Below are 54,862 nucleotides of genomic sequence, written 5' to 3' on the forward strand. Positions count from 1 at the left end.
AGAAGCCGGACTTCTGCGCGGCCACGGCTTTCAGCTGGCTGGCCAGCGCCATGCGGTCCTGCGCGGCGCGCTCGATCTTGTGCTCCACGGCCACGTTCTCGGCCGTCTCGGGCATGGAGTCCACGCCGTACAGCTCTTTCATGCGCTTGTTGATGAAGCGCCAGCCGATGGTGGTGTCGTAGACCGCGTTGGCGCGGCTGTAGGCGCTCTCGGCCTTCGGCATCACGAAGGGCGCGCGGCTCATGCTCTCCACACCGCCCGCGATCATCAGCGTGGCCTCGCCGGCCTTGATCGCGCGCGCCGCGCTGCCCACCGCATCCAGGCCCGAGCCGCACAGCCGGTTCAGCGTGCCGCCCGGTACCTCGATCGGCAGCCCGGCCAGCAGCGCGGCCATGCGCGCCACGTTGCGGTTGTCCTCGCCGGCCTGGTTGGCGCAGCCGTACAGCACATCGGTCACGGCCTGCCAGTCCACCTTGGGGTTGCGCGCCATCAGCGCCTTGATGGGGATCGCGCCCAGGTCGTCGGTGCGCACGCTGGCGAGCGCGCCGCCGTAGCGGCCGAAGGGCGTGCGGATGGCGTCGCAGATGAAGGCTTGGGTGCTCACGGGGTCTCCTTGCAGGGGTTCAGGCAGACAGGCGCCGGATGGGCAGGCCCACCAGGCGTTCGAGTTCTTCATGGGCCAGGCCCTCGACCGCGTCGACGAGTTCCAGGCCCTGCGGCGTGCAGGCGAAGGTGGCCAGGTCGGTGTAGATGCGCTTGACGCAGGCGATGCCGGTCAGCGGGTAGCTGCAGCGCTCCACGATCTTGCTCGCGCCCTGCTTGGTCAGCAGGTCCATCATGACCCAGGTCTGCCGCGCGCCGATGGCCAGGTCCATGGCGCCGCCCACGGCCGGAATCGCGCCGGGTTCGCCCGTGCTCCAGTTCGCCAGGTCGCCCGTGGCGCTGACCTGGAACGCGCCCAGCACGCAGATGTCCAGGTGGCCGCCGCGCATCATGGCGAAGCTGTCGGCATGGTGGAAGTAGGCGCCGCCGGGCAGCAGCGTGACGGGCTGCTTGCCGGCGTTGATGAGGTCGTAGTCTTCCTCGCCCTCGGCCGGCGCCGGGCCCATGCCCAGGATGCCGTTCTCGCTGTGCAGGATCACCTCGCGCCCGGCGGGCAGGTGGTTGGCCACGGCGGTCGGCTGGCCGATGCCCAGGTTCACGATGGCGCCGTCGAAGATGTCCTGCGCCACACGCGCGGCCAATTCGTTCTTGCTGCGTCGCTGGTAGTTCATCGTGCACCTCCGGCCTGCGTGGCCACGCGCGGGATTTTGACGATGTGCTGCACGAAGATGCCGGGCGTGACCACGGTCTCCGGGTCCAGCGCGCCGAGTTCGACGATCTCGTGCACCGTGGCCACGGTGGTCGTCGCGGCCATGGCCATCACGGGGCCGAAATTGCGTGCGGCCTTGCGATAGGTGAGATTGCCCCAGCGGTCGCCGCGCTCCGCGCGGATCAGCGCCACATCGCCATGGATCGGCATCTCCAGCACATAGGGCTTGCCGTTGATCACACGCGTCTCCTTGCCCTCGGCCAGCTCGGTGCCATAGCCCGTGGGTGAGAAGAAGGCGCCGATGCCGGCGCCGGCCGCGCGGATGCGCTCGGCCAGGTTGCCCTGGGGCACCAGTTCCAGCTCGACCTGGCCGCTGCGGTACAGGCCGTCGAACACCTGGCTGTCGGCCTGGCGCGGAAAGCTGCAGATCACCTTGCGCACGCGGCCGGCCTTCAGCAGCGCGGCCAGGCCGGCTTCGCCGTTGCCGGCGTTGTTGTTGACGATGGTGAGGTCGCGCGCGCCCTGCGCGATCAGGCCGTCGATGAGCTCGCCCGGAATGCCGGCCGTGCCGAAGCCGCCGATCAGCACGGTGGCGCCGTCGCGCACGTCGGCCAGGGCGTCGGCAATCGACGCAGAGATTTTGTCGATCATGGTTCTTTGGTTGGAGGTGGACCCCGTTGGTACCACGGAACGCGGCAATCCCCTCTAGGAAATGCCCCCGGCGCAGCGGGCCGTTACAGCGGCGCGAGGGGCCGTGCTAGGCTTGCACGATGTTCAATCCGTCGCAAGCCGACGTGCGCCGATTCTTCTGCGGCGCACATGCCAAAGCCCTCGCCGGCCAGCCCATGGAGGCCATCGAGACACTGGCCAGCCAGTGGATCGCCGAGCACCCCGAGTACCACGCCGACCTGGCCGATGTCGAGGCAGCGCTGGTGCGCGTCTACGACGGCCAGGACGGCACGCAGAACCCGTTCCTGCACCTGTCCATGCACTTGTCGATCAGCGAGCAATGCTCGATCGACCAGCCGCGCGGGATCCGCCAGGCCGTTGAATTGCTGGAGCGCCGGCGCCAGTCCCTGCACGACGCGCACCACGAGGTGATGGAGTGCCTGGGCAAGATGATGTGGGAGGCCCAGCGCGCCGGGCGGCCGCCGGACGGGCAGGCCTACATCGATTGCGTGCAGCGGCGCGCCACGCAGGACCGGACATAACAAAGCCCGCACGCGGCGGGCTTGGTCGGGAGCGGATCACGCTCAACGGAAGCGGCTCTCCGGCACGGTCTTCAAATCGCCGTCCAGGCTTTGCAGGTAGCTGGCGATCGCCTTCAATTCCGCATTCGAGAACTGCTTGGCGATCGGGCCCATCACGCCGTTGGCGCGGCCGACCAGGCCTGTCGTGCCCTCGACCTTGTACGACTTGAGCGCGACGAACAGGTAGTCCGCATGCTGGCCGGCGATCTTGGGGTAGCTTGGGTCGATGGGCTTGGCGAAGTTGACGCCGTGGCATGACACGCAGGCGCCCTTTTGCAGGAGCGCGGCCACCATTTCGTTGGGCTGCTTGGACGGCTGCTCGGGCACCGTGGCGCCCTGCACCGCGCCGTCTGCCGCGTAGTAGGCCGCGACATCGGCGATGTCCTGATCGGTCAGCGACTCGGCAATGCCGCGCATGGAAGGGTGCTTGCGTGCGCCGGTCTTGTACGCGTTGAGCGCGGAGCTGATGTAGGCCGCGCCCTGGCCCGAGATCTTCGGCACCTTGTGCACTTCGGGGAACGCGGTCTGGTAGCCGGCGATGCCGTGGCAGCCGATGCACATGTCGACCTTGGCGTGTCCTGCCTTGGCATTGCCCTTGACCTCCTGGGCCATCGCACCAGTGGAAAAGGCCGTCACCGACGCGACAGCAAACGCAAACACCGTGGTCATTAAGTTATTCATTTTGCGCGCACAATCTCAAGGAAATCAGGCCGGAACCAGCCTTCGAGTATATCCGGCGCATGCTCAAAACCCCCCTTCCAGCACACTCCATGAAATTCCAAGGCTCCAACAACTACGTTGCCACACAGGACCTGATGCTCGCGGTGAACGCGGCCGCGACGTTGAAGCGTCCGCTGCTGGTCAAGGGCGAGCCCGGCACCGGCAAGACGATGCTGGCCGAAGAGGTTGCAGCCGCCCTGGAACTGCCACTGCTGCAGTGGCACATCAAGTCCACGACCAAGGCGCAGCAGGGCCTGTATGAATATGACGCCGTGAGCCGGCTGCGCGATTCGCAACTGGGCGACGAGAAGGTCAAGGACATCCATAACTACATCGTCAAAGGGGTGCTGTGGCAGGCCTTCACGGCCGACGCACCCGTGGCGCTGTTGATCGACGAGATCGACAAGGCCGACATCGAGTTCCCGAACGACCTGCTGCGCGAACTCGACCGCATGGAGTTCTACTGCTACGAGACGCGCGAACTGATCCGCGCCAAGCACCGGCCGCTGGTGTTCATCACGTCCAACAACGAGAAGGAACTGCCCGACGCCTTTCTGCGCCGCTGCTTCTTCCACTACATCAAGTTCCCCGACGCGGCGACGATGCAGCTGATCGTGGACGTGCACTTCCCCGGCCTCAAGAAGGAGCTCCTGACGGCGGCCATGAAGACGTTCTACGATGTGCGCAACCTGCCCGGCCTGAAGAAGAAGCCCTCGACTTCCGAGCTGCTGGACTGGCTCAAGCTGCTGGTGGCCGAGGACATCTCGGCCGAAGCCCTGCAGAGCAAGGACGACAAGGTCGCCGTGCCACCGCTCGTTGGCGCCTTGCTCAAGAACGAGCAGGACGTGACGCTGTTCGAGAAGCTGGTGTTCATGCAGCGCCACAACCGCTGAAGGTCTTCACGCCCATTGCACCATCATTACCAGCAGGAGAGTTGCCGTGGCCCGCTTCATCGACTCCGTGACCCTGGCCGGCCGCAAGATCGCGCTGCTGGAGCCCATGCGGCTCGAACACGCGGACGAACTGCTGGAGGCCGCGCGCGACGGTGAGCTCTGGGAGCTCTGGTACACGAGCGTCGGCGGCGGGGCCGGCATCACCGACTACGTGGAGTCCGCCCTCAGGATGCGCGACGAGCACGGCGCACTGCCGTTCACCGTGCGCCGCCAGGAAGACGGCAAGGTCGTCGGCTCCACGCGCTTTTTCAACGTGGACGAGAAGAACCGGCGCCTGGAGATCGGCCACACCTGGTACAGCCAGAGCATGCAGCGCACGGCGCTGAACACCGAGTGCAAGCTGGTGCTGCTCGAGCATGCGTTCGAGAAGCTCAACTGCATCGCGGTGGAGTTCCGCACCCACTGGTTCAACTTCGACAGCCGCGCCGCCATCGCCCGGCTGGGCGCTAAGCAGGACGGCGTGCTGCGCAACCACCAGATCATGCCGAACGGCACGCTGCGCGACACCGTCGTGTTCAGCATCATCCAGAGCGAATGGCCCACCGTGAAGGCCCACCTGCGCTGGCAGCTCAAGAAGCCCCGCGCCTGAACCGAGGACGCCACCATGCTGATCGACTTCTTCTACACCTTGCGTTCGGCCAAGCTGCCGGTGTCGGTCAAGGAATACCTGATGCTGCTGGACGCCATCAAGCAGGGCGTGGTGGGCCCGGCCAGCGAGGATGGCGGCTATGCGATCGACGACTTCTATTACCTGAGCCGCACATCGCTGGTGAAGGACGAGAAGCACTACGACAAGTTCGACCGTGCCTTCGCCGCCTATTTCAAGGGTGTGGAGATGGTGGCCGACTTCACCAAGGACATTCCGCTGGAGTGGCTGCGCAAGAACCTGGAACTTGAACTCTCCCCCGAAGAGAAGGCCAAGATCGAGAAGATGGGCTGGGACGAGCTGATGGAAACGCTGAAAAAGCGCTTCGAGGAGCAGAAAGAACGCCACGAAGGCGGCAGCAAGTGGATCGGCACCGGCGGCACCTCGCCCTTCGGCGCCAACGGCTTCAACCCGCAGGGCATCCGCATCGGCCAGGAAAAGGGGCGCAACAAGAGCGCGGTGAAGGTCTGGGACCAGCGCGCCTACAAGGACTACGACGACAGCCAGGAGCTGGGCACGCGCAACATCAAGGTGGCGCTGCGCCGGCTGCGCAAGTTCGCGCGCGAGGGCCACGAGGAAGAGCTGGACCTGGACGGCACCATCCGCTCCACCGCTGCGAACGCCGGCTGGCTGGACATCAAGATGGTGCCCGAGCGCCACAACAACGTGAAGGTGCTGCTGCTGATGGACGTGGGCGGCACCATGGACGAGCACATCGCGCGCGTCGAAGAACTGTTCTCGGCCACCAAGACCGAGTTCAAGCACATGGAGTTCTACTACTTCCACAACTGCGTGTACGACTTCATGTGGAAGAACAACCGGCGCCGCTTCTCGGAGAAGTTCCCGACCTGGGACATCATCCGCAAGTACAACAAGGACTACAAGCTCATCTTCGTCGGCGACGCGACCATGAGCCCCTACGAGATCTTGCAACCTGGCGGCAGCGTGGAATACAACAACGAGGAGCCCGGCGCCGAGTGGCTGCAGCGGCTCACGCACGCCTTTCCCAAGTTCGCCTGGATCAACCCCGAGCCGCAGGGCGTGTGGCAGTACCGGCAAAGCATCAGCGTCGTGCAGCAGCTCATGAGCAACCGCATGTACCCCTTGACTTTGAAAGGGCTCGAGGACGCAATGCGACTGCTGTCAAAATGAATTGATGTCTCCTGCGGTCGCGATGCGTGCGCCGGCCCGTTGGTCGGCGTTTTTGTTGGTGCTGGTCCTCGTGCTCCCTGGCTGCGGCTTGCTGAAGCGCTCGGACAACGACCCTGCCAAGACGCCTGACGACGGCACCCAGGTCATGAAGACCGAAGAGGCTGCCAAGGAGGCCAGCGACAAGAAGGAAGGCACCAGCGCCACTGGCCAGCGCGCGGCCTTCACCGTCGAGGTGCGCGGCCCGAATCCGGCGCGCGAATACCTCGAAACCCATCTCGACCTGCAGCGCTACCGCAAGCTCGACGACCTGGCCGTGCCCGAGCTGTCGCGCCTGATGGCGGCCGCCGAACCGAATGCGCGCGGCCTGCTCGGCACGCTGGGCTACTTCACGCCCACGCTCACGCTGGAACTGCAGGACACCCCCGGCGGGCGTGACGCAGACCATGCCATCGTGGTCACGGTCGAGCCCGGGCCGCTCACGACCGTTGGCGAGGTGCAGCTGGACTTCGATGGCGCGATCGCCAGCGACAACCCCGACGCCAGCCGCCGGCGTGCGGCCATGCAGCGCGCGTGGTCGCTCAAGAGCGGCGCGACCTTCACGCAGGCCGACTGGGACGCGGCCAAGACCAATGCCACGCGCACGCTCACGCAGCGGCGTTACCCGCTGGGCCGCATCGCCGACAGCCGCGCGCAGGTGGACGCCGACCGGAGCATCGCCGACCTGGGCGTGCGCTTCGATTCGGGCGCAGCCTACCGCTTCGGCCAGCTGCAGATCCGCGGCGCCCAGCGCTACAGCGCCGTGAACGGCGTGCGCATCGCGCAGCTGCCCACGGGCGAGGAATACGACCAGCAAAAACTGCTGGACACGCAGGCGCGCCTGGCCGCCAGCGGCTTCTACGAGTCCGTGTTCCTGACGCTGGACACCGACGGCACCGACCCGATGAACGTACCCGTCATCGCGCAGGTGCGCGAGGCGCCCTACCAGAAGCTGGTCTTCGGTGTGGGCTACACCACCGACAGCGGGCCGCGCGTCAGCATCGACCACATCCACAACAAGATCCCGCTGCTGGACTGGCGCGCCGTCTCGCGTCTGTCGCTGGACAGCAAGACGCAGTCCATCGGCACCTCGCTGAGCGGGCTGCTGGACGAGCGCAGCTGGCGCTGGTTCGGCTCCGGGCTGTTGCAACGTGAGGAGTCCGGCAGCTTCGACGTGACCAGCGCCAGCGTGCGCTACGGCCGCAGCAAGTCCACCGACCACATCGACCGCAGCTACTTCGCGCAATACGACTACGCCAAGAGCTCGGGCACCGATGCGCCGCCGCCCGCATCCACCGTCAGCGCGAACTGGGGCTGGACCGGCCGCTACTTCGACAACAACACCCGCCCGCGCCGCGGCCAGGGCCTGCAGCTCGAAGTGGGCCTGGGCACCACGCTGCTGGGCGGCTACTACCCCTACAACCGCACCGTGGCGCGCTGGCTCGGCTTCGTGCCGCTGTACCAGGTGCGCGCCGGTGACGGCCCGGACACGCAGGCCCGCCGCGCGCGGCTGCAGCTGCGCGCCGAGGGCGGCGCCGTGGTGGCGAACAACGCAGCCCAGATCCCGGCCACGCAGCTGTTCCTGACCGGCGGCGACACGACCGTGCGCGGCTTCGGCTACCGCAAGATCGGCGCGAGCTACGTCAACGACACCACCGTGGCCGGCCGCTACCTGGCCGTGGGCAGCATGGAGCTGCAGCACCCCGTGGTCTGGAACGGCGCGCTGACCGAGTTCGAGGCCGTGGCCTTCGTGGATGCCGGCGCCGTGGCCGATCGCGCCAGCGATTTCGAGAACAAGGTCGGCGCCGGTGCCGGCATGCGCTGGTACAGCCCGGTCGGCCTGGTGCAGGCCGATGTGGCCCACGGCTTCGGCGAAGGCGGCATCAGCGTGCACATCCGACTGGGCTTCACGTTTTGACGGACACCACCACCGCTCCGGCCCCAGCCCCGCCGCCGCGCAAGCGCCGCCGCCTGCTGCGCGCGCTGGGCTGGACGGGCGCCGGCCTGGCCACCGCGATGCTGGCCCTGGGCGGCACGGCCTGGTGGTGGAGCGGCACGCCGCAGTCGCTGGCGACCACGCTGGACTTCGCCTCGCGCTACCTGCCCGCGGGCCAGAGGCTGCAGACGCGCGAGGTCACAGGGTCGCTGCGCCAAGGCGGGCAATTGGGCTGGCTGCGCTGGCAGAGCCCCGACCTGACCGTGGAGGTCAACGCCGCGACGCTGCGCTGGCAATTGCGGCCCCTGCTCGACCGCCGCTTGGTGGTCGATCAGCTGCAGGCCAACAAGGTCGTGCTCACGCCCGGCCCGCCGACCGAAAAGCCGCCGGGCGAGCCGCTGCGCAGCGTGGAACTGCCGATCGACATCGAGCTGCCATTCGACGTGCGCGAGATCGTCTGGGCCGCCGCCACGCCCGTGACCGTCCACGGACTGGCCGGCCACTACCGCTACGCCGAACACACCCACGGGCTGCGGCTGGACGGCGTGGAAGTGGCCGACGGCCGCTACCAGGGCCAGCTGAGCCTGCAAGGCGCTGCGCCGATGGCGCTGACGGCAGCGCTGCGCGGCACCGTGACGGCACCGATGGCCGAGGGTGTCGCCCCGCTGGTGGTGCAGGCCGATGCCGACGTGCAGGGCACGCTGTCCGACCCCGAAGGCCGCCTGGCCGTGAAGGCCCGCGTGGCGCCCGCGGCCGGCAGCGACGACCCCATGCGCGCGAGCCTGGACGCAGAGATCGCGCCCTGGGCCACCCAGCCCGTCGTGCGCGCGCAGGGCGACTTCACGCGCATCGATGCCGCGCGGTTCTGGCCCACGGCGCCGCGCACCGATCTGTCGGGCGACGTCGTGGCTGGCCCGCTGCCCGGCGCCACACCGGCTGCGCCCGCCTGGCAGGCCCGCGTGCAGGCGCGCAACGCACTGCCCGGCCCCTGGGACCAGCGCAAGCTGCCGCTCGCCAGCGTGGACGCCACGGCCCAGCTGCAGGGCCAGGACTGGACCATCCTGCCCAGCACGCTCGCGCTGGGCCAGGGCGAGATCCAGGTGCAGGGCCGCTACAGCCCGGCGCCCGCGCCGTGGCAGATCGAAGCCAAGGTGCAGGGCGTGCGGCCCTCTCTGCTCTACACGGGCCTGGACCCGTCCCCCATCTCGGGCACGGCCACTGCCACGCAGCAGGACAGCACCATCGCTTTCGATGTGGCGTTGAAGGCCGCGCCGGCCGGGCGCCAGGCCGCAGGCGGCGCGCTGATGGCCGGCCAGCGCGTGGACGAAATTCTGGCCAAGGGCCAATGGCGCGCGCAGACCCTGGACCTGCAGAACCTGCGCATCGACGCGGGCCCCGCCCGCCTGGCCGGCCAGTTGCGCGCGCAGATCGATGCCAAGGCCGGCGCCGGCCGTCTGGACTTCAGCGCGCCCGGCGCCACCGCCCGCATCGAAGGCGACATCGCGGCCACGCGCGGCACGGCTACGGCCAACGTGGACCTGCGCGACGCGGCAGCGCTGCAACGCTGGGTCAGCGCCTTGCCGGGCCTGTCCAACCTGTTCGCCGGCGCCACGGCCGCCGGCGCGGCGCAGCTGGACCTGCGCTGGCAGGGCGGCTGGGCCACGCTGCAGCAGCAGATCGACCAGCCCTCGACACCGCTGCCCGGCCTGTCGGTGCAGATGGCCCTGAACGCTCCGCGGCTGGATCTGCAACTGCCGGCAGCGCCACCGGCCGTGGGCGCCACACCAGCCCCTGCGAACACGCCCACCCGCGTGCAGCTGCGCGGCCTCAAGGTCGACCTGGCCGGCACGCCGGCCAACGCCACGCTGGCCGTCGATGGCACCGCCACGCTGGGCACGCAGCAGCTGCAGCTCAGCACGCGCGCCAGCGGCGGCATCGCGGGCCGCGACCAGTGGCGTCTGGCCCTGGCCAGCTTGCGCGCCACGGCCACGCTGCCCGACCCGGCCAAGCCCAATCCCGACACCTGGAGCCTGCAACTCGATTCGCCGCTGTCGGCCACGGTGCGCAAGACGCCGGCGCCGGGCTGGCGCGTCGAGGCCACCGGCGCCAGCGCGTCGGTCACCGGCCCCGTGCCCGGTACCGTGCGCCTGCAGTGGCAGCCCCTGCTGTTCGTACAGACGGCGGGCAGCACACCGGATGCACCCGCGCGCTACCAGGTGCGCAGCAGCGGCCGGCTGCTGGGCCTGCCCATGGCCTGGGCGCAGGCCATGGCCGCGCAGGGCACCGCGGATCCACGCGCCGGCATCACGGGCGACCTGGTGTTCGACGGCGATTGGGACATCGACGCCATGGACAGCCTGCGCGCCACGGTCAAGCTCGCGCGGCGCAGTGGCGACATCCAGGTGCGCGCAGGCGGCGCTGCGCAGATCCGGCGCATCCAGACCACGGGCACCGGCACCGCGAGCGAGACCCGCATCGACGGCGGCAAGCCGGCCGACGCACCGGCCACGCCGGCCGGCATCCGGCGTGCCGAGCTGGTCGTGAGCGCCGAAGGCGAAGCCCTGCGTGCGCAGCTGAACTGGGACAGCGCGCGCGCCGGCCAGGCGAGTGCCGATCTGCGCACCCGGCTCGTTCAGCAGGGCAACGCCTACAGCTGGCCCGATGACGCGCCGCTGTCGGGCCGTCTCGTGGCCAGCGTGCCCAACATCGGCGTGTGGTCCATGTTCGCGCCGCCGGCCTGGCGCATCGACGGCACGCTGGCGGCCGATGCCACGCTCGCCGGCAACCGCAGCGCGCCGCAGTGGAGCGGCCTGCTCTCGGCCGACGGGCTGGAGCTGCGCGCGGCCGTCGAAGGCATCGAGCTGCGCGATGGCCGCCTGCGCGCCAACCTGCGCGGCAACCGGCTTGTCGTGGACGAGTTCTCGCTCAAGGGCGGCAGCGCCAGCCGCGCGCGCATCGCCGGCCCCAGCGGCAACCTCAGCACCGTCAGCAGCGAAGCCGCACGCGACGGTGGCGAGCTGCGCATCACGGGCGACGTCAGCTGGGACCAGGCCTCGGCCGAGCGCTCGGGCATCCGCATGGCGCTGGCGGCGCAGTTGCGCACGCTGCGCGTGCTGGTGCGCAGCGACCGCCAGGTCACGCTGTCGGGCCAGGTGCAGGCCAACCTGGACGACGGCCAGTTCAGGCTGCGCGGCGCGCTGACCACCGACCGCGGCGTCATCATCCTGCCCGACGAGACCGCCCCCACGCTGGGCACGGACGTGACGATCCGCTCGGCCGCCATCGACAAGGAGGCCGCGGCCCGGCAGGCGCGCGAGAAGGCCAGTGCCGACAAGGCCGCCGCCCAGGCGGCCAAGGCTACGCCGAGCAAGCCGCCCGACGTCGCCATCAGCGTCGACATGGGCGAGGACTTCGCCGTGCAGGGCCACGGGCTGACCACGCGGCTGGGCGGGCAGATCGAGGTCACGGCCAACGCCCGCTCCGGCGGCCAGCCGCGCATCACGGGCGAGATCCGCACCGTGCAGGGCCGCTACCGCGCCTATGGCCAGCAGCTGGACGTGGAATCGGGCCTGGCCCGTTTCAACGGCCCTTACGACAACCCCTCGCTCGACATCCTGGCGATCCGCCCGAACCTGGAGCAGAAGGCGGGCGTGCGCGTCACGGGCTCCGCACAGTCGCCACGCGTGGCGCTGTATTCATCGCCGCAGCTGACCGATGCCGAAACCCTGTCGTGGATGCTGCTGGGCCGCTCCACGGCCGGCGGCGGCGCCGAGGCTGCCGTGATGCAGCAGGCCGCGCTGGCGCTACTGGGCGGATTCGGCCCCAAGGGCGGTGGCGGCAATTTTGCGAGCCGCTTCGGCCTGGACGAGATCGGCTTCAAAGGCCCGGCCAGCGGCGAAAGCGCCAGCAGTTCGGCCCTGACGCTGGGCAAGCGCCTGACCGACCAGGTCTACGTGACTTATGAAGCGAGCCTGGCCGGCAGCCTGGGCACGCTCTACATCTTCTACGACCTGACGCGCAACTTGGCACTGCGCGGACAGGCCGGGCTCAAGAGCGGCGTGGACCTGATCTACACCCTGAGCTACGACTGAATGGGGCCCGGCACGGCCCCTACAATGCCGCGCTCTCCTCGTAGTTCAATGGATAGAACGAGTGCCTCCTAAGCGCTAGATACAGGTTCGATTCCTGTCGAGGGGACCAAGTATGGGTCCAGGTATATCCACAGACGGCTAATGTTTTGGTTTTCTCGTTGGAAATCAATAATCTGCATGTCCAAGGTCGTCTAACACCATCCAACCAGATACCGTACAATTTTCGGTATCTCCTACGGTACGCCGGCCAGTACTGCAGTGGAGATACCGTAAATGAGGGCGCTATGGGTCTGGTTGATACCTTTGTCCGGCAGGTCAAACATAGGGGCGCTCCTGCGGGCGAAAAGTACGCCGATGGAGGCGGCCTGTACCTGCATGTCAAGGCGGCCGGCAAGTACTGGCGCATGGACTACGCCTTCCTGGGCAAACGCAAGACCTTGGCCATTGGCGTCTACCCTGCCGTCTCCCTGCTGAAGGCCCGCCAGCGCCGGGACAAGGCCAAGGAACAACTGGCCGACGGCATCGACCCGAGCGCTGCCAAGAAGCAGGAGCGCAAGGCCGCCGTCGATGCTGCAACCAGCACCTTCGAGGTGATCGCGCGGGCCTGGCATAAGACAAACAAGGCCGAGCGCGGCAAGGTCACGCAGGCCAAGGTGCTGACCTGGCTGGAAAAAGATGTGTTCCCAACACTTGGCGCGATGCCGATCAAGGCCATCTCGCCCCAGGACGTGCTTCAGGTCGCCCGTCGCATGGAGGCCCGCGGCGTTCAGGAGAGCGCGCACCGGATCAGCCGGATCTGCGGCCACGTGTTTCGGTACGCCGTCGGCGAGGGCCTGGCTGACCGTGACGTCACGGCCGACTTGAGCGGCAACCTTGCGCCGGTCAGGAAGGGCCACTTCGCTGCGATCACCAAGCCCGAGCTGGTCGGCCCCCTGCTCCGCGCCATCGAGGTCTACGGCGGCCACATCTTCGCCGCGTCGGCGTTAAGACTGGCGCCGATGTTGTTCGTCCGGCCCGGCGAACTCAGGGCGGCCGAGTGGACAGAAATGGATCTCGACGCGGGCATCTGGGAGATACCGGCCGAGCGCATGAAGATGAAACAGGCGCATGTCGTGCCGCTGGCGACCCAGGCCGTTGCGATCCTTCGCAGGCTGCACCCGGTCACCGGCGAGGGCCGCTTTGTCTTCCCCAGCATCAGGACCGGCGAACGGCCCATGAGCGAGAACACGATAAACGCGGCGCTGCGTTCGCTGGGGTACGACAGCACAGTGATGACCGGTCATGGCTTCCGGGCGATGGCCAGGACCATCATGGACGAGGTGCTCGGCGAGCGCGTCGACCTGATCGAGCACCAGCTGGCCCACACCGTGAAGGACGCTAACGGGCGGGCCTACAACCGCACGGCTCATCTTGCAGCGCGGCGAGAAATGATGCAGCGGTGGGCCGACTACCTCGAAAAGCTGCGGGCGTGACCAGAACACCGGCATCAACTCGATCTGCGACAGCAGCGGCGGGTCACATTCGCCCACTACTACAAGATCAAAGTGCGCGACCGGCAGATGTTCAGCAACCCGCCGTGCAGATCTTCGAGAACAACTTCGACTACATCCGCGACGACTTCAAGATCACTAAGGACTAGGTTGCGTAAATCGTCTTTTGACTTAGTTGACCTATCCAGCGAGACGCCCGCGCGCGCTTCGCTCGAAGATGCTGCCTTTCAGTTGCTGTGTCAGTATGCGCGCATGTTTTCCTCAGAAAACAACGACTTACGACGGTCTGGAGAGGAGAAGCTGAAGGAGATAGCGGCAATCTGGGCAGAGAGAAAAGGCGCTAGCCTGATCGGTCTGATGTTGAAGGAGAAGCAGAAGGAAGTGTTCGAAAGCAAGAACAACGACTACTTTCAGTTCCTCAATACCCAGCGAGGAGTTACCAATACAAAAAAGTTGGCAACGCTTTTGCAAAAACGCTTTGAAATCAACAGCTTCCGGAGCTGTGAGGATGTTGTGAGAGCGTGGAAGAAGAATTTACGTTCAGCGGGCGGCCCGTAAATCCGCCGCGCGCCAGCTCAAATTGCCAATGTGGCATCCCATATCATTTGGGCACCGTTGGACGACTTAAGGCCACATGTGGCTGCTTCCAAAGGCGAACGGGCCAGCAACTTCCACATCGCTGACCCGTCCTTGAACACCAGGCCAAAGCCTAGAGCCCACTCCGTCAAGAGGACTCTGAGTATGCCAGCGTAGCCCGCACCTGGGTGTAACTGGTCGGTTCTGGTGGTTTTTTCACTTACCGAAAAGGCAAGTTATGACCACTGCGACCCCCTCCCCCGTCACTGAAGACGCCATCCTGCGCGAGCCCAAGGTGCTCATGCGCTTCCCCGTCTCGCGCGCCGCCTGGTGGGCTGGCGTGAAGGACGGACGCTACCCAGCACCTGTGAAGCTGGGCCCGCGCAGCACCGGATGGCGCAAATCCGACATCGATAAGTTGATCGCTAGCCTGTAAGAGGTGGCGCTCATGAATAAGACCGGTCACGACGCGGTCAGCTCGACCGCACCCGCCGACAAGGATTTCCGCACGCTCCAGGCGCAATTCGCGCTCAAGGGCCACCAGCTGCACCGCACCGAGGGCGCCAAGCCTGAACTGTTCTGTACCCGCTGGCGCTTGGTCAAGCACTTGGACGACCTGGACCACGCCCGCCGCTTCCTGGAACAGATCGGCGGTGGCCAGTGATGGACGCGTTGACCCAATTCCGCGACGCAATGGTCGCGCGCGATCTGATCCCGCCCGACCGCATCGACGCCGACGGGCAGCTGCACCGCTGCGACGTGAAGGGCAAGCACGGCAAGAACGACGGCGCCTATGTCCTGCACCTGGACGGGATCCCCTGCGGCGGCTTCCAGAACCACAAGGACGGCCTGGACTGGCAGAAGTGGCGCGCCGATGTCGGCCGCGCACTGACCGTCGAAGAACAGGCCGCCGAGCGCGAACGCATCGCAGCCATCCAGTCCCAGCGCGAGCGGGATGACGAGGGCCGCCGCCTGGCTGCATCCATCGAAGCATCCGGTCTGGTTGCCAAGTCCAAGGCCGGGGCGCCTGAGCACCCCTACATCATCAAGAAGGGCATCAAGTCGCACGGCCTGCGCATCGTCGGCGCCAATCTGATCGTCCCCGCCAAAGACGTGAACGGCAAGCTGCACACCGTGCAGCGCATCGGGCCGGATGGCAGCAAGCTGTTCCTTTCCGGTGGCCGCAAAACCGGCTGCATGTTCCTCATGGGGCGGATCTCTGACATCGTCATCGTAGTAGAGGGTTTCGCCACCGGCGCTACCGTCCGCGAGGCCACCGGGCATCCCGTCGCCGTGGCTTTCGATGCCGGCAACTTGACGCCGGTCGCTCTGGCGCTGCACGACAAGTACCCGGAGGCGCAGATCGTGATCGGTGCTGATGATGACGCCGGGACCGATGGCAACCCGGGCACCGCCAAGGCCCTGGAGGCCGCGGAGCGGGTGGGCGGCAAGGTGGTGTTGCCCAACTTCCGCGAGGACCGTCCGGCCGGCGCCAGTGACTTCAATGACCTGCACCTACTCCACGGCCTTGATGCCGTGCGGGCCTGTTTCGAAACCGTCGCAACGCCTGCGCAGCACAGCGTGATCTTGACGTGCGGCGCCGATCTGGTGCCGACTGCGGTCAGGTGGATGTGGCCCAACTGGTTGGCGCTTGGAAAGCTGCACATCCTGGCGGGGTCTCCCGGTCAGGGCAAGACAACGCTGGCAGTGACGATGGCTGCCACCGTGACCATCGGGGGCCAATGGCCCGACGGGTCCAGGTGCGATGCAGGCAACATCCTGATCTGGAGCGGCGAAGACGACGCGGCAGACACCTTGTTGCCGCGGCTCATGGCTGCTGGCGGCGACAAGCGGCGATGCTTTTTCATCACCGGCGCCAAGAGGGATGGCGAGGTCGTCCCATTTGACCCGGCGCGCGACCTGGGGCAGCTGCAAGCAGCAATCCAGCGGATTGGTGGCATCCGCCTCCTGGTGGTGGACCCGGTAGTCAGCGCGGTCGCTGGCGACAGCCACAAGAACACCGAGGTCCGCCGTGCACTACAGCCGCTGGTCGACCTGGCAGCAAGCTGCGACTGTGCGGTACTGGGCATCACGCACTTTGCCAAGGGCGGGCAAGGCACTGATCCTGCGCAGCGCGTCGTCGGCTCAGTGGCGTTCGCCGCTGTTGCCCGTGTCGTGCTGGTGGCGGCCAAGGTACAGGGCGAGGAAGGCAAGGACACGCGCATCCTGGCGCGCAGCAAATCCAACATCGGCCCGGACGATGGTGGCTTTGAGTACCACCTTGAACAGACCGAACCACTGCCGGGCATCCATGCATCGCGCATCGCTTGGGGCAAGGCCGTCGAGGGCAGTGCGCGCGAGCTGCTGACCGACGTTGCAGACGAGGAAAGCCAGGCTGATGACCACAACGACGCAGCCGACATGCTGCGCGCCGAGTTGTCGGCGGAGGTGTGGACCAATTCAAACGACGCGGCCAAGACGCTGAAGGACGCCGGCTTCAGCAAGAAGCAGATTTGGCAGGCAGGCAAGAAGCTGCACATCCTGCGCCAAAAAGGGACTGCGGGACCGCACGATGCCTGGTACTGGCGCCTGCCCAACTATCCCGGCAAGGCGTTCGTGAACGGCCTGGAAGTCCAAGATTCCGCCCAAGGTTCCCAAGGTTCCACGTTCCGAGACGGGGAATCTTCGGAATCTTGGGAATCTTCGGAGGTGCGTGTATGACCGCCGACCGTGTCTGTAAGCTGGTGTTCGATGCCGGCATGACCATGCACGCCGATGGCGCCGAGCTCGTCCTGAAACCTGCTGCGAAGTTGACGGCCGAGCTGCGCGCCCTGCTGGTCAAGCACAAAGCCGACCTGCTCGACTTCATCCGCCAAGCTGACATGCTGACCGCGGAGACGCTGGCCCGCGCCATGGCCGTTTGCGACCGGCACGACGACAGCGACCAGGCCCGCGAGGACATGCGGCGGGAAGTGATCGAGACGCCGGCCCACTTGAAGGCTGATCTGCTGGAGCACTTCAGGCAGGCCTACCCTGGGCCAGGAGCGTGAGCGACGACTACGACTCCGGCCTGGTGCCCGGGCGCAATCCTTTCCTCGATCTGGTGGCCGACCCTGACCGCCTGAGCCACCGGGAAAGGGTCGATGTCGTGCGTCGCCTGGCCGGCCGCCTGCAGGCCGCTGCAGACCGCGAAACCGTGTGGTTCGGGCGCCGGCTCACGGCCTGGCTGTCCGGCCCGGCTGACGGCGATCTGACCGCGGCGCTGGGCCTGCGTCCACCACCAGGCAGCCACCTCACGGCGCCGGCCATCCTGTCGCAGGAGAAGCGGGACATTGCGCTGCTGGAACTGAGCATTGCAGCGGGCAGTTACCGGGCCGCGCTGCGCCTGCTGAAGAGCGGCGAGGTGTCGCCCGAGTGGGCCGACCTGGCCAACGACCCGCCACGCTCCGCAGCCGCTTTTACCCGCGCGCTCAAGCGTGTTTCGCCTCCTAACGGCTGAACAGTACGTTTTGACAGAGTCGATGAGGATGCAGGCAACTCACCAATTGAGGCGCCTGCCTCCTGCATCAGATGATCGAAGGCAATCAAGAACAACGCGGCCTGCTGGCACTTCGCGTGCTGCGCGCCCGGGCTGTTGGCCACGGCGACCCGGTGGCCGCCATGAGCTTCGCCCAGGCCAAGAGCCACTGGTCAGGGCATCAAAAAATCCTGCACTACATGACCGGCAAAGCGGCGGTCGCGCCGGTCAACTCTCTGAACGCGCCGTTGATCAGCGAAGTCGGCTCCGACTTGCTGCTCGCGCTCAGGCCGATCACAGTGCTCGGCAAGCTCGGCGTCCGTCGCTTACCTTTGCGGACCAGGCTGCTGACCGGCTCACACGGCGCCGTCGCAAACTGGATGGCCGAAAGTCGGCCCATCCCCCTTACGCTCGGCTCGTTCTCGGCGCTTTCGCTCGATGGCCGGAAGATCGCGGCGCTGATGGTCGCCAGCAATGATCTGTTGCGCTCCGACCTGGTGGACGTGGAACAAAGCCTGCTCGATGACCTGCTGGCAGCCTGCCGTCAGGTTCTGGACATGGCATTTCTCGATCCGCAAAACAGCGGCATCGTCGACGAGCGGCCGGCCAGCATCACGCATCCGTCCAGCGGCGGCGTCCTGATCAGCTCGACCGGCACGAGCGTCGGCGCGTTGGACGCCGACCTCAAGTCCGCCATTGCTGCCTTGCTGGCGGCTGGCTCTGACCTGTCGCGCGCCACTTGGGTGATGAGCCAATCCCTGCACTCCAAGCTGAGCCTAGTCCGCGGATCTGGCGGCGTGACCATCTATCCCGGCTTGAGCCAACGCGGCGGCCTGCTGGCCGGCCTGCCGTGGATCGCATCGCAGAGCGCACCGACCAACATCATCAGCTTGATCGATCCGCAACACGTTGGCGTGTCGGAAGAAGAGCCCTACCTGTCCACGGCCAAACAGGGCGCAATCGACATGAGCTCGGCGCCTGGCGAACCATCGATGACCACGCCCGTGTCGTTGTTCCAAAGCGAATCAACCGCGCTCAAGGCCGTGCTCAATGTGGACTTTGTGGCACGTCGCCCGAGCGCTGCGACCGTCACGGGAGTGGGCTTGTGACCGCGCCGATGGACCAAGCCGTCAAACGCCTGACCGACGTCGTCGCCGCTACCCGCCAGCGCCTCGCGCAGGTCAAGGCGCCCGGCAGCACCCTGCACACGCTCGGACTGTTCATCATCGATTCGGCTGATCTGCTCAGCACCGCGAAGGGCTTGTTCGATCTCTGCGGCCAGGTCGACGAGACGTCAGCGCTGGATGTGACTAAGGCCGGCCTGTTCGCGATGGACATGCCAACGTCCATCGCACAGCTGAGCCTGGCAACGCGATTGGCTCAGCGCTGCCGTGATGACCTGGCGAAAGCCGAGACCCGCAGCATCGAGGAAACCCGCGCGGCAGAGGGGCCCTACCTGCGATCTGTCGAGCACGTCATCGAAGTGGCTGAAAACCTGTTCCGCTGCACCAAGGTCGCAGCAGTCCAGGCCGCGGCTGCGAGCAAGCCCAAGCCCACGCCGCCCGCCCCGCCCAAAGTAGATCCGCAAGCCCTGGCGAGGGCGGTGGCCGAACAGATGATGGCCACCGTGAAGGGCACTATCGATGCCGCCCTGAGCGCGCACACCGAGGCCGAGCGCAACGAGGTGCAGCGGCTGGTCAGCGACAAACTGGGGGATCTGAAAGACAGCCTGCGCACCCGCGAGGACATGCGAGAACTCAAGGCGCTGCAGGCTGCGGGCGAACTGGACCGCCGCTTCGCCGGCATGGGCAAGACCATCAACACGATGGTGGACCGTCGCATCCAGCAGAGCCAAAGCCAATTGGTAAAGGACGCCGACCGGCTGGCCAAGATGCAGGCGCGTCAGGTGCGCAAAGACCTGCTCGACCGACTGGAGGAGATCGAGGCATCCGAGCACGCCATGGGCGAGATGCCGCGCCACGAATGGGACGGCACCAAGATCCGCTTTGAGCAAGAGCCCGGCGTCTTTGGTCCATGGGTGGATCTGGAAGGCCCGGCAGGTCGCAACGGCCTGAACGGCGGCGGTGGTGGCGTCCCAAAGAACCTGGTGCTCGACGGCGGTGGAGCATTCGACGAGCACACCACCATCAACGGCGGCACCGCCAGCAGCATCAATCAGTTCGCGCTGGGCGGCGGCGGCGCGAACACCAAATACAGCACGCGGGTCTTCAACGGTGGCCGCGCGTTCTGACGTGGTCGACCCGACCGACTTCTCTGCCGTCCGGCCGCTCACGCTGCAAGCGTGGATGGTCATCCGCGAGGCGCACGACCTGCCTGTTCTGGAGGCCGTGCGCAAGATGCTTGAGGACGTAGAAGCCGGGCACGTGGCGGCCCTAGATCGGCAGTTCGGTGGCCTCGAACTTCATTGAAATCAAGCCCGCGTTTGGGCCTTCGAGAGCCGGCCCGTGCCGGTGGTTAGGAGTGGACCGCCCGCGATGGGGCACACCACAGCCCACGCGAGCACTGGTATCGGTGGTGGGCACCCTCATTCAAGAAAGCGAAACATGATGAATCGGGCTTACTCCGTCGTCGAGGTCAAGCGCATGTCCGAGCAGTCGGATACTGTGACCATCGAAGGCATTGCCAGCACACCGACGGTCGACAAGGCCGGCGACGTCGTCATCCCCACGGGTGCGAAGTTCTCCTTGCCGATGCCGCTGCTCCTTTCCCACAAGCACGACATGCCGGTGGGCAAAGTGGTCTACGCATGCCCCACGGCGCGCGGCATTCCCTTTACCGCCCGGCTGCCGCGCATCAAGTCGCCCGGCGTGCTCAAGTCCCGAGTGGATGAGGCCATCGACAGCCTGCAGTCCGGCTTGATCGCCGCATGCTCGGTCGGGTTCACCGCCATCAGCAGCAGAACCAAGCGCCTCCCCGGTGGTGGCACCGAGTACAGCGAATGGTCCTGGCACGAGCTGAGCCTGTGCACCGTTCCCATGAACAGCGAGGCCGTCATCACATCCGTCAAGGCGATGGGACCAGCAAGCACCGCGGCCCACCTGTCGCCCGAACTGATCCATCAGATCAAGCTGGCCAACTTCCGCGCCTCGCGGGTCGGTGTGCCGCTGGTGGGCTTGGCACCTCGCACGGGTGTGAAGCTGCTGGATGCCCGGCGATGATCAAGCCAACACAAGCCCAGTGGAATCAGCGCATCGACGATGCTCAGGATCACACCCACGACACCATCGGCGGCGTTCGGTACGCGCGCATCGCCTACGGCATGGACTACCCCGATGGCAAGGCCAAGTGCAGGGACTGCGCTGTTGAGCATGGACAGTTGCATGTCGTGGGCTGCTGCGTCGAGCGCTGCCCACGTTGCAAGGAACAAGCCATCGGATGCGGTTGCGATGAGGCCGGCGAGTACCGGCTCCAATGAGGCTGCGCGCCCTCAAGTCCACGCTGCGCACGGTCGGCCCAACCGTCCGCACGCTGGGCGACTCGTGGCGGACGTCGGGCATGACCACCGGCCAGCGCGGCTACAACTACCGATGGCAGCAGGCCCGCGCGCGCCACCTGCGCAACAACCCGCTGTGCACGATGTGCGAGGCCGCTGGGCGCGTGGAACTGGCTACCGTCGTCGATCACCACATCCCCCATCGCGGCGACCAAGAGCTGTTCTGGCGCGAGAGCAACTGGCGGAGCTTATGCGTCACGCACCATTCCAGCGACAAGCAGCGCCAGGAGCGCGAGGACGCTAGGCATGGCATCGGCCCGATCGCACCGTGATTGCGTCGCCTGCGTCGTTCTGGTGGGCCGCAGACCCCGGCAGGGCCTGGGGGGTAGGACCGACTGGAGCGGGACCGATCTTTCTAGACCGCTCTGTCCCGCACGCACACTGAATAGCTCCCCTCAGAAAGGAATCAGCAGCAAATGGCAGGCACAAAAGGCAGGAGCGGTGGAGCACGCGCGAATAGCGGTGGGGCTCGGGAGAACGCAGGCGGACCCCGCCCTGGTGCCGGTCGCAAGCCCAGCGCACCGGTGGTCGTCATGTTGTCGACGCAGTTCGACGAGCCGGACGGGTTCCTCAAGGCCGTGATGAACAATGACACCACGGACGTGAAGCTGCGAATTGATGCCGCCAAGGCGCTGCTGTCGGCCAAAGTGCGCAGGGCGGAGAACGGCGGCAAGAAAGAGCAGGCCAAGGAAGCAGCCAAAAAGGCCGACACCGGCAAGTTTGCATCGTCGGCACCGCCAAAGCTGGTGTCGGCGGGAGGCAAGACGCTGTGACCGAGCGCTCCACCGCCTGCCTGGACTGGGCCGACCGGCTGCGCGACGGCCGGTCCATCATCCCGCCGCCCATCTTCCCGGATGAGGCGGAAGCCGGCCTGTCGGTCATGCGTGAACTGCGTATCGTCGACGCACCGGGAAGCCCGCGGATGGGCGACGCTTGCGGCCAGTGGGTGTTCGACCTGGCGGCGTCCGTGTTCGGCGCCTACGACGCGGACAGCGGCCGGCGCCTGATCACGGAATGGTTCGTGATGCTGCCGAAGAAGAACTTCAAGTCTGGCTTGGCGGCATCGATCATGCTGACCAGCCTGATTCGCAACTGGCGGCAGTCGGCCGAGTTCACCATCCTGGCACCCACGGTCGAGGTGGCGAACAACAGCTTCGGCCCGGCGCGCGACATGGTGACGTTCCGCGAGCCCGACGAGAACCTTTCCGAGCTGGAAAACCTCATCCACGTGCAGGGCCACATCAAGACCCTGACGCACCGGAACAAGAACGCCACGCTGCGCGTCATCGCGGCCGATGCCAACACCGCGGCCGGTAAGAAGTCGGTCGGCACGCTGATCGAGGAGCTATGGCTGTTTGGCAAGCAGCCAGGCGCCGCCGAAATGCTGCGCGAGGCCCTGGGCGGCCTGGCATCACGCCCCGAGGGCTTCACAATCTGGCTGACCACGCAAAGCGACGAGCCCCCGGCCGGCGTGTTCAAGGAAAAGCTGCAGTACGCCCGCGATGTGCGCGACGGCAAGATCCACGATCCCCAGTTCGTGCCGATCATCTACGAGCATCCGCCCGAGGTGGTGGAGGCCAAGCAGCACCTGAAGGTCGAGAGCCTGGCCATGGTCAATCCGAACCTGGGCTACTCCGTCGACCAGACATTCCTGCACCGCGAGTTTCGCAAAGCCACCGAGGAAGGCGAATCGTCATTGCGCGGCTTCCTGGCCAAGCACGGCAATGTCGAGATCGGCTTGAACCTGCGGCATGACCGCTGGGCAGGTAGCGACTTCTGGGAGGCCGCAGGCGACGCTACCCTAACCCTGGACGAGCTGATGCGCCGCAGCGAGGTGGTGGTCTTCGGCATTGACGGCGGCGGTCTGGACGACTTGCTGGGCCTGTCGGCCATCGGCCGCGAGAAGGACACGCGGCGCTGGTTGCACTGGGCGCATGCATGGGCGCATGAAATCGTTCTGCAGCGGCGAAAAGAGATTGCGCCGAGACTGCTGGACTTCCAGAAGGCCGGCCAACTGACCATCGTGCAGCGGCCAGGCCAGGACGTGGTGCAGGTCGCAGACATCATCTGCAAAGTCCGCGACGCGCAGTTGCTGCCTGACAAGAACGCCATTGGCGTGGATGCGGCCGGCATCGGTGCCATCGTCGAAGAACTGACCACGCCAGCGCGCAACCTCACGCCGGATCACATCGTGGCCATCTCGCAGGGCTGGAAGCTCAACGGCGCGATCAAGACCGTGGAGCGCATGGTGGCCGGTGGCGAAATGGTGCACGGTGCGACCGAGCTAATGGCTTGGTCTGTCAGCAATGCGCGCGTAGTGCCTGTCGGCAACGCCGTGACGATCAACAAGCAGGTCAGCGGATCTGCAAAGATCGACCCGTTGATGGCTACGTTCGACGCGGCCTCGCTGATGGCGCTTAACCCGGCTCCAGCCGTCGCGGAGTATCAGATTTTTTTTCTCTGACCGCTCGCAATCGACAAAACCGATCTTGGGGCGACGTGCTACTCCAGGACTAGTCGCCACAAATTTAGACCACTCCGAAAGCCTGCCAAGTGCGCCACGCGCACACCGATGCAGCGCAAATTCCGGCGATCCAGGGATAAAAAATGGCAAGGCTGGCCTTTGCATACGTGAGAAGAAAGCAGGCAACCGTTGAATTAAGGAAGTGCCTGACGACAGGTGGCATCGGACATCTGATCACCGTCTCAGTTGTGACCGTACCCCCACCGTTCGGCTTCATCACATCCAAATCGACTTTGGCAATTTGTGTACCTGGCCCCCAAGCGCGCTCATCGCGCCCATCGTCGCTGTAGGCCACGATTGCGCGCCGGACCTTGATGTGGCGCTTAGCAGTGCCCAGTTCCTTGAAGAGGATCTCGAAGTGCAGCGAATCGCGCAAAGCTGCCTTGATAACCGGCGGCGTGTACTTCCATTTTCGGAGAACGAACGACTCAATGGACATCCAACGTCGAAAGTGCAAGTTCCGAAGCCTTGCTGCCTCCTTGCGCATCTCTTCCACTGAAGTTTCGTGCGAGCCTGAGAATCGAAATCTCAAGGCGAAATACAGCAGCGCTGCGCTCGTGGCCACCCACACGCGCCACTCGAAGGCCGTAGACACGTCTCTCAAGCCAAGCAGTTTCTCGAAAATGCTTTGCGCCGGCAGCTGCAGCCACCACACCAGCAAAATGACTGTGCTTACCGCGATGAAGTTGCGGCGCGCCTTGGTGTCCTCGTCGTCCATGGTTCCTCCGGCGCGCACTGTAGCGGAGCCGGATGACCGAGGCTCAGGAGCGCCTCAGCCGCTTTCTGCTTGGCAGGTGCCGCCCTGTTGACGTGGGCGGGTTCACGATCATGTCAATGCCGAAGTCGGCAGGGACCTCGGCTGTGGCTTCGGCCAACATCTTGGCCCATTCCGCTGGGTCAAGGCCGGTTGCCTCGTTCAATGCCGCGACTTTGGCGAGGAATGCTTCATGCAACTTGAAGTAGTCCACAAGCAGCGCTGCCGGCGGGTGCCGCCCAGCGCGAAAGTACGCTTCGGTCTGCGAGGCCGCGGCATCCACCTTGTGCAGCAGTTCGTAGACCTCAGCGCGCAACTTGTCTGCGTCAGTCTCCATGCAACTCAGAATAGACCGCAGCCGCGCAGTTGCAAGTCTCGTTCGCGGCCAGGCTCGGAGCCCTGACCGATGTAGGCTCACTGTTGAGCCCACGTCGGCCGCTTCAGTCGGCCTGCTCGCGCTATGCCGTGGCGCGCAGCGCGCGGACGGGATCTTCCAGACCCGGCACCAGCTCCAGCGAGTCCAGCGCCAGCAGCAGTACCGACGGACGCATGCGCCGCGCGTCGTGCATCTCCAGGAGGTGGTCTAGGAGGTCGCGCGCAAGCACGCGCAGTTCATCCGTCACGCCGGCATCAGCGACGATGCGGCGGCAGCGGACAAGCGCATCCCGTGTTGCTGGCGAGTGCATCAAGCAAATATAGCCCACGGCAGCACGTCCACTTCAGCAGGGCGGCAGTGCTTACCCTGAGCCCCGACAGCCCTTCCACCGCTGGACAATGCCCACATGGACGACTATCCGCGCATGCTGTACCGACCTGGCACGGGCCCCTCAGAGTTATGGGGCGCCTTGGTCGATAAAGCCATCGTGAACAACGCACAAGAAGAAGCCGAGCACCGTCGCCGTGGCTGGCTACGTGAGCCCGTCGTGGCGGTCGCGCGCGCGAAGCGCCAACAGGCCACTAGCACCCGGTGGCGCTGGTTTTTAGGGCACTGGCAGTTCTGGATTACGACGGCAATAGCACTGTGCACAGCGGTGGTCGCGTACCTCGCGCTTGGCTGACCAGAATTAGGCTTAGCGGCCCCACGAGCAATTTGGTGCACTGGTGGGGCAGCTTTCAGGACCCCGCTCTGATCGTCGACCCCTTTTTGATTGTTTGATTTCCTGCTCTGCAGAATGCTAACTTTTGCTAATGGCTCCGCAGCCTTCACACACCCCGGCCCCTGCGCATGCGACGTGTGCGAGTTTTGTGATGTGGCGTCGAAGTGCATTAGATTTGCACTATGTCGCTCACACTGCTGAAGCGGCTTGCAACGTCAGCGCTGCCCTACCGCACGACCGAGCAATCCGAAATGTTGCACATCGCTGTGCTGCGCGCCTCCAAGTTGGTCGAGGCCGACCTGCCGCCCATGAAGGACCATCTGTACGTTGGTGAGGCTGTCGTCTACTCCATCACAAAAAATGGCCGAGCTCTCGCGACAGTTAGCCAGCGAAGGGGCTGACACTGACAGCACTCATGCAGCGCACCCGCCATGGCTACCGTAGGCCGGTTCACAACCAAGGCTTTTGGGTATCGGCCTTCGCAAGCCGCACCATCTCGCGCTGCCTGGCAGACGCTTCAACACGCAAATCTGCCGCTCGGTCGAGCTGCTCCTGCGAGGGATTTCCGCCTTGGCGGATCAATGCCGAAATCGCGTCCTGGGCAACTGAAGCTAGGTGCTCAGCTTCTTGCCACTCGTGAAATTTTTGTAGTCCTGCCATGTGGCACCTCCAAACGGGGTGCGCTCAGATGACGTAGCAGCCAGGGCACGACGGAGGCTGCGCGCCCACTCTACGCTTTCTCCAACAGGACAGTTGCCCAGATTCTCGACCGCTGCAGCCCTTTCGTCAGTTTTGGCAGTGCCTACACAGGGAGCTTTGTGAAGAGCGCAGGCCCAAGATTCCGCCCGCACGTGGTTGGCGAATACTTCAGTCAAGCAAGCTGGGTCGCTCGGAGGGGCCTGCCAACATGCCATCGGAGCCTGAGGCAGTGCACCGATCGCAGTTATTTCAGTTTTAAAAGTTCGATCAACTGGCGCAACTGTGCTTCCGCATCATCGCGCTGGCGCTTCAGCTCCGCGATCTCGTGCGCCGAGTACAACCGGCCGCAATCAACAGCCGCGGCGTGAGCGGCGGCAGCATTCCGCGCGCGGGCTTGGGCTTCCTGCAAATCAAAAGTTGGGGGATTGTGTGCCACGGGCGCACTCCTCGGTGAAGGTGGGCTCAGCTTCCGTGGCAGCCAAGGCACGAAGGAAGCTGCCTGTTAAGTCTCTCATGGCCGCGCTGATCGCGCTACATCAAATGTCACAGCTAAGGCTTGGAAAGCCGCAAGCGCTTCAGATATCAAGCTTCGATCTGTAAACCGCACGGAGCTTTACCAGGACTTCTTCCTCAAGCGCAGCCACGTCCGCAAGCATCTCGGGCGGCACAGGCAGCTCCGCTAGGCTCAACTGAGCTACCCGCTCGTGCGCAGCCCGCAGCCGCCGCACCGCATCCCCCCACTCGCGCATTTTTTGATCCATGGCCGATTCTGTTGGCGCTACGTCGCTCCGCTTTTGTCGGCGCCCGCCTGTCACGGTTGACCGACGCACGCCCAACATTCCGCCCCAAGGGTCCAGACTGCCAACGTCGGAATCTTGGCTTCTTGGAACCTTGGCGGTTCTTGTTGCAGCTTTAGAAAGCGAAAGTCGCAACCCGGGACTATGAAAAAGTAAACACGCATCCTCAAAAACGTGTACGATTCCAGACATGGAGAAGAAGTCAACTGTCGGCGGCGCAAGGCCTGGTTCGGGGCGTAAGCCAATCCTTGAGGGGGAGCAGACCGTACCAGTAACGGTCCGCCTCACGCCACCTCAGCGCGACAAGCTGCAGCGCTTAGGCGGGGCTCCTTGGATGCGCAAGACGATAAGCAAGGCGAAGGAGCCCACGCCGAAAGAATGAACCTCGATGGCCTGCCGGGGAAAACGCAGGCCACAAAGGGCGACGGCCACGGATGTATCAGATCCGCAGCCGTCTAACCACAACGTGCAACCGTCTTAAAGGAATCAGCACACCATGGCTATCCCAAGTATCGCCTCTAACGCCGCGCCCACTCATCCGCAAAGCGCAGGACACGCGCCGCGCTGCACTACCGCCGACTTCTCCACCTGGCTGCGCGCCAAGCAGCAGGCCGCCCTCGACGGCATGCGCACCACCACGGGCGCCGAGTTCACCAAGCACTGCGACGCCTTCCAGAACGTCACCACGGCCATCAACGTGCTGTGGAATTTCGAAGTCGAAACCGACATGGCGGCAGCCCGGGGTGCAGCATGACCAGCATCACCAAGACCGAGCGCCCTTTGTACGACGAGTACACGGGCAAACTCGATGACCTGATCGCGGCCGGACTGGTCCGCACCGATCAACTGCCGCCGCTGGGCAAGGCGTCCGTGTCGTACAGCCACGGCAGCGTCCAGCGGCGCCGCTGCCCGATGGACGAGCACTATCTGCGGGTCGTGCGCAACCTGGATGGCACGTGGTCTGTGCAGGTCGGCATCACGGCACAGATCGCCGCGCCACGCAAGGCCGCTCAGCGCGCCGCCAGTGCAGCCAGGGAGCGCGAGCGTCAGGCCCGCTGGAACAAGCAGGAGCGCGCGCGCAAGCAGGTCGAGTTGGACCAAGCGGCTGCGCTTGCACGGCGCAATCTGGCGAGCGTGATCAAGTCCGAAACAGCCTACCGTCGGTATCTCGTGGGACGTCTGCGAGAAATGACCACCCTTGTGACCGACAGCGCGGCCGAGCCTGCGACCTGGCACGGCTACCGCCTTACTGAGGAATCGCGTGACGCCATCGTGATCGCAACCGATGCCCTCGCGGAGGCAGTGCTGCAGGCTGATGTGATCTTTGACCAACAGGTGCACGACAAGATCATCGCCAGCTATCGCGCCACCATCAGGGCAGCAGATCCATCGTTCGCCATGCAGCTGAGCGCATTGGTGCAGCCCAACCCGGCCATCCTGCAGGGAGAGGCATCATGAGCCGCCGTTGCAAGCCCGGTCAGCGGGCGCGGGTCAAGGAGACTGGTCAGATCGTGCTGGTCGTCGGCCACTACTTCGAACGCATGAAGTGGGGCGGCGATGACAGGTGGCACATCGACTTCTTTCCGTGGCGAGTGCTGTCGCTGGGCACGCCGTTCACCATCATTAGCGCAAAGACTGGCGCCTTTCTGACAAAGTCCATGTACTGCGTCATTGACGACAGCGAACTTGAACCGCTGGAGGACGACGACGACGGTCTGAGCCGCAGCACCGAAAAGGGCAAACCCGTGCAGAAGCCCCGCGAAGAAGCAACGGCGACAGGAGGTGCAGCATGAGTGCCGCGCTTTTCACTCTGCCCACCTCGCAAGCGGCCCCTGTCAAGCAGTCGCTCAGGCGTGGTTGCCTGCCCGAAGGCGTCTCAAGCATCTGGCAAGGCAGGGTGCTGCGCCAACGCCAAGCGCAGCATGAGGCCAATCGGCAGCGTTATACCGCTGATGCCATTGCGTTTGCCGCTGGCTACAACCAGGCCGACGCAGACCTGAGAGCCCGCCGCGCAGGGCGGTTGCCGCAAGGTGGTGCAGCATGACCACGTCGACCAAGCAACAGCCCGTCGAAATCTCATCGGCGGCACTTGAAGCGCTTCACCTTAGCCAGCTGGTTGAGTGGGTGATTCAGGCCAGTACGGTCCTCAATCAGATCGACGCAATCGCCAACGGACACGGCGAGCTTTTCCAGCTGCTGCAGAAGTGCAGCGTTCGCTATGGCACGCCGGACTGGGAAGCCAGCGAGATGGAGTCAGGGTTGTCCTTCGTTCTGCATCGCCAGCGCCAACTGATCCAGCAGATTGCGGAGGGCAAGCCATGATGCCGATCGACAGCCCTATGGTCGCTGCCTTCAAGGAGGAAGTAGAGCGGCAGCGGCGGGTGCAATCGCCCTGCAACGTCATCCGCTTGAGCACCGCTGCGGCGCAGCCTCCAGTTCAGCCAGCCAGGCGCGGCCGGTTCCCCAAAGGCGTAGTCCCGATCTGGAAGGGCCGGGCACTTCGCAATGATCGCGAAGTGCGTAGAAAGCAGATTGAGAGACGACACGGCCTCATAGAGGGCTGTCTCATGTCAGCTGCGGCCTACCGCGCCGAGATCGCGGAACTGGAGGCAAGGCAATGATCGCCGCGCCCATGGTGCCCCTGCTGCAGCACGCCGGCTGCACCGACCAGTGCGGCACGTTCCTGCCCGAGGACGACGGCCCGCCCGTGCTGGTGGTGGGATCGCTGGCCAGCCCCGAGCGCATGGCGGCGCTCGCACGGCGCCACGGCCTGGAGGTCGACACGCTGCTGGCCTCCGCGACCACCGGCATAAGGAGGGGAACATGATGACCGAAAGAAACACGGTATCAATTACGGTATCTGACCGCGTAAAATTCCCAATCGCCAGCAATGGCGCGGCTTTCCAGGCACCTTGCTATTCCTGTCGAGGGGACCATCTCCCAACCGCGCGGGCCGCGCCTTCCAAGACATTTCTGTCTCCAACGCAAAAAGACGCGCATCTGCGCGTCTTTTCGATGGCGGTAACCCGGGACTGTGCACGCCCCGAGCGTGCGGCCCTGCCAGCCTCAGCTGGTGGCGCGTGCGGCGTTGCGCAGATCGCGGATCTGGTCGTGGTTCTTCTGCGCGCCGTCGGCCTGGCGCTGCACCACGGCCAGCACGTCGGCCGGCAGGGGCTGCTTCAAGGCCTTGCGGTAGCGCGCGATGGCGGTGTCTTCGCCGCGCTCGCAGGACTCCAGGATGGACAGCTCGCTGTCCGCACCCACGCTGCCCTTGATCTGCACCCAGCCGCGGTGCAAGGCACCGGCAGCCGTGCCGCCCGAGGCAGGCTCGCCGCCGTACTGGCGGATCAGCTGCAGCAGTTCTTCGCCGGCCTGTCGGCAGCCTTCGGCGCGCGTGGCGAACAGCTGCTTGGCGTTGGCGGTCTCGACCTGCTCTGCGCAGGTCTTGAAGCCGTATTCGCCGTCGCGGGCGTTCTCCAGCAGGTCGTTCAGCACGTCGACGACGTCGCCATCGGACAGGGCGGCATCGTTCACGATGTCGCTGCCGTTGGCCTGCGTGAGCGGGAGGCCGGTGGTGGGGTCGAGGTTCAACGTGCCGGGAAGGGTGTCGTTCGGGATGGACATGTGCAGTTCTCCAATGGGAGCCTCTCGCGAGGCGGTGGACCGACTGTGGGCGACGCGCCGCACGGCGCAGGTCATCATGCGGGAACCCCGCGTGTAGGCGCTGCGCGCGACCTGCGCGGCGCTGTGCGCGGCACCCTACGCGGGCAACGCCTGGGCGCCGACCCTGTCGCGCGGTGCCCGGCGCCACGATGGCCCAGTGCCACACACACAGGAACCGCGCGCCGCTACCCTGCACGCCACCGCGCCCGTGCTGCTCGTGCTTCCCGGCTGGGACGATGACGGCAAGCCCCAGTTCGATGCCTTGAACGCCAGCCTGTCGGACCGAGGCTGGCGCTGCCGCCGCGCCCATCTGCCCGATGCGAGTTGGCCGGCCGCAGAGCGCGCCGCGCAGACGCGTGACGACGGACTGCGCAGCGCCTTGAAGGACTACGACGACCTGGTCGCCAGCACGCCGGGCCCGCCCGCCGCGGTCGCGCTGCTGGGCTTCAGCTATGGCGGCTACATGGCCACCCTGTTGGCAGGTGCGCGGCCCGTCGACTGGCTCGTGCTGCGCTCACCCGCCATCTATCCCGATGCGGACTGGGCCGTGCCCAAGGAAGAGCTCGACAAGCGTGCGCTGGACGACTACCGCCACCGGCCATTGGGCCCCGGCGACAACGACGCGCTGCGCTGCTGCGCCGCCTTCCGCGGCCATGTGCTGCTCGTGGATTCCGGGTGCGACGCGATCATTCCGGCCGCGCTGATCCAGAGCTATGCACAGGCCTTCGACCAGGCGCGGTCGTTGACACGCCATACCCTGCCCGGGGCCGACCACGCCCTGTCGGAGCCGGCGTCGCAGACCGCGTACCACGCCCGTGTCGTGGCCTGGCTCGCCCAGCGCCAGGGCGGATGACGAGAGCGCAGGCGCCCGAGCACAAGTTCCCGGCCGCCTGGGACGATGCACTGGCGGCCTACAAGTGGGCCCTGGCGAATGCCGCCTCTGTGCAGGGCGTCCCCAAGCGCGTGGCGCTGGCCGGTGAGAGCGCCGGGGGCAACCTGGCCATGGCCACCGCCTTCGCGGCGCGCGACGCCGGGCTGCAGCAGCCTGCGCATGTGCTCGCGGTCTACCCGGTGGCGCAGACCAGCCTGAACACCAGTGACGCACGAGTTCCTCGGGGAGGCAGCTGTGGTGCAGAAGCCAGGACGCCCAGGCTTACGTTGGCCAGCGGCTGCAGCAGGGCTTTGCCGCCAAGCCTTGAGCGAAGACAGGCTGGCCGCCGGCTCAGGCGGTCGGGTTCGCAGACGGCGGCACAGGCCGCTTGAGCGGCAGGCGCACCGTGAATTCCGAGCCCTTGCCAAGGCCCAGGCTGCGCGCGGCGACCGTCCCCCCGTGCTCGACCACGATCTGGCGCACCAGGCCCAGGCCCACGCCAAGCCCGCCAGGCGCGAGCTTGCGCGCCGATGCATCCTGCGTGAAGAACTCGAAGATGCGCGGGAGCATGTCCGCAGCAATGCCGATGCCCGTGTCGTCCACGCGCACGACCACCTCGTCCACCTCTTCGCCAGCCTTGACGAACACCTTGCCGCCCACGGGCGTGTACTTCAGTGCATTGCCGACCAGGTTCAGCATCACCTGCATCAGGCGGCGGCGGTCCGCCTCGATGAGGATCGGGGTCTCCTGCAATACCGCACGCAGCGCGATGTTCTTGGCGTCTGCGGCGCCGGCCATGTCGGTCATGACATCGGACAGCAGCTGCTGCAGGTGCACGCGCTCGATCGACAGCTCGAAGCCGCGGTGGTGTGCGCGCGCCAGGTCCATCAGGTCATCGGCCAGCCCCTTGAGCACGGCGATCTGGCGGTTGATGACCTGGACCGCCTGGCTGGAGGCGGCCGATGTCTCACGCGTGCCGAGCAGCTGCACCGCCATGGTCAAGGGCGCCAGCGGGTTGCGCAGCTCATGGCCCAGGGTGTGCAGGAAGAGCTGCGAGCGCTGCATCGCCTCGCGCAGTGCGTCACGTTCCTTGTCGTTGGACTCGATTTTGGTGCGCAGGTCGGTGCGGTCGCGCAGGATCTTCACGAAGCCGCGCACGCTGCCGTCCTCGGCATGCACCGCCGACAGCATGCCCGTGACCCACACACGGCTGCCGTCGCGCCGCAGATGCCAGCGGTCGTCCTCGGCGCTGCCCTGGGCCCGCGCGACATCCATCTCGTAGTCGTCCAGTCCGCGCTCGCGGTCCTCCGGCGTGAAGATCGCGGACAGGGGGCGGCCGATGGCCTCGGCGGCAGACCAGCCCAGCAAGGCCTCGCTGGAGCGCGCCCAGCCACGCACGACGCCCTGCGGGTCGCAGACGATGACGGCCTCCCCGGTCTCCGTGGCAAAGAAGGCGTCCAGGATGTGTTGGGCGAAGTGCGGGTCGGCGGCGGGGTGATCCATGCACGCTCCATTCAGGGTGCGGCGCGGCCAGGCCGCGGCCGACTCACGGGCACGCCCGGCAATAGGCGAGGAAGCTGTCCAGCTCGGTGGACTTGTCGAACACCTGGTCGGCACCGGCGGCAAGGCAGCGTTCGCGCATCGCGGGCGTCGCATAGTTGGTCAGCACCACCACGCGGCGGCACGGCGAACGGTCGCGGGGTAGCGCGCTCAGGACGCCCAGGCCAGAGCCCTGCTTGAGGAACAGGTCGACGATGGCCAGGTTCCAGGCCTGGCCCGGACGCTTGAGCCAACGTGCGGCGTCGGCCTCTGTGTCTGCCACGCCGACGATGCGGGCGCCGAAATCCTCACGTAACGTGACGATCATGGCGTCCCGGATGGTCGGGTTGTCTTCCACGAGATAGATGAGGAGGGGCACGGTCGGTGATGGGGGGGTTTTGCAGACTGACCGTAGCGCAGCGCCACAGGCCCATGCGTAGGACCACAGGCCCTATCGCGCAGGACAAAACGCAAGCGCAGCCACGCGCTGGCCACCTGCCGCAGCCTCAGTGCCAGCCGCCCGGAAACGCCCAGACCAGCGAGCCGGTCATGAGTAGATAGCGCAGGAACTTGCCGATCGCCATGTAGAAGAGGCAGGGCCAGAACGACAGCCTCAGCCAGCCGGCCACCGCGCAGAGCGGGTCGCCCACGGCCGGCAGCCAGGCCAGCAGGCAGGCCTTGGGGCCAAGGCGCTGCAGCCAGCCCAGCACGCGCACATGGTGCTGCGAGTGCGCGTACTTGTCGGCGACCTTGTGCGCGCCGTAGCCGATCCACCAGTCCAGCGCGCCGCCCAGGGTGTTGCCCACGGTGGCCACCAGAATCGCAGGCCAGAACATGTCCGGGTTGAGCTTGACCAGGCCGAACACCACAGGCTCGGAGCCCAGCGGCAGCAGCGTGGCCGAGATGAAAGACACGATGAACACCGTGCTCAAGCCGAACTCGGGCAGGGCGAGTGCCGCGAGCAGTTGGTTGAGCCAGGCTTCCATGGCGGCTCAGTATAGGGAGGGGTTTTGTAGTCCGGCGCCGCGATCCGACCGCATTTCAATTGCTGAAATATGAGGCAGCTAGAATCGCTCCCCCGCTCCGCCCCCCCAGCCAGCCCCGCCCCCCGTTCCCATGCACATCGGCCCATTCGCCCTGGCGAACAACGTCTTTGCCGCGCCCATGGCCGGCGTGACGGACCGCCCGTTCCGCCAGCTGTGCAAGCAGCTGGGCGCGGGCTATGCCGTGAGCGAGATGGTGACCTCGCGGCGCGACCTGTGGGCCTCGCTCAAGACATCGCGCCGTGCCGACCACACGGGCGAGGTGGCGCCGATCGCAGTGCAGATCGCCGGCACCGAGCCGGCCATGATGGGCGAGGCCGCGGCATACAACATCGAGCGCGGTGCGCAGATCATCGACATCAACATGGGTTGTCCGGCCAAGAAGGTCTGCAACAAGTGGGCCGGCTCGGCGCTGATGCAGAACGAGGCGCTGGCGCTGTCCATCGTCGAGGCCGTGGTCGCCGCCTGCCAGCCGCACAACGTGCCGGTCACGCTGAAGATGCGCACCGGCTGGTGTGCCGAGCACCGCAACGCCGTGCAGCTGGCGCGCGCCTTCGAGAACGCCGGCGTGCAGATGCTGACCGTGCACGGCCGCACGCGCGAGCAGGGCTACAGCGGCCATGCCGAGTACGACACCATCGCCGCCGTGAAGGCCGCCGTGCGCGTGCCCGTGGTGGCCAACGGTGACATCACCACACCCGAGCGCGCACGCGACGTGCTGGCCGCCACCGGCGCCGACGCCGTGATGATCGGCCGCGCGGCCCAGGGCCGGCCCTGGATCTTTCGCGAGATCGTGCACTTCCTGGCCACCGGCGAGCACCTGGCCCCGCCGCTGGTCGCCGAGGTCCGGCGCCTGCTGCTGGCGCACCTGGAAGAGCACTACGGGCTGTACGGCCCATACACCGGCGTGCGCTCGGCCCGCAAGCACATCGGCTGGTACCTGCGCGCACTGCCCGGCGGCGAAGCCTTTCGCCAGCGCATGAACCTGCTGGAAGAGCCCGCCGCGCAGCTGGCGGCCGTGGCCGACTACATGGACGCCCTGGCCGCCGACCACGACCGCATGCCGGCCGGCGGTGCAGAACAACACGAATCACTGGAGAGCGCAGCGTGAGCAAGAAAAGTATCGACGAGTGCGTGCGCAACAGTCTGGAGACGTATTTCAAGGACCTGCACGGCATCGAGCCCAACGGTGTCTACGAGATGATGATCCGAGCCGTCGAAAAGCCCATGCTGGAGGTCGTGATGCAGCAGGCCGAGCAGAACCAGTCGCGCGCGGCCGAATGGCTCGGCCTGAACCGCAACACCCTGCGCAAGAAGCTGGTGGACCACAAGCTCATCAAGTGAGCCTCGCCGCACGCACCGATCCACCCTTTCCCCGAGTCTCTTCCACATGAATGCACTGATCTCCGTTTCCGACAAGACCGGCGTGCTGGCGCTGGCCCAGGGCCTGCACGCGCTGGGCGTCAAGCTGCTGTCCACCGGCGGCACGGCCAGGCTGCTGGCCGACGCCGGCCTGCCGGTGACCGAGGTGGCCGACCACACGGGCTTCCCTGAAATGCTGGACGGCCGCGTGAAGACACTGCACCCCAAGATCCACGGCGGCCTGCTGGCGCGGCGCGAGCTGCCGGCCCATGTGGCCGCGATCGAGCAGCACGGCATCGCGCCGATCGACCTGCTGGTCGTGAACCTGTACCCGTTCGAAGCCACGGTGGCCAAGGCCGGCTGCACGCTGGAAGACGCGATCGAGAACATCGACATCGGCGGCCCGGCCATGGTGCGCAGTGCGGCCAAGAACTGGAAGGACGTGGCCGTGCTGACCGACGCCTCGCAGTACGACGCCGTGCTGGCCGAGCTGCAAGGTAACGGCGGCAAGCTGTCGGACAAGACGCGCTTCGGCCTGTCGGTGGCGGCGTTCAACCGCATCGCCGACTACGACGGCGCAATCAGCGACTTCCTCTCGGCCGTCGACTTCGAGGCCAGCGCCGGCCAGCCCGCACCCGTGCGCAGCCTGTTCCCGGCGCAGAGCAATGGCCGCTTCATCAAGCTGCAGGACCTGCGCTACGGCGAGAACCCGCACCAGCAGGCCGCGTTCTACCGCGACCTGTACCCGGCCCCCGGCTCGCTCGTCAGTGCCAGGCAACTGCAGGGCAAGGAGCTCAGCTACAACAACATCGCCGACGCCGACGCGGCCTGGGAATGCGTCAAGAGCTTCGACGTGCCGGCCTGCGTGATCGTCAAGCACGCCAACCCCTGTGGCGTGGCCATTGGCAGCGATGCGCTGCAGGCCTACGGCAAGGCCTTCAAGACCGACCCGACCTCGGCCTTCGGCGGCATCATCGCCTTCAACCGCACGGTGGACCTGGCCGCTGCGCAGGAGATCAACAAGCAGTTCGTCGAGGTGCTGATGGCGCCCGGCTACACGCCGGAAGCGCTGGCCGTGTTCCAGGCCACCAAGGCCAAGCAGAACGTGCGCATTCTGGAGATCGCCATGCCGCCGGGCGGCGCCACCGACTGGCACAACGGCCGCAACGCCATGGACGTCAAACGCATCGGCTCGGGCCTGCTGATCCAGACGGCCGACAACCACGCACTTGCACGCGCCGACCTGAAGGTGGTGACCACCACGCAGCCCACGCCCGAGCAGCTGGACGACCTGTTGTTCGCCTGGAAGGTCGCCAAGTACGTGAAGAGCAACGCCATCGTGTTCTGCAAGGACGGCATGACCATGGGCGTGGGCGCGGGCCAGATGAGCCGTCTCGATTCGGCCCGCATCGCCAGCATCAAGGCCGAGCATGCCAAGTTGTCACTGGCCGGCACGGCCGTGGCGAGCGACGCGTTCTTCCCGTTCCGCGACGGGCTGGACGTGGTGGTCGACGCGGGCGCGACCTGCGTGATCCAGCCCGGTGGCTCGATGCGCGACCAGGAGGTGATCGACGCGGCCAACGAGCGCGGCGTGGCCATGGTGTTCAGCGGCGTGCGGCACTTCCGCCACTGATCCAGTACCGGTCGCGCCCATGAAAAAGCCAGCCCGTGAGGCTGGCTTTTTTTCGTGCGCGCGGCGCGTTCAGTGCCGGTAGTAGCCGCGTGGCGGGCCGTAGTAGCCGCGGCCGCGCGACGAAAAATGCCCGCCGATGTAGCCAATGCCCAGGCCGATCGCCAACGGCGCGACGTAGGACGGAGCAGCATAGACGGGCGGCGCGTACACCGGCGCGGGATACGTGTAGACCGGCTGCTGCTGGTAGATGGTCACCTGCTCAACCGCCGGCCGCGCATAGCTGTTGCTGGAGACGATGCGCGCGGGCGCCTGCACCGGCGGCATTGGGCTGCCAACGGGCGTGACCTGCAGCTGCACGGTGGGGCCCGGGTCCTGCGGCATCTGCACCGAATAGCGCTTGCCGGCGAAGTCGTAGACCACGTCGTAATAGGTGGCGCGCGACTCGTAGAAAGTCTGCGTGCTGCAGTTCTGCACCGACTGGATCTGCGTGGGCTGCTGGGCCTCAACCTGGTTGCCCAGCACCGCCCCACCCAGGGCGCCGAAGGCAGCGGCGGCCGCCTGCCCGCTGCCACCACCGAACGCGCTGCCCAGCACACCCCCGGCGATCGCGCCGATCACGGCGCCAGCGCCCGAGCGCTGCGGCGTGACCGCCACCTGCTGGTCGTGGCACACCAGGCGCGGCACCGCCACCTGCTGCAGCACCGGCGTGGCCGACACCACCGTGCCCACTTCCTGGGCCAGGACGGCGGCGCTCGCCAGGCCAGCGCCGCACAAGAGGAAGATGTGTTTCATGGTGTTCCTTCAGAGCCGCAAGCCCGGGAAAAGTTTAGGCCTTTACACAGGGTTTGCAACGCTTGAGGCGAGCCGCCTGTTGACGGCGCTCAGGCCGTTGCGAGCCCCCGAAACACCGCGCGCGCCGCGGCCACGGTTTGTGCGATGTCGTCCTGTGTGTGCGCGGAGCTCACGAACCCGGCCTCGTAGAGCGCCGGCGCAATGTAGACGCCGCGCTCCAGCAGGCCGTGGAACAACCGGTTGAAGCGCGCGCCCTCGGTGCGCATGACGGCGCCGTAGTTCTGCGGCAAGGCCTCGAGCAGGAAGAAACCGAACATGCCGCCCTCGCTGTCGCCGCGAAAGGCTACGCCCTCGGCGTCTGCTGCCTGCTGCAGGCCGGCGACCAATGCCTGCGTGCGCTGCGCCAGCGCGTCGAAGAAGCCGGGCTTGGCGATCTCGCGCAGCGTGGCCAGGCCGCAGGCGGTGGCCACCGGATTGCCCGACAGCGTGCCGGCCTGGTAGACCGGGCCCAACGGCGCCAGTTGCTCCATGACGGCGCGCTTGCCGCCGAACGCAGCCAGCGGCATGCCGCCGCCGATGACCTTGCCCATGACCGTGAGGTCGGGCGCGAAGCCCGGGATGTCGCGCGCGTAGACGCTTTGCGCGCCGCCCAGCGCCACGCGAAAGCCCGTCATGACTTCGTCGAAGACCAGCAGCGCTCCATGCTGCGTGCACAGCTCGCGGCAGCGCCGCATGAAGGGAACGCTGGCGCGCACGAAGTTCATGTTGCCGGCGATCGGCTCGATCATGAGGCAGGCCAGCTCGGCGCCGTGTGTGGCGAAGGCCTGCTCCAGCTGCTCGAGATTGTTGTACTCGAGCACCAGCGTGTGCTGCACGACCTCGGGCGGCACGCCGGCGCTGGTCGGGTTGCCGAAGGTGGCCAGGCCCGAGCCGGCCTTGACCAGCAGGGCGTCGGCATGGCCGTGGTAGCAGCCCTCGAACTTGATGATCTTCTTGCGGCCGGTGGCGCCGCGCGCCAGGCGCATGGCGCTCATGGCGGCCTCGGTACCCGAGCTGACCAGGCGCAGCATGTCCATGGACGGCACCAGCGCCAGGATGGCCTCAGCCAGCTCGACCTCGCGCTCGGTCGGCGCGCCGAACGAGAAGCCCTGGCCCACGGCCTCCTGCACGGCCGCGACCACGGCCGGGTGGCCATGGCCCAGGATCATCGGGCCCCAGGAACCGATGTAGTCGATGTAGCGCTGGCCCTCGGCGTCCCACATGTAGGCGCCCTGCGCGCGCGCGATGAAGCGCGGCGTGCCGCCCACGGCCTTGAAGGCGCGCACGGGCGAGTTGACGCCACCGGGGATCACGCGCTGCGCGCGCGCGAACAGTTGCTCGTTCATGGTTGTCTCCACTGTCTTCAGTGCCGCGTGGGGCTGGGCATGCCGCCGATGTCGCGGCTTTCGTTCGCGTCGTCGCCGGCCGTGTCGTCTTCGTCGTCCTCGGGCTGGGCCCAGAACATGCGGTCGGGCACAACATGGCCCATGCCGGGGCGAAAGCCGCCATCCAGGCAATGGTCCAGGTAGGTCAGCGCCTCGGTCGCTGCCTCGGCCAGCTCGGCGCCACCGGCCAACAGGGCAGCCAGCGCGGCGGACAAGGTGTCGCCCGCGCCCGTGAACTGGGCCTCGAACAGCTCGAAGCGCGCGCTGGCCAGCACGGCCTGCGGCGAGGCCAGCACGTTGTCGACATGCTGGTCGGGCAAGAGGATGCCGGTGACCAGCGTGTAGGGCACGCCCTTGTCGGCCGCGGCCTTGGCGATGTCGCGCGGCGACGGGCTGCGCTCGCTGCTCCAGTCGGGCAGCAGCCAGCGGCGCAGCGTGCTGTGGTTGCCCACGAGCACGGTGGTCTGCGGCAGCATGAGTTCGCGGAAGGCATCGAGGTAGGCGTCGATCTGGTCTTCTTCCCACCATGAGAGGTTGGGCATGTAGGCCACGACGGGCACGTCGGCATAGTCGGAGGCCAACTCGGCGATGGCCGAGATGTTTTCGGGGCTGCCGACGAAGCCGACCTTGATGACCTGCACGGCCACATCCTCCAGCACGGCGCGCGCCTGTTCGGTGACGGCGTCCTCGTCCAGCGCGAAGTGGTCGAAGATCTCGGCCGTGTCGCGCGCGTACGCCCCCGTCAGCACGGGCAGGGCATGGGCGCCGACCGAGGCGATGGTGGTCGCGTCCGCGCCCAGGCCGCCCGCGCCGCTGGGGTCGTTGGCATTGAAGACGACCACGCAGGCCGGGCCTGCGGCCTCGTCCTGGTCAGCCTCGTCGGGGTCTTGGTCGGTGGTGGCGGTGGGCTCGGTCATGGGGGTGATGCAGGCGTGATTTGGATCAAATTCCACCGGGCATTGCGCTCGGAACGCCTCTATACAATCGTTGCATTCTATTCGAAGGCCCCTTACGCTGTGACTGACTTCAAAACCTGGATGTGCTTGATTTGCGGGTGGATTTACGATGAATCCACGGGCGCTCCAGAGCATGGAATTGCCCCGGGTACGCCCTGGCCCCAGGTCCCGATGAACTGGACCTGCCCCGAATGCGGGGCCCGCAAGGAAGACTTCGAAATGGTGGAGATCTGACCCTCGGCAAGGTTCCGGGCACGGCCAGTCTGAACGGGAGCGCCCAGCAGTGACGACGACAGCAGCCAGCCTGCGCGTGATGGTGGTCGACGACAGCAACACCATCCGCCGCAGCGCCGAGATCTTCCTGAAGCAGGGCGGCCACGAGGTGCTGCTGGCCGAAGACGGCTTCGATGCCCTGGCCAAGATCGACGAGCACCAGCCGCAGATGATCTTCTGCGACATCCTGATGCCCAAGCTCGACGGCTACCAGACCTGCTCCATCATCAAGCGCAACCAGCGCTTCGCCTCCATTCCGGTCGTGATGCTGTCGTCCAAGGACGGCGTGTTCGACAAGGCCCGCGGGCGCATGGTCGGCTCGCACGACTACCTGACCAAGCCGTTCACCAAGGACCAGCTGCTGCAGGCCGTGCAGAAGATCAGCGCGCTCGGCTAGGCGATGGCGCAGCGCGAAACCCTCACGGAGTTGCAGAACCGCCTCGCCGCACGCCTGCAGGCTGCGCAGACCGAAGGCCCGTCCGTGCACTGGCTGGCCGTCGAGGCCGGCGGTGGCCGTTACCTGGTCCCGCTGAACCAGGCCGGCGAGATCTTCCCGTGGACCACGGTGCAGTCCACGCCCTACACCAAGCCGTGGTTCCTGGGCGTGGCCAACCTGCGCGGCGCGCTGTGCGGCGTGGTCGACCTGGGGCATTTCCTGGCCATCGACGGCCTGGGCGTGCGCAGCCCCTCGACGCTGGCCGAGTGCAAGCTGCTGAGCTTCAACGCCGCACTGCAGATCAACTGCGCGCTGGCGGTCGACCGGCTCGCGGGCCTGCGCGGCGCCGATGCGTTTGCGCTGTCGGCCCCGGCGCTGCAGGACGCACCGGCCTACTTCGGCCGCATCTACACCGATGCCGCCGGACTGCCATGGCAGGAGATCCAGTTGCAGGCGCTGGCGCAGACCACGAGCTTCCTGGCGATCGACGCCTGACCCGGCGTACGCGCGCCGACGCTCCCTTCAGAGAACCGTCCATGTCGTTCGAAGACAACCTGAAGCGCCCGTCCGCGGACGCCTCGCCCGCACAGCCGCCCGCAGCACCCGAGGCCACGGCCACGCTGCCGCTGCTGGGCACACGCCCGGCGCCACGGCAAGCGCGCCTGCTGGGCCTGCTGCTGGCCGCCGCGCTGCTCGCACTGGCCGGCCTGCTCGCCGCGCCACTGGCCCGGGCCGGCCTGGGCGGCGGCACACTCGCCGCCATCGCAGGCTCGGTGCTGCTGGCCATGCTGGCCGCGGCAGGCTGGGTAAGCGTGCAGCGCCAGCAGCACGCGGGCCAGATCGCCGCCCTGCGCGCGTCGGCCCCGCCGCCCGCCCCGACGACCGAGCATGCCGCCGATGCAGTGAACGACACCGCCGCTGCCCTGCACGCGCTGGTCGGCAGCGTGCAGGACACGGCCACGCGCGTGGCGCAGACCACGGCCGAGGTCGAAGGCGCCTCGGCCGCGCAGCTGGACGCGTCGACCGCCCAGCTGCGCGAAATCCGCGAGGCCGCCCGCGCGGTGCTGGACATGGCGCTGCGCATGAACGAGATGGCGGGCCAGGCGCAGGAATCGGCCCAGGTCGCGCAGCAGTCGCTGCAGGCCGCGGACGCGGGCCGCGCGGCCGTGCAGAACGCCATCGGCGGCATGGATGCGATCCGCGACCAGATCCAGGACACGTCCAAGCGCATCAAGCGGCTGGGCGAGTCGTCGCAGGAGATTGGCGAGATCACCGAGCTGATCTGGGGCCTGACCGAGCAGACCAACGTGTTGGCGCTGAACGCGGCCATCCAGGCCGCCTCGGCTGGAGAGGCAGGGCGCGGCTTCTCGGTCGTGGCCGAGGAGGTGCAGCGCCTGGCCGGCCGCTCGGCCGACGCCACGCGGCAGATCGCCACGCTGGTGCAAACCATCCAGGCCGACACGCAGGACGCCGTGGCCGCCATGGAGCGCTCCACCCAGGGCGTGGTCGCCGGCGCCCGCCTGTCCGACACGGCGGGCACGGCGCTGGCGGAGATCGACGCCGTCACGCGCCGGCTGGCCGAGCGCATCGAACACATCGCCGGCGCCACCACGCGCGAGACGGAACGCGCCAACGGTGTGGCCGACAGCATCCAGCACATCTTCACCGCAACCGAGCAGGCTGGTGACGGCACGCGCGCCATGGCCGAGCAGGTGCGCGCATTTGCGCAGATGGCCGCGGAACTGCGCCAGTCCGTTGCACGCTTCACGACCGTTTGAGCCCATGTCCACCACACCACCGGCAGCCGCCTTCCCCCGCGTCGCGGACGATCTGGGCCCGCTGGCCTGGGTGCGCGAAGAGCTGCGCAAGACCCTGGAGGCGGCGACCAAGGAACTGCGCCGCCACCTGCGCGAGGCCGACGCGGTCGCACAGGGCGGCAGCAACGCGCCCGACGGCGGCCACCTGGCGCAGGCCGGCCGGCTGCTGCGCCAGTGCACGGGCGCCCTGGCCATGATCGAGCAGCCCGCGGCGGCCCACATGCTGCGCGCGATGGAGGCGGCCACGCAGCGCCTGGCCGAGCAACCTGAAGCCTGCACCGAGGAGGCCGTCACGCACATCGAGCGCGCCGGCTTCGCGATGAACGACTACCTGGACGCGCTGCTGGCCGGCAAGCCGGTCTCGGCCGTGTCGCTGTTCCCGCAGTACCGCGACGTGCAGGCGGTGGCCGGCAACGACCGCATCCACCCGGCCGACCTGTGGACGCACGCGGAGCCGCAGGCGGCGCCCACCGTGCCCGTGGCTGCCGCCGCGCTTGCACCCGAGCCCGCCGTGCGCAGCCGGCTCGACCAGGCCGTGCTCCAGCTGGTCAAGACCGGCGACCCGGCGGCCGCCCGCGCGTTGCATGCCCTGGGCCTGGGGCTGGCCGCCGGCGCCGCGTTGCCGGACCAGGCCAGCTTCTGGAACCTGGCCGCGGCCTACTTCGAGGCCGTGGCCCTGGGCCTGGTGCCGTCCGACCTGTACGCCAAGCGCATGGCCTCGCGCGTGCTGACGCAGTACGCAGCGCTCGCGCGCGGCGAGGCCGCGCCCTCGGCACGGCTGGTGCAGGACCTGCTGTTTTACTGCGCGCGCGCCGTGCCCGGCGCCGATGCCCAAGCCGGCACGCTTGCCGCCGTGCGCTCCGCCCATGGCCTGGGCGCCGCACTGCCGGTCGACTACGAAGACCGCCGCTTCGGCCGCTTCGACCCCGCGCAACTGGCCCAGGCGCGCAAGCGCATCGCGGCCGCGGCCGAGACTTGGTCTGCCCTGGCCGGCGGCGACACGCACCCGTTCAAGACCGCGCTGGAACAGTTCGCCCTGGTCGGCGAATCGCTGACCCGGCTGCACCCCGACAGCGCCGTGCTGACGCAGGCGCTGCAGCGCACCGTCGAGGCCGCGGCCCACCAAGGCACGGTGCCGGCCGCGCCGCTGGCCATGGAGGTGGCCACCGCCGTGCTGTACCTGGAGGCTGCCTACGCCGACCTGGACGAGGACGACGCCGGCATGCGCGCGCGCGCCGCGCTGCTGACCGAGCGCCTGGACCAGGTGGCCGCGGGCGGCGCGCCGGAGCCGCTGCAGCCCTGGATGGAAGAGCTGTACCACCGCGTGAGCGACCGCCAGACCATGGGCCACGTGGTCGAGGAGCTGCGCAGGACGCTGGCCGAGATCGAGCAGACGCTGGACCAGTTCTTCCGCGCGCCGCGCGAGAAGATGGTGCTGGCCAGGGTCGTCGCGCAGTGCGCTCAGATGCGCGGCGTGCTGTCGGTGCTGGGGCTGGAGCAGGCCGCGCACGCCGTGCAGCGCATGCGCGAGACCGTGGAAGGCTACATGGCCGATGCGCCGGACGACGCGCCCGCGCGCGCGGCCAGCTTCGACCGGTTGGGCGCCAGCCTGGGCGCGCTCGGGCTGCTGATCGACATGCTGGGCTACCAGCGCGCCCTGGCGCGCGAGCTTTTCGTGTACGACGAGTCGCAAGGCCTGCTGCGCATGGCACTGCCGCCGCAGGCCGATGCACAGCCGGCCGACCCGGCACACGATCCACCGCAGCTGCAGCCGGCCGTGGCCGACGCCGGTGAAGGCGACAGCGCCGCGCTGCAGGTCTTTGCGGACGAGGCGCGCCAGGCCGTGCATGGGGCGCGCTTGCTGACCGCCGCGCTGCGCGCGACGCCAGCCGACGCCGATCCCTTGCCCGCACTGCGTCGCGTCTTCCACAGGCTCAAGGGCAGCGCGCGCATGGTCGACCAGCCGGCATTCGGCGACACGGCCTGGGCACTGGAGGATCTGCTGACGGCGTGGCTGGCCACGCAGCAGCCGGCCACGCCGGCGCTGCTGGACCTGGCCGACGACGCGTTGCAGGCGCTCGCCGCCTGGGCCGACGACATCGCGGCCGGCCGCGACGGCGACCACCATGCCGCCGACCTGCGCGTACGCGCCGAGACCTTGCAGCTGGAGCCCGAGGCGTCAGCACCCGCGCCGGCCGTTGCCGACGAGGATGGCATGCGCGCGGTCGGCCCGCTGCGCATCGCGCTGCCGCTGGACAACGCCTACCTGAACGACGCCGATGAATCGTCACGCCGCCTGCTGGCCGGGCTGGGCGCCTGGTCGCAGGAGCCGGCCACGCCGCTGGACGAGGCGACCATCGCGCTGGCCCGCGACCTGGCCGACAGCGCCGCCCGCATCGGCTTTCATGCCTTGTCGCAGCTGGCGCACCGCCTCGTGGCTGCGCTGGCCCACGTGCAGGCCCACGGTCTGCGCGAGGGCCAGGGCCGCGTGCTGCTGGATGCGGCCGAGGACGTGCGCCGGCTGCTGCACCAGTTCGCGGCCGGCTTCCTGAAGGAGCCGAACGCGGCCGTGCAGCACGCGCTGGAGACCATCGTGCCAACGTCCGCGCCCGCGCCGGCGGCCACGGGCCCGGCCTTCGACGACGCCATCGACGTGGCCGATGCGATCGACCCCGACCTGTTCCCGGTGTTCGACGACGAGGCCGCCGAGCTGCTGCCGCGGCTGGGGGCTGCGCTGCGCCAATGGTCGGCCGAGCCCGCCGACACCGACGCGCGCCAGCGTGCGCAGCGCGCGCTGCACACGCTCAAGGGCAGCGCGCGCCTGGCTGGCGCCCTGCGGCTGGGCGAGAGCGCCCACCGGCTGGAGACCGCCATCGAGCCGCTGGCCGGCGATGGCGTGCCCACGGCTGCCATCGCCCCGCTGCTCGCGCAGGCCGATGCGCTGCAGACCGACTTGGACCGGCTGCGCGCCGCGCACCAGCCCGCGCCGCTGGGCGCGCTGTCGGCGCAGCCCGACACCGAAGCGCACGAAGTCGTCGGGCCGCAGCCCATCCCCGTGCCGCAGCCGCTGGCGCCGCGCGCCATGTCCAACCAGTCGGTGCGCGTGCGCTCGCAGTTGCTGGACCGCATGATCAACCAGTCCGGCGAGGTGCTGATCACGCGTGCGCGCATGCAGTCACGGCTGGACCAGCTGCGCGGCGCGCTCGGCGACCTGGGCGGCAACCTGGACCGACTGCGCCAGCAGCTGCGCGAGGTCGAACTGCAGGCCGACTCGCAAATGCAGTCGCGTCTGGCGCAGGCGCGTGACACCAGTCCTGCGGCCACGCCGTTCGACCCGCTGGAGTTCGACCGCTTCACGCGCGTGCAGGAGCTGACGCGCATGATGGCCGAGTCGGTCAACGACGTGGCCACCGTGCAGCGCAGCCTGCAGCGCACCATCGAAGGCACGGAGGACGACCTGGCCGCGCAGGCACGCCAGGCCCGCGAGCTGCAGCACGATTTGCTGCGCATGCGCATGGTGGCGTTCGACGCCATCGCCGAGCGCCTGCACGGCGTGGTGCGCCAGGCCGCCACCGACCTGGGCCGCCACGTGCAGCTGGAGATCAGCGGTGGCCTCATCGAGCTGGACCGCGGCGTGCTGGACCGCCTGGCGCCGACCTTCGAGCACCTGCTGCGCAACGCCATCGTGCACGGCATCGAGGACGCGCCGCAGCGCAGCGCCGCCGGCAAGCCCGAGGCCGGCCGCATCGAGATCGCACTGCACCACGAGGCCAACGACATCGCCATCCGCGTGCAGGACGACGGCCGCGGGCTGGACCTGCCGCGCATCCAGGCCCGCGCCCTGTCGCTGGGCCTGCTGTCCTCGGGCGCGCCACTGTCGGCCGGCGAGGCGGCGGACCTGATCTTCCTGCCCGGCTTCACGACCGCGCACCAGGTCACCGGCCTGGCCGGGCGCGGCATCGGCATGGACGTGGTGCGCACCGAGGTCCATGGCCTGGGCGGCCGGATCGAGACCCGCACGACGGCCGGCCAGGGGACGGAATTCAAGATCGTGCTGCCACTGACCACGGCCGTCACCCAGGTCGCCATGCTGCGCGCCGGCCCGCACTGCGTGGGCGTGCCGACCAACCTGGTCGAGGCCGTGCGCCGCGTGCCGGCCGCCGCACTGGCCCAGGCCTACGCCAGCGAAACCTTTGCCGAGGGCGGCGAGGCCCTGCCCTTCTACTGGGCCGGTGCGCTGCTGCAGTCCGCTGCCGCGAGCGAGGCACCCGGCGAGCGGCACGCCAGCGTGCTGGTGCTGCGCAGCGCCTCGCAGCGGCTCGCCCTGCATGTGGACGAGGTGCTGGGCCAGCAGGATGTCGTGGTCAAAAACCTCGGGCCGCAGCTGTCGCGGCTGCCGGGGCTGGCCGGCATGTCGGTGCTGGCCTCTGGCGCCGTGGTGTTGATCTACAACCCCGTGGCCCTGGCCGCCGTGCATGGCGCGCAGGCGCGCCAGGCCCAGCACGACCAGGCACTGCGCTCGGGCGACGGCGGCCTTGCGACCACCCAGCCGCCGGTGGCCACGCCGTTGGTGCTGGTGGTGGACGACTCCGTCACCGTGCGCCGCGTCACGCAGCGGCTGCTGCAGCGCGCGGGCTACCGCGTGGCGCTGGCAGCCGATGGCGTGCAGGCGCTCGAGGTGCTGCAGGCCGAACGCCCGGCCCTGGTGCTGTCGGACATCGAAATGCCGCGCATGGATGGCTTCGACCTGGCGCGCACGCTGCGCGCGGACACCGGCTGGGCCGGCCTGCCCATCGTCATGATCACCTCGCGCATGGCCGAGAAGCACCGGACACATGCGCTGTCGATCGGCGTCGACCACTACCTGGGCAAGCCCTACTCCGAAGAGGAACTGCTGAGCCTGGTGCGCCGCTACACGGTAGCCGCCGACGGAGCGGACTAGGCGGCCGGCCCGTCGCTGTCGCCCGGCACCAGCACCGGCTGGTGCAGGCGCTGCAGCGTGGCAGGCGGCGCGCCTTCCAGCCTGGCGAGCGTGAGCTCGGCCAGCACACGGCCGATCTGCGCCGGCCCGGGCTGCTGCACGGCCGTGATGGCGGTGCGGATCACCGAGTCGGTGCCCAGGCCGTCGTACACAATGAGCGACAGGTCACGGCCCAGGCTGCGGCCCTGGTGCAGGGCCGCGTGGACCGCGCCCACACCGGCCAGGTGGTTGTCCACCAGCACCGCCGTCGGCGGCTGCGGCAAGGCCAGCAACTGCTGCATGGCGGCGTAGCCGGAGCGCCGGTCCAGCGCCTGGCGCAGCAGCAGAGGCGGTGACGGCGCCAGGCCGGCAGCCGCCAGCTCGGCACAGAAGCCATCGAAACGCAGGGCTGCGAAGTTGTACTCGGCCGGCGCGCCCAGGTAGGCGATGCGCCGGTGCCCCAGGCCGGTGAGCCGGCGCGTGGCCAGGCGGGCGCCGCGTTCGTTGTCGAAGTCCAGCCAGGCGTAGTCGGTCGCCAGGCCGGGACTGCGGCCATAGGCGACGAAGGGCACGCCCTGCTGCTGCAGCAGGGCCAGGCGGGCATCGTGCACGCGCGTGCGTGGCACCACGAAGGCGCGGATGCGCCGGCCGCGGATGGCCCGCTGGTAGGCCGCCAGCTCGTCGCCCGCAGTCGACACGATCAGCAGGTCCATGGCCGCCTCTTCGAGCCGCTCGCTAAGCGCGGCCGCCACCGTCAGGAACAGCACGTCGCCCAGGTCGCCGGGCGTGATCGGGAACACCAGGCCTACGGCATCGCCACGGCCCAGGGCCAGGCCACGGGCGCCGGGGTCAGGCTGGTAGTGCAAGCGCGCGGCCGCAGCCAGCACGGCCGCACGCGTGGCCTGCGCGACCTCCGGGTAGCCATTGAGCGCGCGACTGACCGTGGTCAGCGACAGGCCGAGTTCGGTGGCGATCTTCTTGAGGCTCATGGTCGGGAAGACAGGCCGTGCGCAGGCGCTGGCGACACATGCTAACAACGCATACAAACTTTTCGTATACACATAGTTTCTGCGTAACTTATTGGTTACCATGGTAAACCACGAAATCGACTCAAATTGCTTTGGACACAATATTCAAAGCGCTTTGGACATCTGTCCAGACGTGAACAGCGACAACAATTTCCAGGGGATTTCCGTGAACGTCAACACAAGAAACTACATCCTTGCCGCGGCCCTGGGCCTAGGCATGGCGGGCGCGCAAGCGGCCGGCGTCACCATCACCGTGTCCTGCGGCACGGTCGGCCAAGACTTCGAGTTCTGCAAGAAAGCCACCGACGAGTGGAGCAAGAAGACCGGCAACACCGTCAAGCACCTGACGATTCCTCAATCCACTTCCGACATCCTGGGTCTGTTCCGCCAGATGTTCGCCGCCAAGTCCGCCGACGTGGATGTGATCTCGGTCGACGTGGTCTGGCCCGGCACCATCAAGAGCCACCTGCTCGACCTGGGGCCCTACGCCAAGGGCGCCGAGAAGGCCCACTTCCCGGCCCTTGTGGCCAACAACACCGTGGACGGCAAGCTGCTGGCCATGCCCTGGTTTACCGATGCCGGCGTGCTGTACTACCGCAAGGACCTGCTGGCCAAGTACGGCGAGAAGGCCCCCACCACCTGGGACGAGATGACGGCCACGGCCAAGAAGGTCATGGACGGCGAACGCAAGGCGGGCAATGCCGACATGCAGGGCTACGTGTTCCAGGGCAAGGCCTACGAGGGCCTGACCTGCAACGCGCTGGAATGGGTGGCCAGCCACGGCGGCGGCTCCATCGTCGACGCCAGCGGCAAGGTCACCGTCAACAACCCGCAGGCCGCCAAGGCGCTGGCCACGGCCGCCGGCTGGATCGGCACCATCTCGCCCACCGGCGTGCTGAACTACGGCGAAGAAGACGCGCGCGGCGTGTTCCAGAAGGGCAACTCGGTCTTCATGCGCAACTGGCCCTATGCCTGGTCGCTGAGCCAGGGCTCGGACAGCCCGGTCAAGGACAAGGTCGGCGTGGTCAACCTGCCCAAGGGCGGCGACGGCAAGCCGGCGGCCACGCTGGGCGGCTGGCAGCTGTCGGTCGTCAAGTACTCCAAGAACCCGGCCGTCGCAGCCGACCTGGTCATGTACCTGACCAGCCCCGATGTGCAGAAGGACCGCGCGATCAAGGGTTCCTACAACCCCACCATCCCCGCGCTGTACCAGGACGCTGCCGTGCTGCAGGCCAACCCCTTCTTCGGCACGCTGTACGAGACCTTCGTCAACGCCGTGCCGCGCCCGGCGACTGCCACGGGCCAGAAGTACAACGAGGTTTCCGCCGCGTTCTGGAACGCCGCGCACACGGTGCTGTCGGGCAAGGCCAAGCCCGAGGAAGCGCTGAAGTCGCTCGACGCCAAGCTGGGCCAGGTGCGCCGCGGCGCGAACTGGTAAGCCAGCCCTGACGCGGCCGGCGCTGCACGCGCCGGGCCGCGCCACCCCACCACCCCCTGCAGCGCCATGCCGGCGCCGGGTGCATCCATGCGCCCCGGTCCCGACACGCGTGCCAGACGGTGGCCGGCCCTTGTTCTTTCCTCCCTTGCAGGAGCTTGTCATGAGCAGTCCTCCCTCTGCCCTCACGCGTGAGCGCACCCGCAGCGCGTGGATCTTCCTGGCCCCGACGCTGGTCGTGCTGTTGCTGGTCGCAGGCTGGCCGCTGGGCCGCACGATCTGGTTCAGCTTCACCGACGCCAGCCTCGACTCCATCGGCGACTCCACCTACCTGTGGGTGGGCCTGTCCAACTACTTCGGAGAGTACGGCGTCTTCAACTTCGCGGCCGCGCAAGGCTTCTGGGCCACGGACTGGGGCATGGCGATCCGCAACACCTTCAAGTTCGCGGTCGTCTCGGTGGTGCTGGAGACGGTGCTGGGCGTGGTGTTCGCGCTGGTGCTGAACGCCGAGTTCAAGGGCCGCGCCTTCGTGCGCGCCGCGGTGCTGGTGCCCTGGGCGATCCCCACCATCGTCTCGGCCAAGATGTGGGCCTGGATCATGCACGACCAGTTCGGCGTGCTGAACGCCATGCTCAAGAGCTGGGGCGTGATCGACGCCAACATCGCGTGGACGGCCGACCCGGCCTACGCGCTGTGGTCCGTGGTCCTGGTCGACGTGTGGAAGACCACGCCCTTCATGGCGCTGCTCACGCTGGCCGCGCTGCAGATGCTGCCGCGCGACTGCTACGAGGCCGCGCACGTGGACGGCATCCACCCGGTCAAGGTGTTCTTCAAGGTCACGCTGCCGCTGATCTGGCCCGCGCTGATGGTGGCCGTGATCTTCCGCCTGCTCGATGCGCTGCGCGTGTTCGACATCATCTACGTGATGACGTCCAACAGCGTGGACACGATCTCCATGTCGGGCTTCGTGCGCCGCGAGATCGTGGACAACAACTACGTGGGCTACGGATCGGCCGCGTCCACGGTGCTGTTCCTCATCATCGCGGCCTGCACGCTGCTGTATCTCAAGCTGTCCCGCGTCGACCTCGGCGGCAAGAAGTGAGGAGCGGCGCCATGAACCTCTCCACCCAACGCCTGCTAGGCAACATCGGCCTGTACACGCTGGTCGCCGTCATCAGCCTGTTCTGCCTGTTTCCGTTCTACTTCGCGATCGTCACGTCGCTCAAGGAAGGCACCGAGCTGTTCAGCACCTCGCTGTGGCCGGCCGCCCCCACGCTGAAGAACTACGTCAACCTGTTCACGGTGCCCGAGCAGCCGTTCGGCCGGCACCTGTTCAACTCGGTGGCCGTGTCCTGCCTGGTCGTGGTCGTCTCGCTGTTGCTGGGCGTGACGGCCGCCTACGCGCTGGGCCGCATCCACTTCAAGGGGCGCGGCCTCTTGCTGCTGACCGTGCTGGCCGTGTCCATGTTCCCGCAGGTGGCCGTGCTGTCCGGCATGTTCGAGCTCATGCAGGCCATCGGTTTCTACAACCACTGGTGGGGCCTCACGCTGCCCTACATGATCTTCACCTTGCCGTTCACGGTCTGGGTGCTCACCACCTTCGTGCGCGACCTGCCCAAGGAGTTGGAAGAGGCCGCCATCATGGACGGCTGCACGCCCTGGGGCATCATCACCAAGGTGTTCCTGCCCGTGATGTGGCCGGCGCTGGTGACCACGGGGCTCTTGGCCTTCATCGCGGCCTGGAACGAGTTCCTGTTCGCGCTGACCTTCGTGCTGGCCAACACCGACCGCACGGTGCCGGTGTCGATCTCGCTGATCAGCGGCGCCGACAAGTTCGAGATCCCCTGGGGCAAGATCATGGCGGCTTCGGTGCTGGTGACCTTGCCGCTGATCGTGCTGGTGCTGGCCTTCCAGCGCAAGATCGTGGGCGGGCTGACCTCCGGGGCGGTGAAGGGATGAGCGCGCTGCACAACGAATGGTGGCGCGGCGGCGTCATCTACCAGGTCTACCCGCGCAGCTTCGCCGACGGCAACGGCGACGGCATCGGCGACCTGCCCGGCATCACGGCCAGGTTGGAGCACATCGCCGGCCTGGGTGTCGACGCGGTCTGGCTGTCGCCCTTCTTCAAGAGCCCGCAGAAGGACTTCGGCTACGACGTCAGCGACTACCGCGATGTCGACCCGATGTACGGCACGCTTGCCGACTTCGACGCGCTCGTGGCCAAGGCGCACGGCCTGGGGCTCAAGGTCATGATCGACCAGGTACTCTCGCACTGCTCCGACCAGCACGCCTGGTTCGCCGAGAGCCGCGCCAGCAAGGGCAACCCCAAGGCCGACTGGTTCGTCTGGGCCGATGCGAAGCACGACGGAACGCCACCCAACAACTGGCTCAGCGTGTTCGGCGGCAGTGCCTGGCAATGGGACACGCGGCGCTGCCAGTACTACCTGCACAACTTCCTGGTCAGCCAGCCCGACCTGAATCTCCACAACCCCGAGGTGCAGGACGCACTGTTGGCCGAGGTGCGCTTCTGGCTGGAACGCGGCGTGGACGGCTACCGGCTGGACGCGATCAACTTCTGTTGCCACGACCGGCAACTGCGCGACAACCCTGGCCGCGGCGCGCCCGCGCATGTGGACCCGACCGCCCCCGCCGCCAACCCGTATTCATGGCAGGTGCACCAGTACGACAAGAGCCAGCCCGAAGCGCTGGACTTTTTGCGCCGGCTGCGCAAGTTGGTGGATGCATACGCCGACACCACCATGGTCGGCGAGATCGGCGACGAGGCCGGCCTGCGCCTGATGGCCGAGTACACGGGCGGGGGCGACAAGCTGCACATGGCCTATTGCTTCGACCTGCTGGGCCCGGTGTTCGATGCGCCCTATGTGCACGGGCTGCTGACCAGCCTGCACGACCAGATCGCCGACGGCTGGCCCTGCTGGGCCATCTCCAACCACGACTGCGTGCGCGTGGCAACGCGCTGGGGCGGCAAGACGCCCGCCCCGGCGCTGCTGCGCCAGGTCGCCGCGCTGCTGCTGACGCTGCGCGGCAGCGCCTGCATCTACCAGGGCGAGGAACTCGGCCTGCCCGAGGCCGACATCGCACTGGCCGACCTGCAGGACCCCTACGGCATCACGATGTGGCCCGAATTCAAGGGCCGCGACGGCTGCCGCACGCCCATGGCCTGGCAGGCCGATGCGCCCGACCTGGGCTTTGGCAGCGGCGCCGCCAAGCCCTGGCTGCCGCTGGCTGAAAGCCACCGCGCGCTGGCCGCAGACCGGCAGCAGGCCGACCCCGGCTCGCTGCTGCACCACTACAGGCGCCTGCTGCAGTGGCGCCGCACGCAGCCCGCGCTGGTGGCCGGCGCCATGGCGCTGCTGCCGCTGCAGGGCGATGTGCTGGCCTTCGAGCGCTCGCAGGGCGCGCAGCGCCTGCTGTGCGTCTTCAACATCAGTGAGCAGGCCGCGCGCTACGAGGTCGCGGCCACCCACTGGGAGCTGGCCCCAGACGCGCCCGCCACCACGCCGGGCACAAGCCGCGACGGCAACGCCCTCTGGCTGGCGCCGCACGCCACCGCCTTCCTCACGCTTCGCACCCCGGATTGACAGGAGACTTCCGATGTCCGCCATCAGCTTTCGCAATGTCCACAAGCGCTACGACGGCGCCAGCCTGGACACCATCCGCAACGTGAACCTGGAGATCCAGGCCGGAGAGTTCGTGGTCTTCGTAGGCCCGTCGGGCTGCGGCAAGTCCACGCTGCTGCGCATGGTGGCCGGGCTCGAAGACATCTCCAGCGGCGACCTGTCGATCAAGGGCGCCCGCGTCAACGAGACCCCGCCGTCGCGCCGCGGTGTGGCCATGGTGTTCCAGAGCTACGCGCTGTACCCGCACATGACGGTCTACGACAACATGGCCTTCGGCCTGAAGCAGCTCAGGACCGACGGCACCACGGTGGACCAGCGCGTGCGCAAGGCCAGCAAGATCCTGCAGCTGGACCCGCTGCTCAAGCGCCTGCCCAAGGAACTGTCGGGCGGCCAGCGCCAGCGCGTGGCCATCGGGCGCGCCATCGTGCGTGAGCCTGACGTGTTCCTGTTCGACGAGCCGCTGTCCAACCTGGACGCCTCGCTGCGCGTGCAGACCCGGCTGGAGATCGCCAAGCTGCACAAGGACATCGGCACGGCCAGCATGATCTACGTGACGCACGACCAGGTCGAGGCCATGACGCTGGCCGACAAGATCGTGTTGCTGAACGCCGGCGAGCCCGTGCAGCGCGACGGCAGCGTGGCCCAGTTCGGCGCGCCGCTCGAGCTCTACCACCACCCCGTCAACAAGTTCGTGGCCGGCTTCATCGGCAGCCCGAAGATGAACTTCGTGGCCGCCGTTCTGTCGCAGGCCGATGCGCGCCAGGCCACTGTCATGGTGGGGCCGGTGCCCTGCCGGGCCGACGTCGATGCCAGCGCGTTGCCGCGCGACAGCGAGGTCACGCTGGGCGTGCGGCCCGAGCATGTGCAGATCGCCGACGGCCAGGGCCCCAACATCGTGACCGGCCTGGTCGCGTTCCTCGAGCGC

62 protein-coding genes, 1 tRNA gene and 1 pseudogene (2 of these 64 running past the window's edge) are annotated in these 54,862 nt (G+C 67.5%); 46 read left to right on the plus strand and 18 right to left on the minus strand.

The window, feature by feature from the left end; genetic code table 11:
• The 3 genes in view from pcaF to ASF43_RS10095 are tightly spaced (at most 19 nt apart) and all read right to left on the minus strand, a layout consistent with a single transcriptional unit that may run on beyond the window.
• A protein-coding gene (gene pcaF, locus ASF43_RS10085; protein ID WP_056179885.1) for a 3-oxoadipyl-CoA thiolase crosses the window boundary here: on the minus strand, positions 1–604 show its 5' portion. It extends 602 nt beyond the left edge of the window; only the first 604 of its 1,206 coding nucleotides appear in the window; the start codon lies at positions 602–604; its stop codon lies beyond the left edge, outside the window.
• Positions 605–623: 19 nt separating this feature from the next.
• On the minus strand, positions 624–1,274 hold the full coding sequence (locus ASF43_RS10090; RefSeq protein ID WP_056179888.1) for a 3-oxoacid CoA-transferase subunit B: 651 nt from the start codon (positions 1,272–1,274) through the stop codon (positions 624–626).
• The gene (locus ASF43_RS10095; RefSeq protein ID WP_056179891.1) at positions 1,271–1,963 is read right to left on the minus strand and encodes a 3-oxoacid CoA-transferase subunit A; all 693 of its coding nucleotides are present in this window, start codon (positions 1,961–1,963) and stop codon (positions 1,271–1,273) included. Before ASF43_RS10095 ends, ASF43_RS10090 begins: the two co-directional genes overlap by 4 nt.
• 119 nt (positions 1,964–2,082) lie before the next feature.
• On the opposite strand from ASF43_RS10095, the gene ASF43_RS10100 reads away from it, so the two are divergent.
• Positions 2,083–2,523 carry a DUF1841 family protein gene (locus tag ASF43_RS10100; protein WP_056179894.1) on the plus strand — a complete coding sequence of 147 codons (441 nt, stop codon included), beginning with the start codon at positions 2,083–2,085 and terminating at the stop codon, positions 2,521–2,523.
• Between the two features lie 42 nt (positions 2,524–2,565).
• Here the strand turns inward: ASF43_RS10100 and ASF43_RS10105 are convergent, their stop codons facing one another.
• Positions 2,566–3,243 carry a c-type cytochrome gene (locus tag ASF43_RS10105; RefSeq protein WP_056179897.1) on the minus strand — a complete coding sequence of 226 codons (678 nt, stop codon included), beginning with the start codon at positions 3,241–3,243 and terminating at the stop codon, positions 2,566–2,568.
• Positions 3,244–3,332: 89 nt separating this feature from the next.
• Between ASF43_RS10105 and ASF43_RS10110 the strand changes: the two genes are divergently transcribed.
• From ASF43_RS10110 to ASF43_RS10200, 21 genes are all read left to right on the plus strand, one after another.
• Positions 3,333–4,175, plus strand: coding sequence for a MoxR family ATPase (locus ASF43_RS10110; protein WP_056179900.1), 843 nt, complete (start codon positions 3,333–3,335; stop codon positions 4,173–4,175).
• A gap of 46 nt (positions 4,176–4,221) precedes the next feature.
• Positions 4,222–4,824 (plus strand): GNAT family N-acetyltransferase, encoded by a 603-nt coding sequence (locus tag ASF43_RS10115; RefSeq protein WP_056179904.1) that lies wholly within the window; start codon positions 4,222–4,224, stop codon positions 4,822–4,824.
• 15 nt (positions 4,825–4,839) lie between these two features.
• Positions 4,840–6,033 carry a VWA domain-containing protein gene (locus tag ASF43_RS10120; RefSeq protein WP_056179907.1) on the plus strand — a complete coding sequence of 398 codons (1,194 nt, stop codon included), beginning with the start codon at positions 4,840–4,842 and terminating at the stop codon, positions 6,031–6,033.
• Positions 6,034–6,037: 4 nt separating this feature from the next.
• Entirely contained in the window at positions 6,038–7,987 is a 1,950-nt protein-coding gene (locus ASF43_RS10125) for an autotransporter assembly complex family protein (RefSeq protein WP_056180161.1), read from the plus strand.
• Entirely contained in the window at positions 7,984–12,096 is a 4,113-nt protein-coding gene (locus tag ASF43_RS10130) for a translocation/assembly module TamB domain-containing protein (RefSeq protein WP_056179910.1), read from the plus strand. The genes ASF43_RS10125 and ASF43_RS10130 overlap by 4 nt, the downstream gene beginning before the upstream one ends.
• Positions 12,097–12,130: 34 nt before the next feature.
• Positions 12,131–12,205 (plus strand) — tRNA-Arg (locus ASF43_RS10135).
• A gap of 175 nt (positions 12,206–12,380) precedes the next feature.
• Positions 12,381–13,568 carry an integrase arm-type DNA-binding domain-containing protein gene (locus tag ASF43_RS10140; protein ID WP_056179913.1) on the plus strand — a complete coding sequence of 396 codons (1,188 nt, stop codon included), beginning with the start codon at positions 12,381–12,383 and terminating at the stop codon, positions 13,566–13,568.
• A gap of 168 nt (positions 13,569–13,736) precedes the next feature.
• On the plus strand, positions 13,737–14,144 hold the full coding sequence (locus tag ASF43_RS30615; protein WP_156373258.1) for a hypothetical protein: 408 nt from the start codon (positions 13,737–13,739) through the stop codon (positions 14,142–14,144).
• A gap of 256 nt (positions 14,145–14,400) precedes the next feature.
• The gene (locus ASF43_RS10145; protein ID WP_056179915.1) at positions 14,401–14,598 is read left to right on the plus strand and encodes an AlpA family transcriptional regulator; all 198 of its coding nucleotides are present in this window, start codon (positions 14,401–14,403) and stop codon (positions 14,596–14,598) included.
• Positions 14,599–14,610: 12 nt separating this feature from the next.
• Complete coding sequence (locus ASF43_RS10150; RefSeq protein ID WP_056179917.1) at positions 14,611–14,826, plus strand: hypothetical protein; 216 nt, start codon at positions 14,611–14,613, stop codon at positions 14,824–14,826.
• Entirely contained in the window at positions 14,826–16,883 is a 2,058-nt protein-coding gene (locus tag ASF43_RS29785; RefSeq protein WP_082497763.1) for an AAA family ATPase, read from the plus strand. Before ASF43_RS10150 ends, ASF43_RS29785 begins: the two co-directional genes overlap by 1 nt.
• Positions 16,880–17,212: a hypothetical protein gene (locus tag ASF43_RS10160; protein WP_056179920.1), complete on the plus strand. Its 333-nt coding sequence runs from the start codon at positions 16,880–16,882 to the stop codon at positions 17,210–17,212. The genes ASF43_RS29785 and ASF43_RS10160 overlap by 4 nt, the downstream gene beginning before the upstream one ends.
• A complete protein-coding gene (locus ASF43_RS10165) occupies positions 17,209–17,661 on the plus strand; it encodes a hypothetical protein (protein WP_056179923.1) in 453 nt (150 codons plus the stop codon). Before ASF43_RS10160 ends, ASF43_RS10165 begins: the two co-directional genes overlap by 4 nt.
• Before the next feature lie 71 nt (positions 17,662–17,732).
• Positions 17,733–18,788: a phage major capsid protein gene (locus ASF43_RS10170; RefSeq protein ID WP_056179926.1), complete on the plus strand. Its 1,056-nt coding sequence runs from the start codon at positions 17,733–17,735 to the stop codon at positions 18,786–18,788.
• 8 nt (positions 18,789–18,796) lie between these two features.
• Positions 18,797–19,930, plus strand: a complete 1,134-nt coding sequence (locus ASF43_RS10175) for a hypothetical protein (RefSeq protein WP_056179929.1) — start codon at positions 18,797–18,799, stop codon at positions 19,928–19,930.
• A gap of 1 nt (position 19,931) precedes the next feature.
• Positions 19,932–20,108, plus strand: a complete 177-nt coding sequence (locus ASF43_RS30620) for a hypothetical protein (RefSeq protein WP_156373259.1) — start codon at positions 19,932–19,934, stop codon at positions 20,106–20,108.
• 138 nt (positions 20,109–20,246) lie between these two features.
• On the plus strand, positions 20,247–20,858 hold the full coding sequence (locus ASF43_RS10180; RefSeq protein WP_162241797.1) for an HK97 family phage prohead protease: 612 nt from the start codon (positions 20,247–20,249) through the stop codon (positions 20,856–20,858).
• Entirely contained in the window at positions 20,855–21,115 is a 261-nt protein-coding gene (locus tag ASF43_RS10185; RefSeq protein ID WP_056179937.1) for a hypothetical protein, read from the plus strand. Before ASF43_RS10180 ends, ASF43_RS10185 begins: the two co-directional genes overlap by 4 nt.
• A complete protein-coding gene (locus ASF43_RS10190) occupies positions 21,112–21,465 on the plus strand; it encodes a hypothetical protein (RefSeq protein ID WP_056179941.1) in 354 nt (117 codons plus the stop codon). The genes ASF43_RS10185 and ASF43_RS10190 overlap by 4 nt, the downstream gene beginning before the upstream one ends.
• 261 nt (positions 21,466–21,726) lie before the next feature.
• Complete coding sequence (locus ASF43_RS10195) at positions 21,727–21,966, plus strand: hypothetical protein (protein WP_235578205.1); 240 nt, start codon at positions 21,727–21,729, stop codon at positions 21,964–21,966.
• The gene (locus ASF43_RS10200) at positions 21,963–23,657 is read left to right on the plus strand and encodes a terminase large subunit (RefSeq protein WP_056179946.1); all 1,695 of its coding nucleotides are present in this window, start codon (positions 21,963–21,965) and stop codon (positions 23,655–23,657) included. The genes ASF43_RS10195 and ASF43_RS10200 overlap by 4 nt, the downstream gene beginning before the upstream one ends.
• Positions 23,658–23,721: 64 nt before the next feature.
• Here the strand turns inward: ASF43_RS10200 and ASF43_RS10205 are convergent, their stop codons facing one another.
• The 3 genes from ASF43_RS10205 to ASF43_RS30625 form a co-directional block, all read right to left on the minus strand.
• Complete coding sequence (locus tag ASF43_RS10205) at positions 23,722–24,435, minus strand: hypothetical protein (protein ID WP_056179948.1); 714 nt, start codon at positions 24,433–24,435, stop codon at positions 23,722–23,724.
• Positions 24,436–24,478: 43 nt separating this feature from the next.
• Positions 24,479–24,808 (minus strand): hypothetical protein, encoded by a 330-nt coding sequence (locus tag ASF43_RS10210; RefSeq protein WP_056179951.1) that lies wholly within the window; start codon positions 24,806–24,808, stop codon positions 24,479–24,481.
• A gap of 121 nt (positions 24,809–24,929) precedes the next feature.
• Entirely contained in the window at positions 24,930–25,094 is a 165-nt protein-coding gene (locus ASF43_RS30625) for a hypothetical protein (RefSeq protein ID WP_156373260.1), read from the minus strand.
• A gap of 159 nt (positions 25,095–25,253) precedes the next feature.
• Between ASF43_RS30625 and ASF43_RS30630 the strand changes: the two genes are divergently transcribed.
• Both ASF43_RS30630 and ASF43_RS10215 read left to right on the plus strand, forming a co-directional pair.
• Entirely contained in the window at positions 25,254–25,529 is a 276-nt protein-coding gene (locus ASF43_RS30630) for a hypothetical protein (protein WP_156373261.1), read from the plus strand.
• Positions 25,530–25,750: 221 nt separating this feature from the next.
• Positions 25,751–25,969 (plus strand): hypothetical protein, encoded by a 219-nt coding sequence (locus ASF43_RS10215; RefSeq protein WP_056179955.1) that lies wholly within the window; start codon positions 25,751–25,753, stop codon positions 25,967–25,969.
• Positions 25,970–26,018: 49 nt separating this feature from the next.
• Here ASF43_RS10215 and ASF43_RS30635 read toward each other — a convergent pair whose 3' ends face one another.
• The 3 genes from ASF43_RS30635 to ASF43_RS30645 form a co-directional block, all read right to left on the minus strand.
• Entirely contained in the window at positions 26,019–26,228 is a 210-nt protein-coding gene (locus ASF43_RS30635; protein WP_156373262.1) for a hypothetical protein, read from the minus strand.
• A gap of 283 nt (positions 26,229–26,511) precedes the next feature.
• Positions 26,512–26,703 (minus strand): hypothetical protein, encoded by a 192-nt coding sequence (locus tag ASF43_RS30640; protein WP_156373263.1) that lies wholly within the window; start codon positions 26,701–26,703, stop codon positions 26,512–26,514.
• Between the two features lie 139 nt (positions 26,704–26,842).
• On the minus strand, positions 26,843–27,028 hold the full coding sequence (locus ASF43_RS30645; protein ID WP_156373264.1) for a hypothetical protein: 186 nt from the start codon (positions 27,026–27,028) through the stop codon (positions 26,843–26,845).
• 532 nt (positions 27,029–27,560) lie between these two features.
• Between ASF43_RS30645 and ASF43_RS30650 the strand changes: the two genes are divergently transcribed.
• From ASF43_RS30650 to ASF43_RS10235, 7 genes are read left to right on the plus strand one after another with little or no spacing between them, the layout of a single operon-like run.
• Positions 27,561–27,818 carry a hypothetical protein gene (locus ASF43_RS30650; RefSeq protein WP_156373265.1) on the plus strand — a complete coding sequence of 86 codons (258 nt, stop codon included), beginning with the start codon at positions 27,561–27,563 and terminating at the stop codon, positions 27,816–27,818.
• The gene (locus tag ASF43_RS10220) at positions 27,815–28,522 is read left to right on the plus strand and encodes a hypothetical protein (RefSeq protein ID WP_056179958.1); all 708 of its coding nucleotides are present in this window, start codon (positions 27,815–27,817) and stop codon (positions 28,520–28,522) included. Before ASF43_RS30650 ends, ASF43_RS10220 begins: the two co-directional genes overlap by 4 nt.
• The gene (locus ASF43_RS10225) at positions 28,519–28,857 is read left to right on the plus strand and encodes a hypothetical protein (protein ID WP_156373266.1); all 339 of its coding nucleotides are present in this window, start codon (positions 28,519–28,521) and stop codon (positions 28,855–28,857) included. Before ASF43_RS10220 ends, ASF43_RS10225 begins: the two co-directional genes overlap by 4 nt.
• Positions 28,854–29,108 (plus strand): hypothetical protein, encoded by a 255-nt coding sequence (locus tag ASF43_RS30655; protein WP_156373267.1) that lies wholly within the window; start codon positions 28,854–28,856, stop codon positions 29,106–29,108. Before ASF43_RS10225 ends, ASF43_RS30655 begins: the two co-directional genes overlap by 4 nt.
• Positions 29,105–29,386, plus strand: coding sequence for a hypothetical protein (locus ASF43_RS10230; protein WP_056179964.1), 282 nt, complete (start codon positions 29,105–29,107; stop codon positions 29,384–29,386). Before ASF43_RS30655 ends, ASF43_RS10230 begins: the two co-directional genes overlap by 4 nt.
• Positions 29,383–29,685 (plus strand): hypothetical protein, encoded by a 303-nt coding sequence (locus ASF43_RS30660; protein ID WP_156373268.1) that lies wholly within the window; start codon positions 29,383–29,385, stop codon positions 29,683–29,685. The genes ASF43_RS10230 and ASF43_RS30660 overlap by 4 nt, the downstream gene beginning before the upstream one ends.
• Positions 29,682–29,891 (plus strand): hypothetical protein, encoded by a 210-nt coding sequence (locus tag ASF43_RS10235; protein ID WP_056179967.1) that lies wholly within the window; start codon positions 29,682–29,684, stop codon positions 29,889–29,891. Before ASF43_RS30660 ends, ASF43_RS10235 begins: the two co-directional genes overlap by 4 nt.
• Positions 29,892–30,130: 239 nt before the next feature.
• Here the strand turns inward: ASF43_RS10235 and ASF43_RS10240 are convergent, their stop codons facing one another.
• Complete coding sequence (locus ASF43_RS10240; protein WP_082497764.1) at positions 30,131–30,688, minus strand: PA2169 family four-helix-bundle protein; 558 nt, start codon at positions 30,686–30,688, stop codon at positions 30,131–30,133.
• Positions 30,689–30,884: 196 nt separating this feature from the next.
• Between ASF43_RS10240 and ASF43_RS10245 the strand changes: the two genes are divergently transcribed.
• Positions 30,885–31,580, plus strand: a complete 696-nt coding sequence (locus ASF43_RS10245; protein ID WP_056179969.1) for a S9 family peptidase — start codon at positions 30,885–30,887, stop codon at positions 31,578–31,580.
• Positions 31,577–31,990 carry an alpha/beta hydrolase fold domain-containing protein gene (locus tag ASF43_RS32235; protein ID WP_369803254.1) on the plus strand — a complete coding sequence of 138 codons (414 nt, stop codon included), beginning with the start codon at positions 31,577–31,579 and terminating at the stop codon, positions 31,988–31,990. The genes ASF43_RS10245 and ASF43_RS32235 overlap by 4 nt, the downstream gene beginning before the upstream one ends.
• On the opposite strand, the gene ASF43_RS10250 is transcribed toward ASF43_RS32235, so the two are convergent.
• The 3 genes from ASF43_RS10250 to ASF43_RS10260 form a co-directional block, all read right to left on the minus strand.
• Positions 31,950–33,101, minus strand: a complete 1,152-nt coding sequence (locus ASF43_RS10250; RefSeq protein WP_056179972.1) for a PAS domain-containing sensor histidine kinase — start codon at positions 33,099–33,101, stop codon at positions 31,950–31,952. The two genes, ASF43_RS32235 and ASF43_RS10250, sit on opposite strands and share 41 nt — an antisense overlap.
• 43 nt (positions 33,102–33,144) lie before the next feature.
• Complete coding sequence (locus tag ASF43_RS10255; protein ID WP_056179975.1) at positions 33,145–33,516, minus strand: response regulator; 372 nt, start codon at positions 33,514–33,516, stop codon at positions 33,145–33,147.
• 127 nt (positions 33,517–33,643) lie between these two features.
• Entirely contained in the window at positions 33,644–34,123 is a 480-nt protein-coding gene (locus tag ASF43_RS10260) for a YqaA family protein (RefSeq protein ID WP_056179978.1), read from the minus strand.
• Positions 34,124–34,253: 130 nt separating this feature from the next.
• Between ASF43_RS10260 and dusB the strand changes: the two genes are divergently transcribed.
• Genes dusB through purH form a run of 3 tightly spaced genes read left to right on the plus strand, consistent with a single transcriptional unit; the run spans position 34,254 to position 37,175 of the window.
• Positions 34,254–35,291 carry a tRNA dihydrouridine synthase DusB gene (dusB, locus tag ASF43_RS10265; protein WP_056179982.1) on the plus strand — a complete coding sequence of 346 codons (1,038 nt, stop codon included), beginning with the start codon at positions 34,254–34,256 and terminating at the stop codon, positions 35,289–35,291.
• Complete coding sequence (locus ASF43_RS10270) at positions 35,288–35,524, plus strand: Fis family transcriptional regulator (RefSeq protein WP_056179985.1); 237 nt, start codon at positions 35,288–35,290, stop codon at positions 35,522–35,524. The genes dusB and ASF43_RS10270 overlap by 4 nt, the downstream gene beginning before the upstream one ends.
• Before the next feature lie 46 nt (positions 35,525–35,570).
• The gene (gene purH, locus ASF43_RS10275; RefSeq protein ID WP_056179989.1) at positions 35,571–37,175 is read left to right on the plus strand and encodes a bifunctional phosphoribosylaminoimidazolecarboxamide formyltransferase/IMP cyclohydrolase; all 1,605 of its coding nucleotides are present in this window, start codon (positions 35,571–35,573) and stop codon (positions 37,173–37,175) included.
• A gap of 69 nt (positions 37,176–37,244) precedes the next feature.
• Here the strand turns inward: purH and ASF43_RS10280 are convergent, their stop codons facing one another.
• The 3 genes from ASF43_RS10280 to ASF43_RS10290 all read right to left on the minus strand — a co-directional run bounded on the left by ASF43_RS10280 (position 37,245) and on the right by ASF43_RS10290 (position 40,308).
• Entirely contained in the window at positions 37,245–37,967 is a 723-nt protein-coding gene (locus ASF43_RS10280; protein WP_056179992.1) for a glycine zipper 2TM domain-containing protein, read from the minus strand.
• A gap of 89 nt (positions 37,968–38,056) precedes the next feature.
• Positions 38,057–39,352, minus strand: coding sequence for a glutamate-1-semialdehyde 2,1-aminomutase (hemL, locus tag ASF43_RS10285; RefSeq protein WP_056179995.1), 1,296 nt, complete (start codon positions 39,350–39,352; stop codon positions 38,057–38,059).
• A 17-nt stretch (positions 39,353–39,369) separates the two neighbouring features.
• Positions 39,370–40,308 (minus strand): bifunctional hydroxymethylpyrimidine kinase/phosphomethylpyrimidine kinase, encoded by a 939-nt coding sequence (locus ASF43_RS10290; protein WP_056179998.1) that lies wholly within the window; start codon positions 40,306–40,308, stop codon positions 39,370–39,372.
• A 99-nt stretch (positions 40,309–40,407) separates the two neighbouring features.
• Between ASF43_RS10290 and ASF43_RS29795 the strand changes: the two genes are divergently transcribed.
• The 5 genes and pseudogenes from ASF43_RS29795 to ASF43_RS10310 all read left to right on the plus strand — a co-directional run bounded on the left by ASF43_RS29795 (position 40,408) and on the right by ASF43_RS10310 (position 47,815).
• Positions 40,408–40,581: a rubredoxin gene (locus ASF43_RS29795; RefSeq protein ID WP_082497775.1), complete on the plus strand. Its 174-nt coding sequence runs from the start codon at positions 40,408–40,410 to the stop codon at positions 40,579–40,581.
• 49 nt (positions 40,582–40,630) lie between these two features.
• Positions 40,631–41,017, plus strand: coding sequence for a PleD family two-component system response regulator (locus ASF43_RS10295; RefSeq protein ID WP_056180001.1), 387 nt, complete (start codon positions 40,631–40,633; stop codon positions 41,015–41,017).
• Positions 41,018–41,020: 3 nt separating this feature from the next.
• Complete coding sequence (locus tag ASF43_RS10300) at positions 41,021–41,551, plus strand: chemotaxis protein CheW (RefSeq protein WP_056180004.1); 531 nt, start codon at positions 41,021–41,023, stop codon at positions 41,549–41,551.
• A 392-nt stretch (positions 41,552–41,943) separates the two neighbouring features.
• Positions 41,944–42,834, plus strand: a pseudogene (locus tag ASF43_RS10305) (methyl-accepting chemotaxis protein); the annotation flags it as partial.
• Between the two features lie 4 nt (positions 42,835–42,838).
• A complete protein-coding gene (locus ASF43_RS10310) occupies positions 42,839–47,815 on the plus strand; it encodes a response regulator (RefSeq protein WP_056180007.1) in 4,977 nt (1,658 codons plus the stop codon).
• Here ASF43_RS10310 and ASF43_RS10315 read toward each other — a convergent pair.
• A complete protein-coding gene (locus ASF43_RS10315) occupies positions 47,812–48,822 on the minus strand; it encodes a substrate-binding domain-containing protein (RefSeq protein ID WP_056180011.1) in 1,011 nt (336 codons plus the stop codon). The two genes, ASF43_RS10310 and ASF43_RS10315, sit on opposite strands and share 4 nt — an antisense overlap.
• A 205-nt stretch (positions 48,823–49,027) precedes the next feature.
• On the opposite strand from ASF43_RS10315, the gene ASF43_RS10320 reads away from it, so the two are divergent.
• From ASF43_RS10320 to ASF43_RS10340, 5 genes are all read left to right on the plus strand, one after another.
• The gene (locus ASF43_RS10320) at positions 49,028–50,299 is read left to right on the plus strand and encodes an ABC transporter substrate-binding protein (protein WP_235578206.1); all 1,272 of its coding nucleotides are present in this window, start codon (positions 49,028–49,030) and stop codon (positions 50,297–50,299) included.
• A gap of 160 nt (positions 50,300–50,459) precedes the next feature.
• Positions 50,460–51,398: a carbohydrate ABC transporter permease gene (locus tag ASF43_RS10325; RefSeq protein WP_056180016.1), complete on the plus strand. Its 939-nt coding sequence runs from the start codon at positions 50,460–50,462 to the stop codon at positions 51,396–51,398.
• 11 nt (positions 51,399–51,409) lie between these two features.
• Positions 51,410–52,255: a carbohydrate ABC transporter permease gene (locus tag ASF43_RS10330; RefSeq protein WP_056180018.1), complete on the plus strand. Its 846-nt coding sequence runs from the start codon at positions 51,410–51,412 to the stop codon at positions 52,253–52,255.
• Complete coding sequence (locus ASF43_RS10335) at positions 52,252–53,898, plus strand: alpha-glucosidase (protein WP_056180021.1); 1,647 nt, start codon at positions 52,252–52,254, stop codon at positions 53,896–53,898. The genes ASF43_RS10330 and ASF43_RS10335 overlap by 4 nt, the downstream gene beginning before the upstream one ends.
• A gap of 13 nt (positions 53,899–53,911) precedes the next feature.
• Positions 53,912–54,862, plus strand: partial view of an ABC transporter ATP-binding protein gene (locus ASF43_RS10340; protein WP_082497768.1) — the 5' portion only. 249 nt of this gene lie beyond the right edge of the window; only the first 951 of its 1,200 coding nucleotides appear in the window; it begins with the start codon at positions 53,912–53,914; the stop codon falls past the right edge of the window.

The sequence above is a fragment of the Pseudorhodoferax sp. Leaf267 genome (assembly GCF_001422405.1).
Taxonomy (GTDB): domain Bacteria; phylum Pseudomonadota; class Gammaproteobacteria; order Burkholderiales; family Burkholderiaceae_C; genus Pseudorhodoferax.

Bases quoted from the DNA above. Each gene is read 5' to 3' on its own strand.
- ASF43_RS32235 (WP_369803254.1), top strand. From the start codon at position 31,577: ATGACGAGAGCGCAGGCGCCCGAGCACAAGTTCCCGGCCGCCTGGGAC.
- ASF43_RS10185 (WP_056179937.1), top strand. From the start codon at position 20,855: ATGATCAAGCCAACACAAGCCCAGTGGAATCAGCGCATCGACGATGCT.
- ASF43_RS10190 (WP_056179941.1), top strand. From the start codon at position 21,112: ATGAGGCTGCGCGCCCTCAAGTCCACGCTGCGCACGGTCGGCCCAACC.
- ASF43_RS10290 (WP_056179998.1), bottom strand. From the start codon at position 40,308: ATGACCGAGCCCACCGCCACCACCGACCAAGACCCCGACGAGGCTGAC.
- ASF43_RS10140 (WP_056179913.1), top strand. From the start codon at position 12,381: ATGGGTCTGGTTGATACCTTTGTCCGGCAGGTCAAACATAGGGGCGCT.
- ASF43_RS10300 (WP_056180004.1), top strand. From the start codon at position 41,021: ATGGCGCAGCGCGAAACCCTCACGGAGTTGCAGAACCGCCTCGCCGCA.
- ASF43_RS10280 (WP_056179992.1), bottom strand. From the start codon at position 37,967: ATGAAACACATCTTCCTCTTGTGCGGCGCTGGCCTGGCGAGCGCCGCC.
- ASF43_RS30650 (WP_156373265.1), top strand. From the start codon at position 27,561: ATGGCTATCCCAAGTATCGCCTCTAACGCCGCGCCCACTCATCCGCAA.
- ASF43_RS10335 (WP_056180021.1), top strand. From the start codon at position 52,252: ATGAGCGCGCTGCACAACGAATGGTGGCGCGGCGGCGTCATCTACCAG.
- ASF43_RS29785 (WP_082497763.1), top strand. From the start codon at position 14,826: ATGGACGCGTTGACCCAATTCCGCGACGCAATGGTCGCGCGCGATCTG.
- ASF43_RS30635 (WP_156373262.1), bottom strand. From the start codon at position 26,228: ATGGCAGGACTACAAAAATTTCACGAGTGGCAAGAAGCTGAGCACCTA.
- ASF43_RS10260 (WP_056179978.1), bottom strand. From the start codon at position 34,123: ATGGAAGCCTGGCTCAACCAACTGCTCGCGGCACTCGCCCTGCCCGAG.
- ASF43_RS10205 (WP_056179948.1), bottom strand. From the start codon at position 24,435: ATGGACGACGAGGACACCAAGGCGCGCCGCAACTTCATCGCGGTAAGC.
- ASF43_RS10105 (WP_056179897.1), bottom strand. From the start codon at position 3,243: ATGAATAACTTAATGACCACGGTGTTTGCGTTTGCTGTCGCGTCGGTG.
- ASF43_RS10220 (WP_056179958.1), top strand. From the start codon at position 27,815: ATGACCAGCATCACCAAGACCGAGCGCCCTTTGTACGACGAGTACACG.
- ASF43_RS10160 (WP_056179920.1), top strand. From the start codon at position 16,880: ATGACCGCCGACCGTGTCTGTAAGCTGGTGTTCGATGCCGGCATGACC.
- ASF43_RS10235 (WP_056179967.1), top strand. From the start codon at position 29,682: ATGATCGCCGCGCCCATGGTGCCCCTGCTGCAGCACGCCGGCTGCACC.
- ASF43_RS10110 (WP_056179900.1), top strand. From the start codon at position 3,333: ATGAAATTCCAAGGCTCCAACAACTACGTTGCCACACAGGACCTGATG.
- purH (WP_056179989.1), top strand. From the start codon at position 35,571: ATGAATGCACTGATCTCCGTTTCCGACAAGACCGGCGTGCTGGCGCTG.
- ASF43_RS10170 (WP_056179926.1), top strand. From the start codon at position 17,733: ATGATCGAAGGCAATCAAGAACAACGCGGCCTGCTGGCACTTCGCGTG.
- ASF43_RS10225 (WP_156373266.1), top strand. From the start codon at position 28,519: ATGAGCCGCCGTTGCAAGCCCGGTCAGCGGGCGCGGGTCAAGGAGACT.
- ASF43_RS10090 (WP_056179888.1), bottom strand. From the start codon at position 1,274: ATGAACTACCAGCGACGCAGCAAGAACGAATTGGCCGCGCGTGTGGCG.
- hemL (WP_056179995.1), bottom strand. From the start codon at position 39,352: ATGAACGAGCAACTGTTCGCGCGCGCGCAGCGCGTGATCCCCGGTGGC.
- ASF43_RS10100 (WP_056179894.1), top strand. From the start codon at position 2,083: ATGTTCAATCCGTCGCAAGCCGACGTGCGCCGATTCTTCTGCGGCGCA.
- ASF43_RS10125 (WP_056180161.1), top strand. From the start codon at position 6,038: ATGTCTCCTGCGGTCGCGATGCGTGCGCCGGCCCGTTGGTCGGCGTTT.
- ASF43_RS10315 (WP_056180011.1), bottom strand. From the start codon at position 48,822: ATGAGCCTCAAGAAGATCGCCACCGAACTCGGCCTGTCGCTGACCACG.
- ASF43_RS10325 (WP_056180016.1), top strand. From the start codon at position 50,460: ATGAGCAGTCCTCCCTCTGCCCTCACGCGTGAGCGCACCCGCAGCGCG.
- ASF43_RS10240 (WP_082497764.1), bottom strand. From the start codon at position 30,688: ATGTCCATCCCGAACGACACCCTTCCCGGCACGTTGAACCTCGACCCC.
- ASF43_RS10120 (WP_056179907.1), top strand. From the start codon at position 4,840: ATGCTGATCGACTTCTTCTACACCTTGCGTTCGGCCAAGCTGCCGGTG.
- ASF43_RS30655 (WP_156373267.1), top strand. From the start codon at position 28,854: ATGAGTGCCGCGCTTTTCACTCTGCCCACCTCGCAAGCGGCCCCTGTC.
- ASF43_RS10175 (WP_056179929.1), top strand. From the start codon at position 18,797: ATGGACCAAGCCGTCAAACGCCTGACCGACGTCGTCGCCGCTACCCGC.
- ASF43_RS10210 (WP_056179951.1), bottom strand. From the start codon at position 24,808: ATGGAGACTGACGCAGACAAGTTGCGCGCTGAGGTCTACGAACTGCTG.
- ASF43_RS10150 (WP_056179917.1), top strand. From the start codon at position 14,611: ATGAATAAGACCGGTCACGACGCGGTCAGCTCGACCGCACCCGCCGAC.
- ASF43_RS30645 (WP_156373264.1), bottom strand. From the start codon at position 27,028: ATGGATCAAAAAATGCGCGAGTGGGGGGATGCGGTGCGGCGGCTGCGG.
- ASF43_RS10195 (WP_235578205.1), top strand. From the start codon at position 21,727: ATGTTGTCGACGCAGTTCGACGAGCCGGACGGGTTCCTCAAGGCCGTG.
- ASF43_RS10250 (WP_056179972.1), bottom strand. From the start codon at position 33,101: ATGGATCACCCCGCCGCCGACCCGCACTTCGCCCAACACATCCTGGAC.
- ASF43_RS10330 (WP_056180018.1), top strand. From the start codon at position 51,410: ATGAACCTCTCCACCCAACGCCTGCTAGGCAACATCGGCCTGTACACG.
- ASF43_RS10145 (WP_056179915.1), top strand. From the start codon at position 14,401: ATGACCACTGCGACCCCCTCCCCCGTCACTGAAGACGCCATCCTGCGC.
- ASF43_RS10310 (WP_056180007.1), top strand. From the start codon at position 42,839: ATGTCCACCACACCACCGGCAGCCGCCTTCCCCCGCGTCGCGGACGAT.
- ASF43_RS10180 (WP_162241797.1), top strand. From the start codon at position 20,247: ATGAATCGGGCTTACTCCGTCGTCGAGGTCAAGCGCATGTCCGAGCAG.
- ASF43_RS30660 (WP_156373268.1), top strand. From the start codon at position 29,383: ATGATGCCGATCGACAGCCCTATGGTCGCTGCCTTCAAGGAGGAAGTA.
- ASF43_RS10215 (WP_056179955.1), top strand. From the start codon at position 25,751: ATGTCGCTCACACTGCTGAAGCGGCTTGCAACGTCAGCGCTGCCCTAC.
- ASF43_RS10095 (WP_056179891.1), bottom strand. From the start codon at position 1,963: ATGATCGACAAAATCTCTGCGTCGATTGCCGACGCCCTGGCCGACGTG.
- ASF43_RS30630 (WP_156373261.1), top strand. From the start codon at position 25,254: ATGGACGACTATCCGCGCATGCTGTACCGACCTGGCACGGGCCCCTCA.
- ASF43_RS10230 (WP_056179964.1), top strand. From the start codon at position 29,105: ATGACCACGTCGACCAAGCAACAGCCCGTCGAAATCTCATCGGCGGCA.
- dusB (WP_056179982.1), top strand. From the start codon at position 34,254: ATGCACATCGGCCCATTCGCCCTGGCGAACAACGTCTTTGCCGCGCCC.